The organism is Streptomyces sp. VRA16 Mangrove soil (assembly GCF_017377775.1).
Classification (GTDB): domain Bacteria; phylum Actinomycetota; class Actinomycetes; order Streptomycetales; family Streptomycetaceae; genus Streptomyces.
In genome coordinates, this window is sequence record NZ_JAFVLN010000003.1 from 170803 (window position 1) to 226776 (window position 55974).

Consider the following 55974-nt stretch of genomic DNA (forward strand, 5'->3'; position numbering starts at 1 on the left):
GGGACGTCACCGCCGTCGACGGACTCGACCTGACGATCCGTACCGGAGAGGTCTTCGGCCTGCTGGGGCCCAACGGGGCCGGCAAGTCCACGACCGTGGAGATCCTTCAGGGCAACCGGACCAGGGACGGCGGCGAGGTGACCGTCCTCGGCGCGGATCCGGCCGGCGCGGACCGCTTCTGGCGCTCCCGCGTCGGCATCGTCTGGCAGGACGAATCGGCGCCCGCGGAGTTGACCGTGCGCGAGACCGTACGGCACTTCGCGCACTACTACCCGGCGCCGCGCGACCCGGACCGGGTCATCGAACTGGTGGGCCTGGAGAAGAAGGCGGACGCCCGGATCAAGGCCCTGTCCGGCGGGCAGCGGCGCCGCCTGGACGTGGCGCTCGGCGTCATCGGCGACCCGGAGCTGCTGCTCCTGGACGAGCCGACCACCGGGTTCGACCCGGCGGCCCGGCGGCAGTTCTGGGAACTGATCCGGATGCTCGCCGCCGAGGGCACCACGATCCTGCTCACCACGCACTACCTGGAGGAGGCGGAGGCACTCGCGCAGCGGCTCGCCGTGATCGCGTCGGGCCGGGTCGTCGCGGAGGGCTCGCCCACGCAGCTGCGCGACAGCTACGGCACCCGGGCCACCGTCGAGTGGACCGAGGCCGACGGCACCCCGCGCAGCGAGCGCACCGACACCCCCACCCGCACGGTCGCCGAGCTGACGCCCCGCTTCGACGGCGAGATCCCCGGGCTGAGGATCAGCCGCCCGACGCTGGAGGACGTGTACCCCCGGCTCACCGGACAGGAGACCCTGCGATGACGACGACCCTCCTGAAGAGCGACGCACGGCAGGCCCGACGCCTGCCCGGAGCCTGGCAGTCGGGGCTGCGGCGCGGCGGCCTGGAGATCAAGCAGTTCTTCCGGCTGCGGGAACAGGTGGTCTTCACCTTCGCCTTCCCGGTGGTCTTCCTCTTCCTCTTCGCGTCGATCTTCAACGACGACGTGCAGGGGGCCGGCATCACCGCCTCACAGCTGTACGTCCCCGCGATGATGGCGGCGGGCATCATGTCGACCAGTTTCCAGTCGCTGGGCATCTCCATCGCCATCGAGCGCGACGAGAAGGTACTGCGCCGACTGCGCGGCACTCCGATGCCCCCGGCCTCGTACTTCCTGGGCAAGGTGTGGTTGGTCCTGGTCACGGGCGTGCTGGAGACGGCGGTCCTGCTGGCCGTCGGCAGCCTCTTCTACGACGTGCGCCTGCCGACGAGCCCGGCCAAGTGGCTCACGTTCGGCTGGCTCTTCCTGCTGGGCATCACGGCGTGCGCGCTGCTCGGCATCGCGATCAGTTCCGTACCGAAGTCCGGCAGGAGCGCGACCTCCGTGGTCGTGCTGCCGTTCCTGGTGCTCCAGTTCATCTCCGGGGTCTACATCGCGATCGACACCATCCCCGACTGGATGCTGAACATCGGGGCGATCTTCCCTCTGAAGTGGCTGTGCCAGGGTCTGCGCGGGGTGTTCCTGCCGGACTCGGCGCACGTCCTCGAACAGGCGGGCAGCTGGGAGTTCGGGAAAACGGCCCTGGTGCTGGGTGCCTGGTGCGTCGGAGGATTGGTGCTGTGCCTGCTGACATTCCGCTGGAAGAACCGACGCGACGGGTGAGCGCGCGGACCGACCCGCGCGGGGTGCACGTCTGGGACCGCACGTTCCGGCTCTGGGACACGTACTTCGCGATCGTGTGGCTGGCCACGCTGGTGTTCGTGCTCGGCACGGCACAACCGGCGTGGCCCGTCCGGCTGGCGGCCGCGGCGCTGCTCGTCCTGCTCGTGCCCCTGTACGTGTCCGTCGGGCGGCCCGTGCTGATGACGGAGGGCGTGGCCGAGCGGCGTGCGGTGACGTACATCGCGGCGGCCGTGGCGGTCTACATGGTGCCGGGCGTCCTGGTCGGCGAGACGCGGCTGATGGCCTTCGCGCTCGTCCCGCAGTGCTTCATCGCGCTGCGCTACCGCCGGGCGATGATCGCGGTCACCGTGATCAACATCGCGCCGGTGGTGGGCTGGGCGCTGCTGTGGGACATCAGCCGCCAGGACCTCTTCTTCAACTCGGTGTTCGCCGTGGTGACCCTCGTCTTCTCTGCGGCGTTCGGCGGCTGGACGATCCGGATCATGGACCAGAGCCAGGAACGGGCCGAGCTCATCGCGGAGTTGGACGCCAGCCGCGAGGAGGTCGCCCAGCTCTCCGCGGACCGCGGCGCCCTCGCCGAGCGGGAGCGGCTGTCCCGGGAGATCCACGACACGCTCGCGCAGGGCTTCACCAGCGTCCTGATGCTCATCCAGGCCGTCGACGCCGAACTCGACCACGACGTCCCGCGGGCCCGCCGCCATCTCGCCCTGATGGCCGACACGGCCCGCCAGAACCTCGCGGAGGCCCGTGCCCTGGTGGCGGGGGGCGCCCCCGCCGACCTGGACGGCGCGTCGCTGCCCGACGCCCTGCACCGGGTCGCGTCCCGGCACGGAGCGCTGGTGCGGGTGCTGGGCGAGGCGCGGCCGTTGGCACCCGGCCTGGAGGTGGTGGCGCTGCGCGGCTGCCAGGAGGCGCTGGCCAATGTGCACAAGCACGCGCCGCCCGACACCCCGATCCAGGTCGAACTCGCTTACGGGGAGGCCGACCTGACCCTCGTCGTACGCGACACCGGCCCCGGTTTCGATCCGGCCGAGGCCACCGACGGCTTCGGTCTGCGCGGGCTGCGGGCGCGCGCCGCCGAGGTCGGCGGCACCGCCACCGTCACCAGCGCGCCCGGCGCGGGCACCACCGTCACCGTCCGGCTCCCGGCCCCCGAGAGGACCCTCACGTGATCCGCATCCTGCTCGCCGACGACCATCCCGTCGTACGCGAGGGCCTGCGCGCCATGCTTGACGCCGAGGCGGACCTGGAAGTCGTCGCCGAGGCCGCGAACGGCCCGCAGGCCGAGGCGCTCGCCGCCGAACTCGCCCCGGACATCGTCCTGATGGACCTGCGGATGCCCGGCGGCGACGGGGTCGAGTCGATCGGGCGGATGGCAGCGGCCGGGCTGCCGTGCCGGACCATCGTCCTGACGACGTACGAGACGGACCGCGACATCCTGCGGGCCGTGGAGGCGGGCGCGGCCGGCTATCTGCTCAAGGACATGGCCCGCGCCGAACTCGCGGGCGCCGTGCGTGCCGCCGCGCGGGGCGAGACGGTGCTGGCCCCTTCGGTCGCCGCGCGCCTCGTGGACCAGCTCCGGACGAGCCCGGAGCGCCCGCGGCTCTCCGAGCGGGAGCGGGCGGTGCTGCGGCTCGTCGCCGACGGCTCCACGAACGCGGAGATAGGGCGGCGCCTGCACGTCGCCGAGTCCACGGTGAAGACGCATCTGCTGCGCGTGTTCGGGAAGCTGGGCGTGGACGACAGAACGGCGGCCGTCACCCGTGCGATGCGCTATGGGCTGCTGGAGTAGGTATCGCGTTCGACCGCGGGCCGGTGGGGGTCGGTCGCGCGGTTGCCCGCCCCCCTGAAGGCAGCGCACGCGGTGCGCATCTCCAGGGGCGCGGGGAACCGCGGGCGAAGCCGCACCGGCCCGCGGCCCCACAACGACCGCGTCAGGCCAGCTTGGCCCGGAGCACCTCGACGACCTGGTCCACCGCGACGGCGTCCTGCTCGCCGGACTCCATGTCCTTCAGCTGCACGACGCCCTCGGCGAGATCCCGCTCACCGGCGACGATCGTGAACCGCGCCCCGGACCGGTTCGCGTTCTTCATGGCGCCCTTGAGCCCCTTGCCGCCGAACGCGAAGTCCGCCGAGATCCCGGCCTTGCGCAACTCGGTGACCTTGGAGAACAGCACGCGCCGCGCCTCGTCGCCGAGCGGGACGGCGAACACGCTGGTCGTGGCCGGGAGCTCCAGCCGCACACCCTCGGCCTCCAGCGCGAGCACCGTGCGGTCGACGCCGAGCGCCCAGCCGACGGACGGCAGCGACGGGCCGCCGATCATCTCGGAGAGACCGTCGTAGCGACCGCCGCCGCCCACCGCGGACTGCGAACCCAGACCGTCGTGGACGAACTCGAAGGTCGTACGGGTGTAGTAGTCGAGCCCGCGGACCAGCTTCGCGTCGTCCTCGAAGGCGACGCCCTCGGCGAGCAGCAGCTCGCGCACCTGCTCGTGGTACGCCTTGCACGCGTCGCACAGGTAGTCGCGCAGCAGCGGCGCGTCGGTGAGCTGCTTCTGGACGTCGGGGCGCTTGTCGTCGAGGACCCGCAGCGGGTTGATCTCGGCGCGGCGCAGCGTTTCCTCGTCGAGGTCGAGGCCGCGCAGGAAGTCCTGGAGGGCGGCCCGGTAGACGGGACGGCACTCCTTGTCGCCCAGCGAGTTCAGCAGGATGCGGAAGTCGCGCAGGCCCAGGGAGCGGTACGCCTGGTCGGCGAGGACGATCAGCTCGGCGTCCAGGGCCGGGTCCTCGGCGCCGATCGCCTCGGCACCGACCTGCGAGAAGTGGCGGTAGCGGCCCTTCTGCGGGCGCTCGTAGCGGTAGTACGAGCCCGAGTACCAGAGCTTCACGGGCAGGTTGCCGGCCTTGTGGAGGTTGGCCTCCAGCGCGGCGCGCAGCACGGACGCGGTGCCCTCGGGACGCAGGGCGAGCTTGTCGCCGCCCTTGGTCTCGAAGGCGTACATCTCCTTGGTCACGATGTCGGTGGACTCGCCGACACCGCGCGCGAACAGCTCCACGTTCTCGAAGCCCGGCGTCTCGACGTAGCCGTAGCCGGAGTTGCGCAGCGGGGTGGAGATCGCCTCACGGACGGCCAGGTACGTGGCGGAGTCCGGCGGGAGCAGGTCGTAGGTGCCCTTGGGGGCCTGGAAGGTACTCACGGAAAGTCTTCGTCACATTCCTCGTCGGGGAGCCTCGGTCGAGGGTCCCTGGCCGGCGGCCACCTGCCGCAGATACGGGTTGGTGGCGCGCTCCTGGCCGATGGTCGTCTGGGGGCCGTGCCCGGAAAGGACCACGGTCGAGTCGTCGAGCGGCAGGCACACACGGCCCAGCGATTCGAGCATGTCGTCCATGGATCCACCGGGGAGATCGGTGCGTCCGATGGAGCCGGCGAAGAGCAGATCCCCGGAGAAGAAGACAGACGGGACGTCCGCGGTCTCCGGCATCTGGAAGGTCACCGACCCCTTGGTATGCCCGGGCGCGTGCGCGACGCCGAAGTCGAGTCCGGCGAGCGTCAGCCGCGCGCCGTCGGTGAGCGTCCGCACGTCGTCGGGCTCCCCCACGGTGATCTCGCCCATGAGCGGCATGCCGATGGCGCGGCCGATGCCCTTCTCCGGGTCGCTCATCATGTAGCGGTCCTCGGGGTGGATCCACGCCGGGACGTCGTGTGCCCCGCAGACCGGGACGACGGAGGCGACATGGTCGATGTGCCCGTGCGTGAGGACGACCGCGACCGGCTTGAGCCGGTGCTTCTTGAGCGCTTCCTCGACTCCCTCGGCGGCCTGGTGGCCCGGGTCGATGATCACGCACTCCTCACCCGCGGCGGGGGCAACCAGGTAACAGTTGGTGCCCCAGGCCCCGGCGGGGAACCCGGCAATCAGCACGATCGTCCTTCTTGTGTCGTCGGAGATGCCGTCGGAATGCGGCGATGCGGCAGATCAGAGCCTACCGGCGCTGCCGATTCCACAGCGAACCCATATACGGTACGGGGCACAATCAAGGGCCCCAGCCATGGCCATACACACGTACGAGGAGAAGACCCGGTGGTCAGCAAGGATCAGCGGCAGCGTCAGCTCGCCCGGGAGAAGTTCCTGCGCCAGCAGCAGCGGCGCGAGGCCGCACGACGCAAGGCGCGCACCCGCAACACCGTGATCGCCTCCGTGCTCGCGGTGGCCGTCCTGGGAACCGGTGGCGCGTACGCCGCCGGCGCCTTCAAGAGCGACGACAAGAAGGACCCGTCGGCGGGCTCCAGCGCGAGCCCGAGCCCGAGCGCCTCCTCCACGGAGAAGCCCGAGCCGAAGATGGCCGTCGACAAGAAGGCCACGTACACGATGACGATGAAGACGAATCAGGGCACCGTCGCGATCGCGATGGACGCGGCCAAGACGCCGCACACCGTCAACTCGTTCAAGTACCTGGCCGACAAGAAGTTCTTCGACGGCACGAAGTGCCACCGGCTCACCACCGGGGGCATCTACGTGCTCCAGTGCGGCGACCCGGAGGGCACCGGAGCGGGCGGCCCCGGCTACACGATCCCGGACGAGAATCTGAACGGGCTCGGCAAGGCCGGCAAGGACGGCTCGGTCACGTACCCGGCGGGCACGGTGGCGATGGCGAACACCGGGCAGCCGCACACGGGCGGCAGCCAGTTCTTCCTCGTCTACAAGGACAGCAAGCTGCCTCCGTCGTACACGCCGTTCGGCAAGATGGACGCGGCCGGGCTCAAGGCCGTCCAGGCCGTCGCCAAGAACGGAGTGGCCGCCGGCGGTCAGAGCGCGACCGATGGTGCACCGAAGAAGACCGTCAAGGTCCAGACCGTGACGGTGAAGAAGGACTGACCTGTCGGCCGCCGAATTTCGGTGGCGCTGGATGCGGACAGCATCCCCGCCGGTCGCCTATGTTGGCCGTGACGAAACTGTGGACGATGCCCGGGGGCCCACGAATCCCCCGCAGGCATCATGTGGAGGAGGCGCTGTGAGCAGCGACCCGTGGGGCCGCGTCGACGAGACGGGGACCGTGTACGTGCGTTCGGCCGACGGCACTGAGCGTGAGGTCGGTTCGTGGAAGGCCGGCTCTCCCGACGAGGCCCTGGCCTACTTCAAGCGCAAGTACGACGGTCTGGTCGTCGAGATCGGGCTCCTCGAGCGCCGGGTGCAGACAACCGATCTGTCGTCGAAGGACGCGATGACGGCGATCGAGCACTTGCGTGAGCAGGTCACGGACGCGCATGCGATCGGCGACCTGGACGCACTGGGCAAGCGGCTCGACAAGCTGGTGGAGAGCGTCGAGTCGCGGCGCGAGGAGCGCAAGGTCCAGAAGGCCAAGCAGTCCGACGAGGCGCGGCACTCCAAGGAGGCGCTGGTCGTCGAGGCGGAGGAGCTGGCGCAGTCCGAGCAGTGGCGGGCGGCCGGTGAGCGGCTGCGCGCCCTGGTGGACACCTGGAAGGGTCTGCCGCGGCTCGACCGCAAGTCGGACGACGAGCTGTGGCACCGCTTCTCGCACGCCCGCTCGGCGTTCTCCAAGCGCCGCAAGGCCCACTTCGCTTCGCTGGACGCGCAGCGCGAGGAGGCCCGCAAGGCGAAGGAGAAGCTGGTCGCCGAGGCCGAGGCGCTGTCGAACTCGCAGGACTGGGGCGCCACCGCGGCCCGGTATCGCGAGCTGATGACGGACTGGAAGGCGGCGGGCCGTGCCCAGCGCGAGCACGAGGACGACCTGTGGAACCGCTTCCGCGGCGCCCAGGACGTCTTCTTCGCGGCGCGCAGCTCGGTCTTCGCGGAGCGTGACGCGGAGCAGGGCGAGAACCTGAAGCTCAAGGAGGAGCTGGCCGCCGAGGCCGAGAAGCTGCTCCCGATCGAGGACCTGAAGGCGGCCCGTGCCGCGTTCCGCTCGATCAACGAGCGCTGGGAGGCCATCGGCCACGTGCCGCGCGACGCCCGTCCGAAGGTCGAGGGCCGGATGCACGCCGTCGAGCGCGCCATCCAGGAGTCCGAGGAGGCCGAGTGGCGTCGTACGAACCCGGAGGCGCGGGCGCGTGCCGCGGGTCTCACGGGTCAGCTGCAGGCCGCCGTGGACAAGCTCAAGGGCCAGATCGAGCAGGCCCGCGCGCAGGGCAACAACGCCAAGGCCGACAAGCTCCAGAAGGAGCTCGACGGCCGCCAGGCGCTGCTCGACTCGGCGCTGAAGGGCTTGGAGGAGTTCGGCGGCTGACGCTGCGCTGAGTGCCGGTACGTGAAGTGGCCCCGGGTTCCCAGAGGAACCCGGGGCCACTTCACGCCGCCTTGGGCGTGCGCCCGCCGCCGGCTTGGGCAATCTGCCGCCTGGGGCTTTCCCACCCCGGCCGCCTGCCGCCCCGCCTTGGGCAATCTGCCGCCAAGGGCGGCAGGGTGGGCAAGGCGGCGCCCCAGCGCCGGGCAGGCACTCCGACCGGCCTCCAGCTCGGCCCGGCCCCACCATCGCCGGGTGCAGCGCCGTCCCGGTTGGTCGCGCAGTTCCCCGCGCCCTTGACGAGGCCGGGCTCAGGGCCTCCGCGCCGATGTCACCCGGTACACGTCGTACACGCCCTCCACGCCCCGTACCGCCTTCAGGACGTGACCGAGATGCTTCGGGTCGCCCATCTCGAACGTGAAGCGCGACGTGGCCACCCGGTCCCGGGACGTCTGCACCGCCGCGGACAGGATGTTGACGTGCTGGTCCGACAGGACTCGCGTCACGTCCGACAGCAGCCGCGAGCGGTCCAGCGCCTCGACCTGGATCGCGACGAGGAAGACCGAGGACTGCGTCGGCGCCCACTCGACCTCGAGGATGCGCTCGGGCTCACGGGAGAGCGAGTCCACGTTCACGCAGTCGCTGCGGTGAACCGATACGCCGCTGCCCCGCGTGACGAAGCCGATGATCGGGTCACCGGGCACCGGCGTGCAGCAGCGCGCCAGCTTCACCCAGACGTCGTCGACGCCCTTGACCACGACACCCGGGTCCGCGTTCGAGCGGCGCTTGGAACGGCCGCGCGCGGGCGGCGCGCTCTCGGCGATGTCCTCGTTGGCGGCTTCTTCGCCACCGAGCGCCTGGACGAGCTTTTGCACCACCGACTGCGCCGCGACATGGCCCTCGCCGATCGCCGCGTACAGCGACGAGATGTCGGGGTAGCGCATCTCGTGCGCGAGCGTGACGAGTGAATCCCCCGTCAGAATCCGCTGGATCGGCAGGTTCTGCTTGCGCATGGCGCGCGCGATGGCGTCCTTGCCCTGCTCGATCGCCTCGTCGCGGCGCTCCTTGGAGAACCAGGCACGGATCTTGTTGCGCGCACGCGGTGACTTGACGAAGCCGAGCCAGTCGCGGGACGGGCCCGCGCCGGCCGCCTTGGAGGTGAAGACCTCCACCAAGTCGCCGTTGTCCAAGGTGGATTCGAGGGGCACGAGGCGTCCGTTGACGCGTGCTCCTATGGTCCGGTGGCCGACCTCCGTGTGGACCGCGTACGCGAAGTCCACCGGGGTGGCCCCGGCCGGCAGCGCTATGACGTCGCCCTTCGGCGTGAAGACGAACACCTCGTTGCGCGAGAGGTCGAAGCGCAGGGACTCCAGGAACTCGCCCGGGTCCTCCGTCTCCTTCTGCCAGTCGAGCAACTGGCGCAGCCACGCCATGTCGTTGAGGTGGTCGTCCTTGCCGCCGCCCTTGGGCGCGTCGGAGCGCACCTTGGAGGCGCCCGCGACGGCCTCCTGCTTGTACTTCCAGTGCGCGGCGATGCCGTACTCGGCACGGCGGTGCATGTCGAACGTACGGATCTGCAGCTCGACAGGCTTGCCGTTGGGGCCGATCACCGTCGTGTGCAGCGACTGGTACATGTTGAACTTGGGCATCGCGATGTAGTCCTTGAACCGGCCGGGGACCGGGTTCCATCGCGCGTGGACGGTGCCGAGGGCCGCGTAGCAGTCCCGGACGGTGTCCACCAGCACCCTGATGCCCACCAGGTCGTAGATCTCCGCGAAGTCACGGCCGCGGACGATCATCTTCTGGTAGACGCTGTAGTAGTGCTTCGGGCGGCCGGTGACGGTCGCCTTGATGCGGGCCGCGCGCAGATCGCTCTGCACCTCGTCGGTCACTATGGCCAGGTACTCGTCGCGCTTGGGCGCGCGCTCGGCCACGAGCCGCACGATCTCGTCGTACATCTTGGGGTAGAGGATCGCGAACGCGAGGTCCTCCAGCTCCCACTTGATGGTGTTCATGCCCAGGCGGTGGGCGAGCGGCGCGTAGATCTCCAGGGTCTCGCGCGCCTTCTTCTCCTGCTTCTCGCGCTTGAGGTACCGCATGGTGCGCATGTTGTGCAGGCGGTCGGCGAGCTTGATGACGAGGACGCGCGGGTCCTTCGCCATGGCGACGACCATCTTGCGCACGGTCTCGGCCTGCGCGGCCTCGCCGAACTTGACCTTGTCCAGCTTGGTCACGCCGTCGACGAGCAGCGCGACCTGGTCGCCGAAGTCACGGCGCAGGGTGTCCAGGCCGTACTCGGTGTCCTCGACGGTGTCGTGGAGCAGACCGGCCATCAAAGTGGCCGGATCCATGCCCAGCTCGGCGAGGATCGTGGTGACGGCGAGCGGGTGCGTGATGTACGGGTCGCCGCTCTTGCGCTTCTGGCCGCGGTGCCAGCGCTCGGCGACCTGGTAGGCGCGCTCGATCTGGCGCAGCGTGGACGTCTCGATCTTGGGGTCGTTGCTGCGCACTATCCGCAGCAGCGGCTCCAGGACCGGGTTGTACGGGTTCGAGCGCTGCACGCCGAGCCGGGCCAGGCGGGCACGGACGCGGTTGGAGGAGCCGGAGCGGGCGGCCGGCTGATGCGTGGCGGCCCGGGAGGGACTCGCGGGCGGTGGCGTGGGCCGGGCCGGCTCGGCGGCGGGCTTGGGGCGCGGCGACTCGGCCGCCTTGGTGCCGGGCGGCGGAGCGGGCTTCGCACCGTTCGCGGGCGTGCCGGAGGGAGCCGCGCCCGATGCTGCCTGGTGGTCGGTCGTGGCGGCGGTGAGTGGCTTGGCCTCGTCTGGCAACGGCGCTCCTCGTGCGCGACGGGTCCCCCGTTCAGGTCCCGGAGAGCCCATGGTATCGATCCGGCGCCCACCGAACGTATTCGGCCGGTGAGACAACCTTCAACTGAAGAAACAGCAGAGGCGGGCGCCGGATTCCTCCGGGCCCGCCTCCAAGGCTGTGAGCTGGGGTTTCAGACCACCAGCAGGGCGTCGAGGGGGGCGCCCTGCAGTGCGGGCTCCAGGCGCGCACGGCCGGGCAGGAAGCCGAGCTCCATCAGGACCGCGACGCCCGCGACCTCGGCGCCCGCACGGCGGATCAGGTGCAGGGCGGCCTCGGCGGTGCCGCCGGTGGCCAGCACGTCGTCGATGACCATGACGCGGTCGTCGCCGGACAGATCCTCGGCGTGCACCTCGATCTCGGCGGACCCGTACTCGAGGTCGTAGGACTGCGAGAGCGTCGCTCCGGGGAGCTTGCCCGCCTTGCGTACGGGGATGAAACCTAGGCCCGCGCGCACGGCGACCGGGGCGCCGAGGATGAAGCCGCGCGCCTCCAGGCCGACGACCTTGGTGGCGCCGTGGCGGACGCAGAGCTCGGCGAGTGCGTCGGTGAGGGCCGTGAAAGCCGGCGGGTCCGCGAGCAGCGGGGTGATGTCCTTGAAGAGGACGCCGGGCTCCGGGTAGTCCTGCACATCACGGATGCGGCTGAGGAGCAGCTCCTTGATGTCGGTCATTTCTGCACCTCAGCGAGTGTGTGAAGGGTTTTTCCCCGGCCGTTTCGGGCGGGTCCGCGCGATCGTCAACCCTAGCAGTCGCGTCGGTGCGCACACGACGAGGGCGCCGGGAGCGTCGCAGCTCCTGGCGCCCTCGCAGGTACGGACCGACGGGTCAGCGGCGCTTGCCCGAGGGGCGGCCGCGGCCGCGGTTGCGGGCCGGCTGGGTGCGCGGTCCCGCGCCCGCAGGGGTGGCGTCCTCGTGGTCGTCGTCCTGCGGGGCCTCCGCCTGCTGGCCGACGACCGCGGCGGCCGTCTCGGCCTTGGCCGCGGTGGCGGCGCGCTTGGCGAGAACCCGCTTCTTGAGCGCCTTCATCTTCGGCTCGCGCTCCTTGAGGTCGGCGACCAGCGGAGTGGCGATGAAGATCGACGAGTACGCACCGGCGGCGAGGCCGACGAAGAGCGACAGCGAGATGTCGTTCAGCATGCCGGCGCCGAGGAAGCCGCCGCCGATGAACAGCAGGCCCGCCACCGGCAGCAGCGCCACGACCGTGGTGTTGATCGAGCGGACCAGCGTGCCGTTGATCGAACGGTTGGCGATCTCGCTGTACGTCCAGCGGGTCTGCTTCTCGATGCCCTTCGTCTGTTCCTTGAGGGAGTCGAAGACGACGACGGTGTCGTAGAGCGAGTAACCGAGGATCGTGAGCAGACCGATCACCGTGCCCGGCGTGACCTCGAAGCCCACCAGGGCGTAGATCCCGACGGTGATGGTGATGTCGTGGATGAGCGCGACCAGGGCCGCGACCGCCATCCGCCACTCGAAGGCGATCGCCAGGTAGATCACGACGAGCACCATGAAGATCGCCAGACCCTGCCAGGCCTTGTTGGCGATGGTCTCACCCCAGCTGGGGCCCACCAGGTCGGCGTTGATGTCGTCGGCCTTGATGTCCATGTCCTTGGACAGTTCGGCCTTGATCTGGTCCGACTTGCCGGTGTCGATACCGGCGACCTGGATGCGCAGGCCGCCCGTGCCGAGCTCCTGCACGATCGCGTCGTGACCGGAGGCGTTCTCCGCGTACTTCTCCGCCTGGGCGGCGGAGACGGAGGTCTTGGGCGTCGTGAAGACGGCGCCGCCCTCGAACTCGATGCCCATGTTCAGGCCGCGCACCGCCAGACCCAGGATCGCCGTGATGGTGATCAGGATCGAGACGCCGTACCAGATCTTGCGCTTGCCGATGAAGTCGTAGCCGACCTCACCGCGGTAGAGCTTGGCGCCGAGAGTGCCGAGCTTCGACATCTCACGCCTCCTTCGGGTCGACAGGACGGGTGGCGCGGCGGGTGCGGCGCAGCGGGGGCTGGACGCCGAGTCGCTTGGGGTCGAGACCGGACCACTTGTGTCCGCCGGTGAAGAACTTCGTCCGGGCCAGGAGCGTCATCAGCGGCTTCGTGAAGAGGAAGACCACGACCACGTCGAGCAGGGTGGTCAGGCCGAGCGTGAACGCGAAGCCCTGGACCTTGCCGACGGTCACGATGTAGAGCACCGCGGCCGCGAGGAACGACACGAAGTCGGAGACCAGGATGGTGCGCCGGGCGCGCGGCCAGGCACGCTCCACGGCGGGCCGCACGGAGCGGCCTTCCCTGATCTCGTCCCGGATCCGTTCGAAGAACACGATGAACGAGTCCGCGGTGATACCGATGGCCACGATGGCGCCGCAGACGGCCGGCAGGTTCAGCGCGAAGCCGATGGCCGGGCCGAGCAGCGTCATGATCGTGTACGTCAGGATGCCGGACGTGATCAGCGAGGCGAGGGCGATGACCGACAGGCCCCGGTAGTAGACCACCAGGTAGATGACGACCAGGGCCAGGCCGATGGCGCCGGCGATCAGACCGGCGTGCAGCTGCTCACCACCGAGCGCCGCGGTCACCGAGGTGACGGACTGCTCGTGGAAGGTGAGCGGCAGGGCGCCGTAGGACAGCACGTTGGCCAGGTCCTGGGCGGACTCCTGGGTGAAGCTGCCGGAGATCTCGGCGGAGGCGCTCAGCGTCGAGCTGACGCTGGGGGCGGAGACCACGTCGCCGTCGAGCACGATGGCGAACTGGTTCATCGGCTGCTGCTGGTCCTTGAGCTTCGTCGTCGTCGCGGCGAACTTCTTCGAGCCGGAGCCCGTGAAGTCCATGTTGACGACCCACTGGCCGGACTGCTGGTTGATGACCGCCTGGGCCTTCTTGACGTCCTTGCCGTTCACCTCGGACGGGCCGAGGATGTACTTCACCCACGCGCCGGACGAGTCCGTGCCACAGGCGATGATCGTGTCAGTCGCCTTGGCGCCCTCGTTGATCTGCGTACGCGCCTTCTTGTCGGTGCAGTCGAGCGCGGTGAACTTCTTCTCGAGGGCGGTCGTCGCCGGGTCCGCCGAGGCGCTCGCCGACGGGGACGCCGAGCTGGACGCCTTGGCGTCGGCGCTGCTGCTCGCGCTCGCGGAGGAGCTGGGCGTGGCATCGGCCTTGAGGGCGTCGGTGACGGCGCGGCCCTGGGAGGTCGCGGACGCGGAGGCGGAGGCGGACGGGGTCGCGGAGGACGACGCCTTGTCCGTGGCCTTGTCGGTCGCCTTGCTGCTGGAGGAGGCGCTCGGCGACGGGCTGGCGGAGGAGTCCGCCGAGGGCGAGCCGGAGGCCAGCGTGAGGACGGGGCGGAAGTAGAGCTGCGCGGTCGTGCCGACCTGGTCGCGCGCCTGCTTCTCGTTCGTCCCCTTCGGGATGTTGACGATGATGTTGTTGTTGCCCTGCGTCTGGACCTCGGCCTCGGAGACACCCATGCCGTTGACACGGCGGTTGATGATGTCCGCCGCCGTGTCCATGTTGGTCTTGTTGATCGCGTTGGGCTTGCCCGGCTCGTTCTTGGCCTGCAGGGTGATGCTGGTGCCGCCCGCCAGGTCGATGCCCAGGCGCGGAGTGAACGTGCCGGAGAGGAACATCCCCCCGACGAGCGCGACCATGATGATCGCGATCAGGCTCAGGGCACGGCCCGGCTTGCTCTGGGCACCTGCCCCTCGGCTCTTTTTAGGTGTGGCCACCTTCTCGTACTCCCTCTCCATCCGCCCGGCATCGGGGATGCGTGCCTGGACGGCCATGAAATGGTCGAGAATCCTCGCGCGTCACGCACGAACCGGAACCGCGGGGACGCAAGCGGACGTCCCCCGGCCCAGGTCGTGACTACTTCGCGTCGGACTCGCCGTCGGTCTTCTTCACCTCGGCGTCGTCGGCCTTGGTGGCATCGTCGGTCTCGGCGGCCTCGTCGGCCTCGTCCTTCTTGCCGAGGTCGATGCGCGAGTCGTCGGCGGCGGTCTCGTCGGTCTCGGAGGGGCCGGTCAGAGACGACGCGTCGTCCGGCACGACGGCGCCGTCGGTCAGCTCGTCGTCGACCGCGTCGGGGCCGTGGACGATGCGGTTGTACTCGTCGTCGGAGAGCACGGCACCGATCGCGTTCTTCGCGAACATCAGGTGGACGCCGGGGCCGGCGTCGAGGAGGACCGTGTCCTCGTTGACCTCCTTGACCGTGGCGTACATGCCCCCGATCGTGCGGACGCCGGAACCGGGCTGCATCTCATTGCGCATGCTCGCGGCCTGCTGCTGCTTCTTCTTGGCAGACCGGGTCATCAGGAACATGGCCCCGATGAGCACGATGAACGGGAGGAGGGTCACGAGACTCACGGGTGGAAACTTCCTTCAGGCGACCGCGCCGGAGTGCGGCCTTGTCGGGGGTTGGGGGTCGGCCGTCGTCCTCAAACCTCAAGAACGACGTCGGCGGAGTCTAAGCGAGTCCGCCATCTGGGAACAACGCTCAGCATGGCACCGGGGTTCCAGCCGCCGCGAGTACCCGCGCCGTCACGCCCCGAAGAGGTCCTGTTGTCCCCTTGCGCCCGGCTTTCCCTGAGGCGCGGTGAGTCCGAGGTGGCTCCATGCGGCCGGGGTGGCGACCCTGCCGCGGGGCGTTCTGGCCAGGAGACCTTCGCGTACGAGGAAGGGCTCGGCCACCTCTTCCACGGTCTCACGCTCCTCCCCCACAGCGACAGCAAGTGTCGAAAGTCCCACAGGTCCGCCGCCGAACAGCTTGAGGAGCGCCTCCAGGACGGCGCGGTCGAGGCGGTCGAGGCCGCGGCCGTCCACCTCGTAGACCCCGAGGGCCGCCGCCGCGATGTCCCGGGTGATGTGGCCGTCGGCCTTGACCTGGGCGTAGTCGCGCACGCGGCGCAGCAAGCGGTTGGCGATGCGCGGGGTGCCGCGGGAGCGTCCGGCGATCTCGGCCGCGCCGGCCGGGTCGATCTCCACGTCGAGGAGTCCGGCGGAACGGTGGATGACCCGCTGGAGCTCGGTCGGCTCGTAGAACTCCATGTGCGCGGTGAAACCGAAGCGGTCGCGCAGCGGGGGCGGCAGCAGGCCCGCGCGCGTGGTGGCGCCGACCAGCGTGAACGGGGGCAGTTCGAGCGGGATGGCGGTGGCGCCGGGGCCCTTGCCGACGATGACGTCGACGCGGAAGTCCTCCATCGCCATGTAGAGCATCTCCTCGGCGGGCCGGGACATCCGGTGGATCTCGTCGAGGAAGAGGACCTCGCCCTCCTGGAGGGAGGAGAGGATCGCGGCCAGGTCACCGGCGTGCTGGATCGCGGGGCCGCTCGTGATGCGGATCGGGGCGCCCATCTCCGCGGCGATGATCATGGAGAGGGTGGTCTTGCCGAGGCCGGGGGCGCCGGAGAGCAGGACGTGGTCGGCGGTGGCGCCGCGCGCGCGGGCGGCGCGCAGCACCAGGTCGAGCTGCTCCCTGACCTTCTCCTGGCCGATGAATTCGCCCAGGTCCTTGGGGCGCAGGGCCGCCTCGACCGCCTGGTCCTCACCGTCGGCGGACGCTCCGACGAGCCGGTCCGCCGCCTGCGGGGTGGCCTCGTCGGTCGTCTCGTCCCAGTTCATGTGGTGTGCCTCGCGTTACGTGAGCCGAAGGGTCGGTGAGCAGGTGGGGTCCGCTAGCGGGTGCGGTTGAGGGTCTGCAGGGCCGCCTTGAGGAGCTGGCCGACCTGCGGGCTCTGCGTGGCCTCGGCCTGCGGGGTGACGGCGGCGACCGCCTCGTCCGCCTCGCGGGTCGCGTAGCCGAGGCCGATCAGCGCGGCGTGCAGCTGGTCGCGCCAGCCGCTGGTCACGGCCGTGCCGATGGCCGGGCCGCCGGTGCCGAGGGGCTCGCCGAGCCGGTCCTTGAGCTCCAGGAGGAGCTTCTGGGCGCCCTTCTTGCCGATGCCGGGGACGGCGGTGAGGGCCTTCTCGTCGCCGGTGGCGACCGCGCGGCGCAGCGCGTCGGGGCTGTGCACGGCGAGCATGGCCTGCGCGAGCCGCGGGCCGACGCCGCTGGCGGTCTGGAGCAGTTCGAAGGTCTGCTTCTCGTCGTCGTCGGCGAAGCCGTAGAGGGTCAGCGAGTCCTCACGGACGACGAGGGAGGTGGCGAGCTTGGTCTGCTGGCCGATGCGGAGGGTGGACAGCGTGTTCGGCGTGCACTGGAGGGCCATGCCGATGCCGCCGACCTCGACGACCGCGGCGTCGGGGGCGAGTGCGGCGACGGGGCCGCTGACGAAGGCGATCATGCGGTACGGCCTTTCAGTGCTTTGGATGCGTGCAGGGCAACTGCCTGCTGGAGTCTGTTCTGCGCGGGGGCGCGCCAGATGTGGCAGATGGCGAGGGCCAGGGCGTCGGCGGCGTCGGCGGGCTTGGGCGGCGCGTCGAGCCTGAGCAGCCGGGTCACCATGGCGCCCACCTGCGCCTTGTCGGCGCGGCCGCTGCCGGTGACGGCGGCCTTGACCTCGCTGGGGGTGTGCAGGGCGACGGGGATGCCGCGCCGGGACGCGCACAGCATGGCGACGGCACTGGCCTGGGCGGTGCCCATCACCGTACGGACGTTGTGCTGGCTGAACACCCGCTCCACGGCGAGGACTTCGGGGTCGTGCTCGTCGAGCCACTGCTCGATGCCCTGCTCGATGGCGACGAGGCGGTGGCCGAGCTCGGCGTCCGGAGGGGTCCGTACGACGCCGACGCCGCGCATGGTCAGCGGCCGCCCCGCGATCCCCTCGACCACGCCGACACCGCACCGGGTGAGCCCCGGGTCCACCCCGAGTACGCGCACGCCTGGCCCCCATCCCTCGATCGTCTGTTTGTGCAGGCTATCGGCTGGCACCGACAAAGCGGCGGGGCGACGGGGTGTGTCCCGTCGGCCCGCCGCTCACGGTGCTGGTCAGGCGGCACAGGCGCCCGAGGCGCCTCAGGCGTCGACCTTCTCCATGACCTCGTCGGAGACGTCGAAGTTCGCGAAGACGTTCTGCACGTCGTCGCTGTCCTCCAGCGCGTCGATCAGCTTGAAGATCTTGCGCGCGCCCTCTTCGTCGAGCTCGACCTGCATGGTCGGGACGAAGTTGGCGTCGGCCGAGTCGTAGTCGATGCCGGCGTCCACCAGGGCGGTGCGGACCGCGACGAGGTCGGTGGCCTCGGAGAGCACCTCGAAGGACTCGCCCAGGTCGTTGACCTCTTCGGCGCCCGCGTCGAGCACGGCGCCCAGGACGTCGTCCTCGCTCAGTTCACCCTTGGGGACGACCACGACGCCCTTGCGGTTGAACAGGTACGAGACGGAACCCGGGTCGGCCATGTTGCCGCCGTTGCGGGTCATGGCGACGCGCACGTCGGAGGCGGCACGGTTGCGGTTGTCGGTGAGGCACTCGATGAGCACCGCGACACCGTTCGGACCGTAGCCCTCGTACATGATCGTCTCGTAGTCGGCACCGCCGGCCTCAAGGCCGCCGCCGCGCTTGACCGCGGAGTCGATGTTCTTGTTCGGAACCGACTGCTTCTTCGCCTTCTGGATGGCGTCGTACAGCGTCGGGTTGCCCTCGATGTCCGTGCCGCCCATGCGCGCCGCGACTTCGATGTTCTTGATCAGCTTCGCGAAGAGCTTGCCGCGCTTGGCGTCGATCACGGCCTTCTTGTGCTTCGTCGTAGCCCATTTAGAGTGGCCGGACATCTGCCTGTCTCCTTCGCGTAACCAACCTCATGAAACGAACGCCAGCGATCCTACAAGGCTCGCGCCCCGTCCCTCTCACGCACCATGTCCACGAACAGGCCGTGAATGCGGTGATCACCGGTGAGCTCCGGGTGGAAGGACGTCGCCAGGGCGTTGCCCTGACGCACGGCGACGATGTGCCCGTCGTGCTCGGCGAGCACCTCCACGGCCGCGCCCACGGACTCGACCCAGGGGGCGCGGATGAAGACGCCCTCTACAGGATCGCCCTCGACGCCGCGTACGTCGACCGCCGCTTCGAAGGACTCGTTCTGCCGTCCGAAGGCGTTGCGGCGCACGATCATGTCGATGCCGCCGACCGTCTCCTGGCCCGAGCGCGGGTCGAGGATCTTGTCGGCGAGCATGATCAGGCCGGCGCAGGTGCCGTACACGGGCATGCCTTCGCGCACGCGCGCGCGGAGGGGCTCCATCACGCCGAAGAGGTGGGCCAGCTTCGAGATGGTCGTGGACTCGCCGCCGGGGATGACGAGGCCGTCGATCTCGGCGAGCTCCTCGGGGCGCCGCACCGGGCGGGCCACGGCGTCGGCCGCGGCCAGGGCGACGAGGTGTTCCCGTACGTCGCCCTGGAGCGCGAGCACTCCGACCACGGGGGTGGTCATCACCAGCCCCGGTTCGCGTAGCGCTCGGCCTCGGGGAGGGTGTCGCAGTTGATGCCGACCATGGCCTCGCCCAGGTTGCGGGAGGCGTCCGCGATGACCTTCGGGTCGTCGTAGAAGGTGGTGGCCTTGACGATGGCGGCGGCGCGCTTGGCCGGGTCGCCCGACTTGAAGATGCCCGAGCCGACGAAGACGCCCTCGGCGCCGAGCTGGCGCATCAGCGCGGCGTCGGCCGGGGTGGCGACGCCACCGGCGGAGAAGAGGACCACCGGCAGCTTGCCCAGCTCGGAGACCTCCTTGACCAGCTCGTACGGGGCGCGCAGCTCCTTGGCGGCGGCGTACAGCTCGTTGTTGTCAAAGCCGCGCAGCTTGGCGATCTCGTTCTTGATCTGGCGCAGGTGGCGGACGGCCTCGACGACGTTGCCGGTGCCGGCCTCGCCCTTGGAGCGGATCATGGCCGCGCCCTCGGCGATGCGGCGCAGGGCCTCGCCCAGGTTGGTGGCGCCACAGACGAAGGGGGTCGTGAAGGCGAACTTGTCGCTGTGGTTGACCTCGTCGGCCGGGGTGAGGACCTCGGACTCGTCGATGTAGTCGACGCCGAGGGACTGCAGGACCTGGGCCTCGACGAAGTGGCCGATGCGGGACTTGGCCATCACGGGGATGGAGACCGCGCCGATGATCTCCTCGATCATGTTCGGGTCGGACATCCGGGCCACGCCGCCGTCCTTGCGGATGTCGGCGGGCACCCTCTCCAGGGCCATGACGGCGACGGCGCCGGCGTCCTCGGCGATCTTCGCCTGCTCGGCGTTGACGACGTCCATGATCACGCCGCCCTTGAGCTGCTCGGCCATGCCGCGCTTGACGCGCGCGGTGCCGGTGGCGGGGGTCTCGTTGGACTGGGTGCTGGTGGACACGGGTGACCTCACTCGGTGAAGAAGGCTTCTTGCTGCACCGAGGAAACCCCCGTGGACCAGGCCACTACAAGGGCCAATGGGTAGGCGGTGGCTCCTTTTGCCTGGGATCGGCAGGCGGACGCCTCCGTGACCGACTCCCTACAGGGGCAGCAGATTGCCGGTCCAGCGCTGTTCGTCGTCCCCCGGAGGGGTCACGCGCAGGCCGAAGGCGTCCTCCAGGAACGTCAGAAAGGCGTGCGGCTCGCCGGGCTGCCCGGGGAGCAGCCCGAGCCGGGACATGGGCGCTGCGAACCGCTGTGGATCGCTGCCGGACAGGCCGCTTCCCCCGAGGTCGTGGAACCCGAGCACCGTGCTGCCGTCGACCGCGTGCTTCAGCCAGTTCACCGGCTTGTCGTTGTGGTGCAGGACGACGGCCTCGGTCCCCCGCGACACCTCGTGCAGCAGCCGGTCCTCCAGGCCGTGCGTGCCACCCTGCTCCCAGGCCCACGTCCAGTCGCCGTCGGTGCCGGTGATCACGACGGGCTCGACGTCGTCGAGGATCGTGTCGCCGTACTCGTCGTCGAGCTCCACGGGATCCCGCAGCGCCACGCTCTGCGGATCGGCGCCCATGCGGGCCAGGAGCTCCCGCGGTGCCAGCCCCTTGGCGAAGGTCAGCGTGTAGATCGGCAGGTCGCCCCGGAAGTACCCGAGGCCGCGCTCGTCGCGCGTCATGCGACGCGTTCCGCCAGCGCCACCGGCGGCTCGTCGTCCATCTCGAACGCCATCGGGAACGGCGCGTGTCCGGCGAGCCGGAACCAGCGGACCTTGCGGTGCCGGCGCAGGGCGCGGGCGGCGCGTACGGCGTCGTTGTGGAAGCGGCGGGCCATGGGGACCCGGCGCACGGCCTGGGCGAGCTCCTCCGCGGCTTCCTCGCCGCCGGGGGCCGCGCGGACCGCCTCGACCTGGTCGGGTTCGTTGAACACCGCCCTGAGCGCCTGGCTGAGCTCGCTCTCCGCGACCTCGCGCTGTTCCTCCTCCGCCTGGCGTGCCGCGTGCGCGGCCTCGTACAGGACGATCGAGGCGGCCGGGTCGAGCACGCCCGACGTGGCCAGCTCCTGGGCTACGGAGGCGCGGCGCAGGAGCTGGGCGTCGAGGGCCGCGCGCGCCGCGTCGATACGGGCGTGCAGGCGGTCGAGACGGCCCGCGGTCCAGCTCAGGTAGAGGCCGATCGCGAAGAGCGCGACGGCGATCCAGATCAGGGTGACGGTCACGGGCGGCAAGGCTACCTGTGGGCCGTCGCCGCCCCGGTCACGGACTCAGTCCTTGGCCAGACCGAACCGCGACCTCAGTCCCCCGGTCCGCTCGTCGGCCGCCACCGCGGCCGCGCCCTGGGTCACCGTCTCGTAGACCGACAGGATGTCCGCGCCGACGGTCGACCAGTCGAAGCGGCGTACGTGCTTGCTGCCGCGCTCGCGCAGTTCCTCGCGCCGGGCCGGGTCGCCCAGGAGCCCCAGCGCCGCCGTGGCCAGCGCGTCGGCGTCCTCGTTGGTGAAGAGCTCGCCGGCCGCGCCCTGGTCGAGGACCTGTGCGAAGGCGTCCAGGTCGGAGGCGAGCACCGGGGCGCCCGCCGACATGGCCTCGACGAGGATGATGCCGAAGGACTCGCCGCCGGTGTTCGGGGCGACGTACACGTCGACGCTGGCGAGGAAGCGGGCCTTGTCCTCGTCGCTGACCATGCCGAGGAACTCGACGCGCTCGCGCATGTCCTTCGGCAGCGACTCGACGGCCTCCTTCTCGTCGCCGCGGCCCGCGACGAGCAGCCGCGTCCGCGGGCGCTCGGCGAGGATCTTCGGCAGGGCCTTCATGAGGACGGGCAGGCCCTTGCGGGGCTCGTCGATGCGCCCGATGAAGCCGAGCGTCTCGCCCTGCCACTCGGGCTTCGGCTCGGCCCGCGCGAAGAAGTCGACGTCGACACCGTTGGGGATGACGACCGCGTCCCCGCCGAGGTGCTCGACCAGCGTGCGCCGGGCATACTCGCTCACCGCGATGCGTGCGCTGATCTTCTCCAGGGCGGGCTGGAGGATCGGGTACGCGGCGATCATCGCCCGCGAGCGCGGGTTCGACGTGTGGAAGGTCGCCACGATGGGTCCCTGCGCCGCCCAGCAGGCCAGCAGCCCGAGCGACGGTGACGCCGGCTCGTGGATGTGGATCACGTCGAAGGTGCCGTCGTGCAACCAGCGGCGTACGCGCGCGGCGCTCAGGAAGCCGAAGTTGAGGCGCGCGACCGAGCCGTTGTACGGAACGGGGACGGCGCGCCCCGCCGACACGACGTACGGCGGCAGCGGGGTCTCGTCGTCCGCCGGGGCGAGGACGGAGACCTCGTGCCCCAGGGCGATGAGGTGCTCCGCCAGGTCGCGGATGTGGAACTGGACGCCGCCCGGCACGTCCCAGGAGTACGGGCAGACGATTCCGATCCTCACGCCGGCCGCTCCTCGAAGGTGTCGAGGTCGGCGAGCCAAAGACGCTGCAGCATGTGCCAGTCCTCCGGATGGTCCGCGATCCCCGTGGCGAAGGCATCGGCCAGCGCCTGCGTCATCACAGACGTCTTTTCGGCACGCGTGCCTGTCTCGGGTACGTCGATGGGCGGGTGGACACGGCCGCGCATTATGGCCGAGTCGTCGTACCAGAGGGTGACCGGCAGCAGCAGGGCGCCCGTCTGCTGGGCGAGCATGGCAGGTCCCGCGGGCATCCGCGTCGTCTCGCCGAAGAACTTCACCTCGACGCCGGACGACGACAGATCGCGGTCGGCGACCAGGCAGACGAGGCCGCCCGCACGCAGCCGGCGCGCCAGGGTGCCGAAGGCGGCGCCGCCGGTGTGCGGCAGCACCTCCATGCCGAGGCCCTCCCGGTACGCGACGAAGCGGTCGTACAGGGTCTCCGGCTTGAGCCGTTCGGCGACCGTCGTGAACGGGGTCTCCAGCTTGGTGGTGACCCAGGCGCCCGCGAGGTCGTAGTTGCCCATGTGGGGCAGCGCGAGGATGACGCCCTTGTCGGAGGCCAGACCGTCGGTCAGGTGGTGGACGTCCTGGGGGGTGAAGCCGTTCCTGATGCGCTCCTTGCTCCACGCGGGGAGCCGGAAGGACTCCATCCAGTAGCGCAGGTACGAGCGCATGCCCGCCTTGGAGAGCTGGGCGAGCCGCTGCGAGGTCGCGTCCGGGACCACCCGGGCGAGGTTCGCCTCCAGGCGGAGCACTCCCTTGCCGCGCCTCTTCCAGACGGCGTCCGCGATGGTGCGGCCGAGGCGGTTCGCGACCGGTTCGGGCAGCTTCTTCACCCCGGCCCAGCCGAGGCCGTAGAGCCCGTCGGTGATCCGTTCCTGCAGGCCGCTCACGAGGCGGCCTCCTCCTGGGCCGCGGCGGCTTCGGCCTCGGCCTCGGCGGACTCGCGGCGCACGGTGACCACGCGCTGGATCAGCGTCACGAGGCTGCCGACGGCGACGATCCACAGGGCGACCGGCAGCAGGTACTGGATGCCGGGCACGCCGAACTTGTGCAGGCCCGCGAAGCCCGCGGCGACGAGCGTGATGACGAGGCGCTCGGCGCGCTCGACCAGCCCGTTCACCGCGACCGGCAGGCCGATCGATTCGCCACGGGCCTTCGTGTACGACACGACCTGGCCGCTGGCGAGGCAGAAGATCGACACCGCGCACAGGACGTTGTCGTCGCCGCTGCCCGCGTACCAGAGCGCCAGACCGCCGAAGATGGCGCTGTCGGCGACCCGGTCGAGCGTGGAGTCCAGGAACGCGCCCCAGCGGCTGGAGCGGCCGAGCTGGCGCGCCATATTGCCGTCCACGAGGTCCGAGAAGACGAACAGCGTGATGACGACCGTGCCCCAGAAGAACTCTCCGCGCGGGAAGAAGACCAGCGCTCCCGCCACGACTCCGGCGGTACCGAGGAGCGTGACCGTGTCGGGGCTGACCCCGCGACGGATGAGAAACGCGGCGAACGGTGTGAGGACACGCGTGAAGAATGCACGCGCGTACTTGTTCAGCATGGCCTTCCCGAGGGTCGGTGGGCCGCGCGGCCCCTCTGGCCACCGGCTGGCCCATCGTAGCCACGCGCGCACGGGATCGGCCGCCGGGCCACCACGCGCGCGTGCGATCGCGTACGACGTATGGACGCACAGTGACCGGAGTGGAAAGCTCGAAAGCACCGCGGGCGTCGCCGAAGCCGCCTCCCAACACGCGGGTTCGCGTGTCTGCCTGCCGTGATGTGCCGTGATTGCGGCGTCCCGACAAGGGCCACCTCACCGTGGAAGCGAACCGGGAGGCAAGGACACATGGGCGACAAGGCGAACGGACACCCCGGAGCCGCCGGCAGGGCAGCGACGGCCGACCATCCCGCGTCCGTACGGAATGTGGTGCTGGTCGGCCACAGCGGATCGGGCAAGACGACTCTGGTGGAGGCTCTCGCGCTGACCGCGGGGGCGGTGAACAGGGCGGGCCGGGTCGAGGACGGCACCTGCGTCTCCGACTACGACGAGATCGAGCACCGCCAGCAGCGCTCGGTCCAGCTCTCCCTCGTCCCGGTGGAGTGGGGCGGGTTCAAGATCAATCTGCTGGACACCCCCGGCTACGCGGACTTCGTCGGGGAGCTGAGGGCCGGTCTGCGCGCTGCGGACGCGGCCCTTTTCGTCGTCTCTGCGGCCGACGGGCCCGAGACGATGGCCGGGGCCACCCGGATGGTGTGGGACGAGTGCGCGGCGGTCGGCATGCCGCGGGCCATCGTGATCACGCACCTGGAGGCGGCGCGGGCCGACTTCGAGGAGATGACGCGCGTCTGCGCCCAGTACTTCGGCGGCGACGACCCCGACGCCGTGCTCCCCCTGTACCTGCCGCTGCACGGCACGAAGGCGGCGGACGGGCACGCGCCCGTGACAGGCCTGATCGGGCTGCTGTCGCAGCGGCTGTACGACTACGCGTCCGGCGAGCGCAAGGAGTCCGAGCCGGGCGCCGACCAGCTGCCGCTGATCGAGGAGGCCCGCAACCGGCTCATCGAGGGGATCATCGCGGAGAGCGAGGACGAGACCCTCATGGACCGCTATCTCGGCGGCGAGGACGTCGACGTCAAGACGCTCGTCGAGGATCTGGAACGGGCCGTGGCGCGCGGTGTCTTCCACCCCGTGCTCGCGGCGGCCCCGGCGGCGGACGGCGCGCGCCAGGGCATCGGCACGGTCGAGCTCCTGGAGCTGATCACGGGCGGTTTCCCGACGCCGGTGGAGCGCGCGGCGCCCTCGGTGACGACGCCCGGGGGGAAGGCGCGGGAGATCAGGTCCTGCGATCCGGACGGGCCGTTGGTGGCGGAGGTCGTGAAGACCGCGTCCGACCCGTATGTCGGCCGGGTGTCTCTCGTACGGGTCTTCTCCGGCACCCTGCGCCCCGACGAGACGGTGCACGTGTCCGGGCACGGGCTCGCCGACCGCGGGCACGAGGACCATGATGTGGACGAGCGGATCGGCGCGCTGTCGGCGCCCTTCGGCAAGCAGCAGCGGACCCTGACGCACTGCATCGCGGGCGACCTCGCGTGCGTGGCGAAGCTCAACCGGGCGGAGACCGGCGACACGCTCTCCGCGAAGGACGACCCGCTGCTGATGGCGCCGTGGACCATGCCGGACCCGCTGCTCCCGCTGGCGATCCAGGCGCACAGCAAGGCCGACGAGGACAAACTCTCCCAGGGGCTCGCGCGGCTGGTCGCGGAGGACCCGACGATGCGGCTGGAACAGAACCAGGACACCCACCAGGTGGTGCTGTGGTGTCTGGGCGAGGCGCACGCGGACGTCGCCCTGGAACGGCTGCGCAGCCGCTACGGCGTCCAGGTCGACGTCGTCGCGCACAAGGTCTCCCTGCGGGAGACGTTCGCGGGCAGGTCGGCGGGGCGCGGCCGCCATGTGAAGCAGTCCGGCGGGCACGGGCAGTACGCGATCTGCGAGATCGAGGTGGAGCCGCTGCCCGGCGGCTCGGGCATCGAGTTCGTGGACAAGGTCGTCGGCGGCGCGGTGCCGCGGCAGTTCATCCCGTCCGTGGAGAAGGGCGTAAGGGCCCAGGCCGGCCGGGGAGTTGCCGCCGGATACCCGCTGATCGACGTACGGGTGACGCTGCTCGACGGCAAGGCGCACTCGGTGGACTCGTCCGACGCGGCGTTCCAGACGGCGGGCGCGCTGGCGCTGCGCGAGGCGGCGTCGGACGCGCGCATCCATCTCCTGGAGCCGGTCGCCGAGATCCAGGTGCTGGTCGGCGACGACTACGTGGGCGCGGTGATGAGCGATCTGTCGGGGCGGCGCGGCCGCGTCGTCGGCACCGAACAGGCGCCGGGCGGCCGCACCCTCGTACGGGCCGAGGTGCCGGAGATCGAGATCGGCCGGTACGCGGTGGATCTGCGCTCCCTCTCGCACGGCACGGCACGATTCAGCCGCAGGTACGCCCGGCACGAGCCGATGCCCCCGCAGCTCAGCGAGAAGATCCGCGAACAGGCGCAGGACACCGCCTAGTTGGCCTGCCGACGGCCGTCACCACCACCGGCGTCCCGCTTGTGAGGACGGATGTCGGTGGTGGCCGTTACGCTGGACGACGATCAACATCAGCAGACAGATGAACTGATCAACAGGTGTGCGGGGCAGGGAAGTCGGGAAGAGCCGCAGCAGCGACGGCATGCGGCGATGGGGGCGGCAGTGGCGGACGACGCATTCGATTTCAGTCCGGGAGCACAGATCCCGCTGACGGGTTCGGCGGGTCAGACCGCGGCGACGTTCGCCATCGCGTCGGCGGCGTACCGTGACGACCCGGCCAAGAAGATCGAGGAAGCCAACAACGAGTGGCACAAGTCCGAGGTCAAGGACCCCAAGTGGGCGCTGCTGGCGCCCAATCTCGGTGAGGCGTTCTCGCAGGCCGTGCAGCACCGGATGCTGGACGGCGGCCGCAAGCCGCTCATCCAGTCCTTCGGGACCGAGCCGCAGGTCGTCGTGGAGCACTGCCTCGCGGCCTCCCGTATCCGCCGCCAGCGCGACGGCCTGCTGTCCGTCCTGACGCTGGTGTTCGGCGTGCTCTTCCTGCCGGGGCTTCTGCTGTGGGCAGCCGCCTTCGAGGTCCGCCGCAGGAACAACAACAGGGTGGCGACCGCGGAGCAGATCGCCAAGGAGGCGGTGGACAAGAACAAGTCCACCAAGGAGCAGAGCGAGGCGAAGAAGGCAGAGCGCGAGGCGCGCAGGACGGCGGCGCTGACCACGGCGGTCATCGCCATCGCCGCCGTCGTCATCGCCATCGTTCTGGTCAAGATGCCGCTCACCGGCGGCTGGGCCTGGTACCTGCGTCTGTCGTTCGTGGCTCCGGTCGTCGGCGGCATCTGGGCCCGGCAGATCTGTCTGCGCACCGCCGCCGACCTGCGGGACCGCTGGTCGGGGCTGCTGTCCGGCGGCGGGGTCGGCGCGAAGATCCCGGAGGCGGTGCCGGGCAGTCCCGGCGAGACGCAGGCGGAGCAACTGCGCCAGAATCTGGCCAAGTTGACCGCCGAGCAGCAGTCGAACGCGGTCTTCTACGCGGGCCCGAAGGGCATCCTCGGCATGGGGACGCGCTGGGGCAGCTGGCAGCTCGCGGAGGATCTGGTGCCGGTGGAGGAGGGCAAGGACATCCACCCGTTCCGCAGCTGGACCGTGATACGCGCGATCCAGGACCAGTTGCGGCTGCTGGAGCGCGGTCCGCTGCACACCGGCGGTTTCCCGAAGCCGTACGTGGACCACTGGATCGTCACGCCGATCGGGGAGAACGCGAAGGCGGTGGCGCGCCCCTCGGGCGAGGACGTCGACGCGTTCCGGGTCAAGCAGCACGAGATGGAGCGGATCTGCAACGAGCAGCAGTTCGGCGGCGGCGACCGGCACTACCTGGGCGTCCAGTTCACGCTCTGGGACGGCCAGTTGGTCATCACCATGCTGATCACGGTGACGGTGCTGCACGAGACGCTGCGCATCGAGGTGACGGGCCACGCGCTGGGCCCGGTCAACTCGCTGTTCACCTCCAAGCCGGAGCCGCGGACCAAGGACGTCGCCAAGCCCTTCACCCCCTGGGAGAGCACGAAGAAGAACCTCCCGCTGGTCGACGCGGACGAGGCGGTCCGGCTGGCGCTGCGGGCGCCGCTGACCATGTTCGCGAAGGGCCGCTCGTACCTGAACGCCAAGGGCGGCACGCTGGCGCTCCCCGAGCCGTTCGGCCTGCGTCACGCCTGGGCCGACCAGCCGTGGCGGCACCGCTTCATGGCGGACGACGCGCTGCGCACCGCGACCCCGGTGCTGCGGGTGGTCCACGCGGCGGCCCTCAAGGTCCTGGAGGATCACAACGTGAACACGGAGAAGTTCGGCACCCGCTCGGGCGTGCTCAGTGGACTGGTCCAGGACGCGTCGCCGAAGAAGGCGGACGTGTACGACGCGTAGCGGTTGCGGCGGTGCCGCGGTCCCGCTCGCTCCGGTACGCGAACCGGGGCAGGCAGTACTGCGTCACCGTGCCCACGGACACGGCGTAGAGCACCGTGCCGGCGCCCACTCCCCCGCCGAGCAGCCAGCCGGCGGCGAGCACCACGATCTCGATGCCGGTGCGGACGGTGCGCACCTTGCGGCCGGTCAGCGCGGTGAGGCCGGTCATGAGGCCGTCGCGCGGGCCCGGACCGCAGCGGGCGCCGACGTAGACGGCGATCGAGACGCCGTTGAGCAGGACGCCGGCCGCGAGGAACGCGACGCGCAGCGGCAGCGCCGGGTCGGAGGGCAGCAGCCAGAGGCCCAGGTCGGAGGACCAGCCCACGGTGAGGATGTTGGCGAAGGTGCCCAGGGTGGGCCGCTGGCGCAGCGGGATCCACAGCAGCAGCACGGCCACGCCGATCAGATTGGTGAGCGTGCCGAAGCTGAGCGCGAGGTGCCGGGCCAGCCCTTCGTTGAGGACGCTCCAGGGGGCCAGGCCCAGGCCCGCGCGGACCATCATCGCCATGCTGAAGCCGTAGAGGAACAGGCCGAGGACGAGTTGCGGCAGCCGCCGGCCCGGCCGTTCCCGCAGGGGTGTGTACGAGGTCGGGGGCATGGGGGCGGGTACGGGCACAGGGGGCGCAGGGGGCATCGAGACTCCGGAGGTACGGCGCGCCAGGGCGCCTTCAGAACCAATGCCACCACTCTGTAGATTGATTGGCTCGGAAAGCAGGGCCAATCACTGAGGAATGGTGTGGTTCACGTGGTGCATGCCGATGCCACCGCCGGCCGGCAGGACCGGACGCCCCGCACCGTCGGGGCCCGCAGCCTCGCCGCGATGCTGCCCGACCCGGCGCAGGCCAGACCCGCGTACCGTCATCTGGCGCACGCCATCGGGGAGTTGATCCTCGACGGGCGGCTCGCGCTGCACGTACGGCTGCCCGCCGAGCGGGAGCTGGCCACCGCGCTCGGCACCAGCAGGACCACGGTGACGGCCCTGTACGACCTGCTGCGGGAGAACGGGTACGCGCACAGCCGGCAGGGTTCGGGCACCTGGACGGCGCTGCCGCGGGGCCGGGCCGCCAAGGGCGTCAGCCGTCTGCTGCGCCCCGAGGACCCCGCGATCGACCTGGCCAGGGCCGCCGCCGCGCTGCCCGGCGAGATCCTCTCCGACACCCTCGCGGAGATCGCCCCGCAGGCGGCCGGGCACGCGGGCACCCTGGGCTACCACCCGTACGGGCTGCCGGAGTTGAGGGCGGCGCTCGCCGACCGGTTCACGGCGCGCGGCCTCGCCACCACGCCCGAGCAGATCCTGGTGACGTCGGGTGCCCAGCACGGCCTGTCGCTGGTGCTGTCCCTGCTGTCCCGGCCCGGCGACCGGGCCATGGCCGAGAACCCGTCGTATCCGAACGCGTTGGAGGCGCTGCGCCGCGCGGGGCTGCGCACGGTCTCGGTCCCCGTGCACGACGGGACCGGCTGGGACATCGAGATCGTCGAGTCGACGCTGCGCCGCTCGGTGCCCCGGCTCGCCTATCTGATCCCGGACTTCCACAACCCCACCGGCTGCGTGATGCCGCCCGACGACCGCTCCCGGGTGCTGCGCGCGGCGCACGGCTCCGGCACCTGGCTGATCGTCGACGAGACCCTCGCGGAGCTGGCGCTCGACGCGGCGGCCCCCGTGCCGTTCGCGGCGCACGGCACACCGGAGACGACGGCCGAGGTCGTCACGACCGGTTCGATGAGCAAGACGCACTGGGCGGGCCTGCGCATCGGCTGGCTGCGCGCCCCCGCCCGTCTGGTCACCGAGCTCGCGGCGCAGCGTGTGGCGACCGACATGGGCGGCTCCGTGGTGGACCAGCTTCTGGCTCTCTCGCTGCTGACCAGGGCCGACGATCTGCTGCCCGCCCATCTCGACCGGCTGCGCGCGGGCCGTGCCGCGCTCGCGGACGCGCTGCGGGTGCACGCCCCTCAGTGGTCGTGGCGCACCCCGCCCGGCGGTCTCTCGCTCTGGGTCGACCTGGGCGCTCCGGTCTCGTCCGCCCTCGCGGAGCGGGCGCTCGCGCACGGCGTACGGATCGAGGGTGGCGGTTACTTCGGCGCGGACCCGGGCCTGTTCGAGAACCGGCTCCGGATCCCGTTCACGTTGCCGCCGGACACGCTCACGGAGGCGGTACAACGACTGGCGACCGCCCAGGCGGACGCCTTGGCCCCGGCGCCCCCGTCACTGCGCTCCCACTGGATCGCCTGACAGCGGCCCGCCCCGCCGTCCTCGGCAATCTGCCGCCTGGGGCGGGCACCCCGGCGCCGGGCAGGCGCTCGGCCCCGGCCCCTGCACCACCGCAGGTCCTCAGGCCCCAGGCCACACCTTGGCAAGCGCGGTACGCGTATCGGCAAGCATCTGCGGCAGCACCTTGGTGTGCCCGACCACAGGCATGAAGTTCGTGTCCCCACCCCACCGCGGCACGATGTGCTGATGCAGATGGGCCGCGATCCCGGCACCCGCGACGGCGCCCTGGTTCATGCCGATGTTGAACCCGTGCGCCCCGGAGGCCGCCCGCAGCGCCGTCATGGCGTGCTTGGTGAAGACGGCCAGCTCGGCGGTCTCGGCGTCGTCGAGGTCGGTGTAGTCGGCGACATGCCGGTACGGCAGCACCATCATGTGCCCGCCGTTGTACGGGTACAGGTTGAGGATCGCGAAGACATGCTCGCCGCGCGCCACGATCAGCGCGTCCTCGTCCGACTTGCCGGGAGCGGCGCAGAAGGGACAGCCGTCGTCGGCCCCGGGGCCCGTCGGTTTGCCCTCGCCCTGGATGTAGGCGATGCGGTGCGGCGTCCACAGCCGCCCGAACCCGTCCGGTTCACCCACAGGACCGATCTGCTGCTCCGGCTGACTCGTCATGAAGTGCAGCATATGGCGTGACCTCGGCGCCGCGTGTCGGCGGGTGGGATACGGGGTGGCCCCGGGCGATGCTGTCCGGATGACCGACACCCCTCTCGCGCGCTGGGAACGGTACAACGGCCCGGCCCTGCTGACCGCTTCGGTGCTCTACCTCGTCTCGTACGCGACCCGTGTCCTGGGCCACGACCTGTCGGAGCCCGTCCGGACCCTGTGCCTCGTCACGACGCTCGCGGCCTGGGCGGTGTTCCTCGTGGACTACGCGGTGCGGTGGCGCCTGAGCGGACTGCGGCTGACCCGGTTCGTGCGCTCCCGCTGGCTGGACACCCTGGTCCTGCTGCTGCCGCTGCTGCGCCCGCTGCGCATCGTGCAGGCCTACGACTCGGTGCAGCGCCGCCGCAACGAGCCGCGCCTGTCGCTGTACGCGCGCGTGATGGCGTACGCGGGTCTGTCGGCGGCGCTGCTCGGTTTCGCGGGGTCGCTCGCGGTCTACCAGACCGAGCATGCCGCGCCGGGCGCCATGATCCGCACGTACGGGGACTCGGTGTGGTGGACGTGCACGACGCTGTCGACGACCGGGTACGGCGATCTGACGCCGGTGACCCCCCTCGGCCGGCTGGTCGCGGTCGGTCTGATGGCGTGCGGTCTCGCGCTGCTCGGCGCGGTCACCGGTTCGTTCTCGTCGTGGCTGATCCAGGTCTTCGCACGGGAGGGCGAGACGGCCGAGAGGCCCCCGGGGAAGTCTCCGGGGGCCTCTCGTGACAGCGGCTGAGGGTCAGACCTGCGCCCGCTCCTCGACGACCTTCACGATCTTCGCGATGGCCTCGTCGACCGGGATGCCGTTCTCCTGCGAGCCGTCGCGGTAGCGGAAGGACACCGAACCGGCGTTCATGTCCTCGTCGCCCGCGATGACCATGAAGGGCACCTTGGCCTTCTGCTGGTTGCGGATCTTCTTCTGCATGCGGTCCGAGGAGGCGTCGACCTCGACGCGCAGACCCTGGGCCCGGGCCTTCTCGGCGAACTGCTGCAGGTACTCCACGTGCCCGTCGCCGATCGGGATGCCGACGGCCTGGACCGGGGCCAGCCACGCCGGGAACGCACCCGCGTAGTGCTCCAGGAGCACGCCGAAGAACCGCTCGATGGAACCGAACAGCGCACGGTGCAGCATGACGGGCTGCTGACGCGAGCCGTCCGCCGCGGTGTACTCCAGGCCGAACCGCTTGGGCTGGTTGAAGTCCACCTGGAGGGTCGACATCTGCCAGGAGCGGCCGATGGCGTCCTTGACCTGCACCGAGATCTTCGGGCCGTAGTACGCGGCGCCGCCCGGGTCGGCGACCAGCGGCAGGCCCTGCTTCTCGGCCGCCTGGCGGAGCGCCTCGGTGGCCTCCTCCCAGTCCTCGTCCGTACCGATGAACTTGTCGGAGTCGTCGCGGGTCGACAGCTCCAGCTCGAACTCGGTCAGGCCGTAGTCGCGCAGCAGGTCCAGGACGAAGGTGAGGAGCTTGTCGAGCTCCTCCGCCATCTGCTCCTTGGTGCAGTAGATGTGCGAGTCGTCCTGGGTGAAGCCGCGCGAGCGGGTCAGGCCGTGCACGACGCCCGACTTCTCGTACCGGTACACGGTGCCGAACTCGAAGAGCCGCAGCGGGAGTTCACGGTAGGAACGGCCGCGCGACTTGAAGATCAGGTTGTGCATCGGGCAGTTCATCGCCTTGAGGCGGTAGTTCTGCTCGTCGAACTGGATGGGCGGGAACATGCCGTCCGCGTAGTGCGGCAGGTGCCCCGAGGTCTCGAAGAGGTGCTCCTTCGAGATGTGCGGGGTGTTCACGAACTCGTAGCCGGAGGCCTCGTGGCGGCGCCGCGAGTAGTCCTCCATGACCTTGCGGATCACGCCGCCCTTGGGGTGGAAGACCGCGAGACCCGGGCCGAGCTCCTCCGGGAAGGAGAACAGGTCCAGCTCCGCACCGAGCTTGCGGTGGTCGCGCTTCTCGGCCTCGGCGAGGAAGTCGAGGTAGCCCTTGAGCTCGTCCTTGGTCGGCCACGCGGTGCCGTAGATGCGCTGGAGCTGCGGGTTCTTCTCGCTGCCGCGCCAGTAGGCGGCGGCGGAGCGCATCAGCTTGAACGCGGGGATGACCCGGGTCGAGGGCAGGTGCGGACCCCGGCAGAGGTCCTTCCAGCACAGGTCGCCGGTCTTGGCGTCGAGGTTGTCGTAGATGGTCAGCTCGCCGCCGCCCACCTCGGCGTCTGCGCCGTCCGCGGCCTGGGCGGCATTGCCCTTGAGGCCGATGAGCTCCAGCTTGTAGGGCTCGTCGGCCAGCTCGACGCGCGCGTCCTCGTCGGTGGTGACCCGGCGCGAGAACTTCTGGCCCCGCTTCTGGATCTCCTGCATCTTCTTCTCGATGCGCTTGAGGTCCTCGGGGGTGAACGGCTCCTTGACGTCGAAGTCGTAGTAGAAGCCGTCCTTGATGGGCGGGCCGATGCCGAGCTTGGCCTCGGGGAACAGCTCCTGCACGGCCTGCGCCATGACGTGCGCGGTGGAGTGCCGCAGGATGTTGAGACCGTCCTCGGACGTGATCTCGACGGGCTCGACCTCCTCGCCGTCGGCGACGACGTACGCGAGGTCCTTCAGCTCACCGGCCACGCGGGCCGCGACAATACTGCGCTCACCGGCGAAGAGCTCGGCGGCCGTAGTGCCCGTAGTCACCACGCGTTCTTCCCGCTCGGAATCGCGTTGGATGATCACACGGACTTCTGACACCGGTCTCTCCTGCCTCAAAGGGAATGCCACGCCATTACCTGTGACGCGCGCAGTAGCGATCGTACCGAGTCGCCGGGTCCGCTCGCGAAACGGTTAACGGGCAGCGGCCCGCACCCCGGCCCAGCCCGCCCCGCATGGCCCCGACCCGCCCCTGGACCGGAACACTCTCCTCGCCGACCATCCCGACCGGCGCCGGCGCCATCGGCTCGGGCCCCGCCTCGCCGGTCTCACCGACGGCGCGTACTTCCGGGAGCCGGTTTTGGACTGCCGGACCGTACGTCCCGGCCCGGATCCGGACCGCGGCGTACAGGGTGTGGACGGGCGGGGTGCGCGGCCTCGGTGAGGAGGGGCCGGCGCGCCCGTGCGGCCCCGCCGAGGGCCCGTACGCGCAGGAGCCCCTCGCCACGCTCGTGCTCCGCATCCGCCGCGAGACGATCCACCACGGCGCGGGGTTCTCCCTGCTCAGGGACCTGTACGCGCATCAGCCCGGCTGGTCGTCGCCGGCGCAGGCCTCCTCGAAGAAGTCCAGGTTCTCCTGGAGGGACTTCATCAGCCGGTCCCGCTCGGCCTCCTCGACCTGGACGGGGACGACGCCGGTGGCGCCGGTCAGGCGCCGGAAGCCGCCACGGCTCTCCAGGCGGCCGTGCACCCGGATCGGCAGGCCGACCAGGTGGGCGTGGCCCGCGATCCGGTACGCCTCCTCGTCCAGCGTCATCCGCACCTGCGGGACGTCGGCGCCCGCGATCACGTGCAGCCGCACGGTGCCCTCGCCGCGCGGTCCGCTGCGGCCCAGACGGACGACGGTGCCGGTGACGCGGACGGAGACGGCGGGTTCGGCGTGCAGATAGCGGGTGCCCGCCTCGCGCAGCAGGTCGAGGTCGCCGGGCGAGAACTCGACCGGGTCGTCGCCGTCGGTGCACTCCTCGGGGACCCCGGCCGCGGGCGCCCAGGCGACGCCGATCCGGGCGCCCTCCGTGCCGCGCACCAGCGCGATCAGTGCCTCGGTCAGTTCATGACTGACGCCGGCCTCGACGGCGGCGTCGAAGGCGTCCATGCCGCCGGTGGCCCGCCGGTAGTCGATGGCCTCGCGCACCGCGTACAGCGCCTGGTGCAGCCGGACGGCGAGCGAGCGGCCCGCGTCGACCGGCACGAACGCGGTGAGGCGGCGGCCGCCGGGCGCGGGCTGCACCAGCACCTGCTCCAGGGCCGCGGCGGCAGGCCGCCGGTGCCGGGCGCCGTAGTACCCGGCGCGGCCGCGCGCGGCGAGGGCACCGGCCAGCAGCATCCGGCGGGCCGCGGACCGCAGTTGCTCCTCGACGACCCAGGCGGAGGCGCCGGCGGGCCCGGCCGGCCCATCGCGCCACCAGCGGATCTCGTCGCTCGGCACGGCGAGTGAGACGAGCACCTCGCGGGCGGCCTGGGTGCCGCTGCGCTCCAGCGCGACCAGAACCTCGCCGAGCAGTTCCTCACTGTCGGGGAAGGCGCGGCTCTCCGGTACGAGCAGGCTGGTGCGGGAGCCGGAACCGGGCAGGGTCCAGCGCGCGTACCGCCCGGCCGCGCCGCCGCGCCGCTCCCAGCCGTGCCGGTCGAGCAGGGCGCTGAGCACGGCCGGGTCGACCTGTCGCGGCTCGGGCCCGGTGAGCTCCACGGGGTGTGCGCGGGCCGCGCTGAACGGACGCACGGGATCACCGATCGGGCGGTGCTGCATCTCGAACTCCCTTCACTCCCCGCCGAGTTGGCATGATTCCTCGACGGTTCAGGGCCGCCCGCCGGTCCCGACGCGGGTCATGATCTCGCACAGCGCGCGGTCGTCGAAGATCCGCGAGGTCGGGATGCGGACGGTGGTCCTGCGCCGGCCGGTGACCGGATGTCCGGCGAGGTTGGTCCAGTAGCAGCAGTGCCGCAGGTCGAGCCGGTCGTGGCCGGCGCGCAGCCAGTCGTCCTGGGAGCGCGGCACGAGCATCACGACGAGGATCTTGTGCACCGAGACCGGGGTGCGGGCGAGCTTCTCCAGGTGCGGATTGTCGAGCGTGAAGGAGAAGAAGGGGCCCGGCGGGTTCGGCGCGACCTGGTACGTCGCCTTGAGCTGCACTTTGATGGTGACTTCGTCGTCGACCGTGTGCCCGGGGGCACTGTGACTGACGTGCCAGTCGATGCCGTTGTCCGGAAAGGGCTGCGAGAGCGAGCACCCGGCGGCCGCCGCCACGGCGTGCAGATAGCCCACCTGAAGGGTCTCCATGCAGGCGGTGGTGGCGAGTGTGCCGCGCGACGGTGCGAACCGCTCGGGCAGCAGCCCGCCCTGTTCGGGCTGCGCGAGCGCCATGGTCCAACTGGCCTTCCAGAAAGATGAATCCCCGCGGAGATCAAGAAATGACTCAAACCCGAGTCAATGGCACCCCGCTGAACTGCCATGACTCGTACCTGTGTTGTCACCGCTCGGCGTACGACGCAAACGGCCCGGGTATCACCGAAGCGGGCAGCGGGCAACACGTCGACGGGGACGTCATCTGCCGCGCGCGAACAAGGAGTTGATGGCACATGACGTGCTGGTACGAAGGCCCCCTCGCGGCCTTCGACACGGAGACCACGGGTGTGGACGTGGAGAGCGACCGGATCGTGTCGGCGGCGCTCGTGGTGCAGGACGCGGCAGGGTCGCGTCCGCGGGTGACGCGCTGGCTGGTCAACCCGGGTGTCTCGGTGCCGGCGGGCGCCACCGAGATCCACGGCCTGACCGACGAGCACCTGCAGCGCAACGGCCGCTGGCCGTCGCCGGTGATGGAGGAGATAGGCCGGGCGCTGGCCGAACAGGCGGCGGCCGGGCGCCCTTTGGTGGTGATGAACGCCCCCTTCGACCTGACCCTCCTGGACCGGGAACTGAAGCGCCACCGCGCCTCGTCCCTGGGCCGCTACCTGGAGAACCACTCGCTGTGCGTCCTGGACCCGCGGGTCCTCGACAAGCACCTGGACCGCTACCGCAAGGGCCGCCGCACGCTGACGGACCTGTGCGCGCACTACGAGGTCGAGCTCTCGGAGGCGCACGACGCCGCCGCCGACGCACAGGCCTCGCTCGACGTGGTGCGCGCCCTGGGCCGCCGCTTCGCGACCCGCCTGGAGCGCCTCTCCCCCGCCGAGCTGCACACCCTCCAGGCGGTCTGGCACGCGGCCCAGGCCCGCGGCCTGCAGGCCTGGTTCGCCCGCTCCGGCAACCCGGAATCGGTGGACCCGGCCTGGCCCCTGCGCCCGGAACTTCCGGCGGCGGCCTGATCGTTCCCCCGCGGGGAATCCCGAACGCGGAACCAGAACCGCGGCACATCCGTGCCGCCTCCCGTCCCTCCGTCCTGCGCGCGCCCAAACGAAAACCGGCCCGCCATGACTGGCGGGCCGGTTTCTCCGGGTGGGCGATACTGGGTTCGAACCAGTGACCTCTTCGGTGTGAACGAAGCGCTCTCCCACTGAGCTAATCGCCCGGGAACGGGTTGAACAATACAGGTCGCGGCGCCCTGTGTTCAAACCGGTTGCAGGCGGGCGGTCAGACCCCGGCGTCCGCCGCGCATCATCCACGCGTGGTTGACGCGGAAGACGGGCCGGCACGGGACGGCGAGGCGCCGCATCAGCGGCTTACGGACCTCGACCTGCTGCTCGTACACGGCGCGGGTGCCGCCGAAGGCGCGGGGCCGCAGCGTCCAGCGCGCCCACCCCTCCAGGTCCCCGGTCATCCCGATCTCCAGGACGCCCCCGGCCGGGTCGCGGCGTCGCTCGCGGGCCACGACCGTCAGCCGGTACGGCAGAAAGGACCGGAAGACGGCGACGCCGCTGGTGTCGTCCAGCGGCGTCACCGACCGCACCTGCGGCCACCACGCCGGGTACTCCTCGGCCTTCTCGAGGACCGCGTACACCTCGGCCGGCGGCGCGGGCAGCACCCACACGCTGCGGAAGCGGTAACGGTTCCAGTCCATGAGCCGAGTCTGCCCGGATCAGGGCATCTTGTCCCCGACGAGCGCCAGGTTCTCGATGGCCGCGAGGCCGTAGAGGGCGGTGTCGTTCGTGTAGACCCAGTTGGCCTCGGTGCCGGCGACCAGCGTCACCGGCCCGTCGACCTTCTCCGTCTTCCACGGCGAGGACTCGGTGTAGCCGTCGCTGCTGTAGAACTTCGTCCACGCCCGCTTGGCCAGCTTGGCGTCACCGGTGCGCACGGCCGCGTACGCGTCGAGGCGCGAGTGGCCCTGGAAGAGGAGCAGCGTGCCGAAGTTGGAGCCGTAACGGGCCGCCTGCTCCGCCTTGGTGGCGTTGAAGTAGCGGCAGTAGTCGTAGTACGCCTCCTCGAACTTCGGCATGTCGACGATGTCGATCAGCTCGGCGCACAGCTCGTTGAGACCGAAGACCGCCGACAGGTGCGAGACGCCGACGACCGGTTCGGTGGCGATGGCGAACTTGCCGGTGTCGAGGTCGTACAGGCCGCTGCCCTGCACGAAGCCGTTCGGCTGGGCCGCGATCGTCTCCATCGTCGACAGGACGCGGTCGCGCGCCTTCTCCCACTTGGAGCCGCGCCGCTCCCACTCGGTGAGCCACGCCGAGACGAGCCCGCTCCAGTCGGTGCCGAAGCCGATCGACAAGGCGTTGCGGTCGGGCACGTAGTCGGTGTCGGTGCGGACCTTGCGCAGCGGGTCGAGCACGAGGAACGTCTCGTCGGAGTCGACGTTGGCGTGCATGAGGTCGCCGACCCGCTCGTCACCGGTGAGGAAGTAGTAGTAGCGGCGGTACGTGGTGTTGGCGATGCGCTGCTGCTTCGCGGAGTCGGCGTAGTGCTGGACGCCGTGCCGGGTGCCGAGTCCGGCCCACTTGCCGAGGTGGTAGACGTCGACCTCGCCGGTGTGCCGGGTCATGGCCTCGGCGAACCGGAAGATGTCGGCGCGGCCCGAGCGCAGATAGGCCATCCACAGCCAGATGTCGGGCGACAGCTCGGAGTTGTCCCAGGCGTAGCCTCCGACGTCGTAACGCCACTGGTGGCGCACGGGGTCGTAGGAGTGCATGACGTCGCCGTAGTCCCAGAAGCCGTACCAGCGCCGCATCTCCACCTGGTCCTTGTAATAGGTGAAGAGGAAGTCGAGGTGGTCCTCGATCTTGGCCTTGGCGGGGGTGGAGCGGTCCGGCTCGGAGTACAGGCCGGGGCCGAAGACGCCGGCCTTGATGAGTTGCCTGGGCGGCGCGGCGAGCTGCGGGGCGATGCGCACGGCCTCGACCTGCTGGGCGAGCACCTCCGGCTTCGGCGTCGCGTCGTTCGCCCAGAACATCAGCTCGCTGGTGCGGGCGATGCCGTACGGGGTGCCGAACTCGGGCTCGTAGTCCTCGTACGTGATGTTGAGGCCCTCGAGCTGCTCCGCGAACGTGTCCTGGCCCATGCCGTCGTGGTAGAAGCGCAGGTCCATCGGCTGCGCCTGCGGCGACCACAGCCACAGCGTGACCTCGGCCTCGTCCTGGTGCGCGCCGCGGATGTCGAGCCCGGTGGGGTGCTTCTCCCAGAAGTCGCGCAGACCGAAGGAGAGTCCGCCGCTGGGACCGCCGAGGTAGCCGAAGCCGCTGGCCCGCTTGCCGCCGCCGGCCGCGATCCAGCCGTGCCCGGCCTTGGTGCGCTTGCGCAGCGTGAAGCCGTCGGCGGACAGCTGGGAGAGGGTGTAGTCGCCCCACTCGGGGATGTACTGGAGGCGGGTCGTGACGCGCTGGTCCCAGGTGGAGGGGTCGGCAAGCTTCTCGCCCGCGAACTGCGCCGCCTGCACGGACGCGCCCGGATCGCGGCGCAGTCCGGTGATGCCCTTGACGGCCTCCCGGATCATGCCGGTGTCCTCGCCGCCGATGCGGATGTGGCGGTCGTACGAGGCGTCGCGCATCGGGACGGTGAAGCGCACGCCGAGGCCGCGGATGAAGTCGCCGGACGCCTTGCCGGGCTCCTGCGTGCCGTCGTACGTGATGGTGTGGACCATGCGGAACGACTCGGCACCGGCGTAGAAGTAGAACCGGACGGAGAACGGGAGCCAGCTGCGGTTCCCCTTGCGGTGCTTGCCGTCGATCTTCACGACGGCACGGACCGGCCCGTCCTGCTCGACGGTGGTCTCCTCGATGACGGACTCGAACCGTTCCGTCTTGACGCTGCCCTGCTCGTCGTCCTCGATCTCGGCCTGCCGCAGCAGCACGAGCCGCCCGTCCTTGGCGATCTCGGTGGAGCCCCGGGTGACCGTCTTGACCAGGGACGATCCGCTCTTGCCGAGCTTGGTGACGACGACGCCGGTGTCGACGGTGACGACTCCGCCGCTCTCGTCGACGGTCACCTTCTTGTCGGGCGCGGCGGCCTGGCCGGCCTTCAGGGTGAGCTTGCCGTCACCGGCGCCGGGACCGACGGCGTGCGCGGTCCACTTCAGCGATCCGTCGGGCCACTGCGCCAGCGGCCAGGTCTGTACGGGGACCTGCTTGCCGTCCGCGTCCGTGAGCGCGAACTCCTGTCCCTTCTCGTACGCGCCCTTCGGCCACGGCACACCGACGGTGGAGCCGGGGGCGGCGCCGAGCCCGCCGTCCTCCAGCCAGCTCAGGGTGACCGGCGCGTCGTCGGCCGTGTCGGCGGCCGACGCGGCCTGCGCCGATCCGCTGCCCAGCGCCCAGCTGAACTGTGCGGCGGCACCGGCCACCGCGGCGGCCTTGAGGAGGGATCTGCGGGGGAACCCCGGAGACACAGGGGACATCGTTGTTCCTTTCCGTGCATGCCAAACGTGCCGTACGAGAAGGGCGTTGAGAGGGAATGGGTCCGTGGCGGGCCGGGACCTCAGCGGGTCCCGGCGCGCTCCTCCACGGCGATCGCCGCCGCGGCGAGGATGCCGAGGACGGGGACGGCGAGGGGGGTGATGAAGCCGGCGCACAGGACGGTGAGCGCGATCCCGCAGACGAGCAGCAGGGAACCGCCCGGGCCGCGCAGGGTGCGTCGCGCCGCGGCGCCGAGCAGCGGGCGCCAGGCCGCTCCCGGCTCCCACACGGCGGCGGCCCGCAGAACGGTGACGGCGGCCGCGAGCAGGGCGAACAGGCCCACGGCTGCGGCGAACCGGCCGCCCGGCAGCCCGGCGCGGGCGACCCGCAGGTCGACCCAGACGGCGGCCCAGGCGGCGATGCCCGCGAGGCCGACGAGCCAGCCGCGGCGCGCCGCGGACCGAAGGTCGGCGACGAACTCCCGCCATCCGCCGACCTGTTGCTCCAGGTGTCGGCGCAGGTGCCGGGCCCCGGCCGCGAAGGCGGCCGGAGCGGTGACGACGGGCACCGAGGCGAGGGCGATCCAGACGCCGGTGAGCAGGCACTCGGCGAAGACGCCGAACCCGATCCGGCGGCGCGACTCGGTCACGGGAGCGGCGCCCCTCACTTGAGCCCCGATGTCGCCATGCCGTCGATGAGATACCGCTGGAAGGCGGCGAAGAACGCGATGACGGGGATCAGCGCGACCAGTGACATGGCCACCTGGCCGCCGTAGTTGGAGATGCCCTCCTGGTCGCGGAACATCATCAGGCCGAGCGAAACGGTGTACTTGTCGGGGCTGTTGAGGTAGATCAGCGGCCCCATGAAGTCGTTCCAGGCGTTGATGAAGGTGAAGATGGCGCTGGTGATGAGCGCGGGCCGGGTCAGCGGCAGCACGATCGACCAGTAGGTGCGCAGGTGCCCGCAGCCGTCGAGCTTGGCGGCCTCGTCGAGTTCCTTGGGCAGTCCGCGCATGAACTGCACCATCAGGAAGACGAAGAAGGCCTCCGTGGCGAGGAACTTGCCGGCGACCAGCGGCACCATCGTGTCGATGAGTTCGAGTTTGCGGAACATCACGTACTGCGGGATGAGCAGCACGTGATACGGCAGCAGCAGCGTGCCGATCATCAGCGTGAACAGCAGGTTCCGTCCGGCGAACCGGATCTTGGCGAAGGCGTACGCGGTCAGCGAGCTGGACAGCACGACGCCGGCCACGGCGAGGCCCGCGTACGTCAGCGAGTTCAGGAAGAAGCTGCTGATGCTGATGCCGGAGATGCCGTCGGCGAGCCCCGAGAAGTTGGACAGGATCGGCTTGCCCGGGAACAGGTCGAGGCTGCCGATGATCTCCTTGCCCGGCTTGAACGAGGCGCCGAGCACCCAGAACACCGGGTACAGGACCACCGCGAGCACGAGCAGCGCGCCCACGTGCCAGACGATCGACCCGGTACGCCGCCGGTCACCGGCGGTGCGGACAGCAGGGCTGGTGACACTGGTCACTTGGCGGCCTCCGTGTTGGCCTCGTAATACACCCACTTCTTCTGCGACCAGAACAGGACCGCCGTGACCAGTGCGACCGCGATCACCAGCGTCCAGGCCATCGCGGAGGCGAAGCCCATCTGGGCCTCCTTGAAGCCCTTTTGGTACAGGTAACAGGTGTAGACGAGGGTGGCGTCGGCGGGACCGCAGCTCGTGTTCGACACGACATAGGCGGACCCGAACACCTGGAACGCGTGGATGGACTCCAGCAGGACGTTGAAGAACAGCACCGGGGAGATCATCGGCAGGGTGATGTTCCAGAACCTGCGCAGCGGCCCGGCGCCGTCCATCGCCGCTGCTTCGTACAGTTCCTGCGGCACCTGTTTGAGGCCGGCCAGGAAGATGACCATCGGCGCCCCGAACTGCCAGACGCTCAGGGCGACCAGAGCGTAGATGACGTAGTCCGGGTTGCCGATCCAGCCGCCGATGTCGAGCCCGAAGATCTTCTGCGTCCGGTCGACGACGGCGTCGTCGGAGAACAACGCCCGCCAGACGAATCCGACGGAGACGCTCGCCCCGATGAGCGAGGGCATGTAGAAGGCGGCCCGGTACAGGCCCTGTCCACGCCGCTTCTGCGCGAGCAGCATCGCCACACCGAGTGCGAGCAGCAGTTTCAGCGGCGTGGCCACGACGACGTACTTGAGCGTGACCTGCACCGACTTCTGCCAGCGCGGGTCCTGGAACATCGTCGTGAAGTTGTCCAGGCCGACCCACTTGGGCGGCGTGAACAGGTTGTAGCTGGTGAACGCGTAGTACAGCGAGGCGATCATCGGCCCCGCGGTGAGCAGCACGAACCCCGCGATCCACGGCGACATGAAGAGATAGCCGGCGAGGTTCTCGCGGCGCCGCCCGCGCCGGCCGGCGACAGCGGCGGAGGTCCGCTTCTGCGCCGGCACCGCGGGCGATTCCTTGACGAGCGTCATGACCGAATGTCCCCTCAGGCCGCGAAGGCGGCCTTGGCCTCGCTGAACAACTGCTTGGCCGCGGCGGCGGGCTTGCTCTTGCCCTGCGCGACCTCTCCACCGATCCGCAGGAACGCCGCCTCGATGACGTCGGCGCCGGACGGATGCGGAGTGATCTTCCCGAGCACTCCGGCCTTGGAGACCTCGTCCTCGTACGCCGCGATCGCCTTGTTCTGCGCGTCGGCGGGCTTGAACGCGTCGTACTGCTCCTGGGTCGCGAGAATGCCGCGGTCGTAACCCATGATCTTGCCGACCTCGGGGTCGTGGACCATGAAGTCGATGAACTGGGCCGCTTCCTTCGGGTGCTTGGTCCCGGAGAAGGCGCTGAGCATCAGCGAGCCGAGGTACTGGCCGGTCTGCTTGCCGTCCGTCGTGGGAATGGGCGCGATGCCGTAGTCGGATTCGCCCTCTCCCTCATAACGGATGGAGAAGTTGTCCCAGGTGAATTCCGAAGCGGCGAGCCCCGCGGACAGACCGGACTTGGGCTGCACCTGCTCGATCTTCCTGGGGTCGGCCACGAGGCCGGACTTGACCCGCTTGTAGTAGTCGGTCCACCACTGCGTCAGGTCGTCCTCGGTGAAGCCGAGAGCGCTGTCGGTGTAGAACGCCTTGCCGTTCTGCCGCAGGTAGAGGTCGTAGAGGTACATGATGCCGCCGTAGCCGGTGTCGCCGGCGATCTTCAGCTTGTCCTGGACCGTCTGCAGCGCGGTGAAGTACTCGTCCCAGGTCCAGCCGAACTTCGCCTCGACGCCCGCCTTCTTGAAGGCCTTGAGGTCGATCACGAGCGACATGGTGTTGGCACCGACGGGAATTCCGAGCTGCTTTCCGTCCACCTGACCTGCCGTCAGAACTCCGTTGCGGAAGTTCTTGAGGCTCAAATTCCCGGCGTCCGACTGCGACTTGAGATCCATCAGCACGCCACGCTTGTCGTACTTGCGCAGGAAGGCGACCGCATCCTGGAAGACGTCCGGCGGATTTCCGCCGGAGGCCTGCGTCTGGAACTTCTCCCAGAAGGACGCGTAATCGGTGAATTCCGCCTTGATCTTGATCTTCGGGTACTTCTTCTCGAAGAGCTTGATCGTCTTCTTGATGGCGACAGCCCGCGGCTCGCCGCCCCACCACGCGTACCGGAGGGTGACGGGGCCACCGTCACCCGACCCGCCGTCGTTGCCACCACACCCGGCCGCCGTCAGTCCGAGTGCCGCGACCGACGCCCCCGTGACCTTCAGCAGGCCACGCCGGTCAAGATCCCTGTTGCTAGGCACAGTTCGCCCCTCCACCTGCGCATTGAATCGTTTTAGGAAAGCGCTTGCCGGGCAAAGGTAGAGACGGGGCGGGAGGACGTCAACGGTTCGGACAAAGATTTGGATCGAAGCGCTTCGAACACGCAGGTCGGAGCAGGGGTGCAGGGCGGTCTGAACCGTTACACAGGAGGCGCCGCACAGGAGCTGCGGGGCCGGGACCCTGACACACGTACACCGAGGGCCCCGGAGACTCGACGTCTCCGGGGCCCTCGGTTCCGGGTGGGCGATACTGGGTTCGAACCAGTGACCTCTTCGGTGTGAACGAAGCGCTCTCCCACTGAGCTAATCGCCCGGCGCAGGAAGAACATTACCCCATGTCAGGGGGTGCCTGAGACCATCCCGCGCCGCAGGTGATCACCGTGCCGTCACTGCTTGATGTTCCACGGCATCTCGAAGCCGAACTTCCACACGTAGATACCCACGAGCACCGCGACGATCACCAGGCCGACCGTCGTCAGGATGATGTTCCGCCGCCGCACCCTCGGATCGAGCGCCTTCTGCGTGGCCTCGGTGACCTTGCGCTTCGTCCACCGCAGCACCAGCTGCGCCCAGACGAACTCGGTCGCCCAGATCGCCATGCCACCGAAGATCACCAGCCATCCGGGACCCGGCAGCGGCAGCATGATGATGCCCGCGACGACGACCGCGAGGCCCACCACGAAGACGCCGACCTGCCAGCTCAGATGGAGCGCCCTGCGCGCCTGGATGAACTCCGGGGCCCGTGAGCCCAGCGGCTTCGCCTCGGACTCGGACCCGGTGTCGTCGGTGTCGGCGGCCGTCCCGGCCGCCTCGTCACTCCCCGTATTCATACAGCCAAACCTACCGGAACCAATCCCGTCACTGGAATGGCCGTTCCCCTACAAGAAAGACTCGGCCGTACGAGCTACCTAAAGACGTCCAAAACACTCAGAGGGGTTTACAACGGCACCGTAGGTGGCATGTCGATTTCGCCGACGTGCGAATCCCCGAGCGCACACTGAGCGAAAGGCCCTGGCGCTTATGAACACCACGGTCAGCTGCGAGCTGCACCTGCGCCTCGTTGTGTCGAGCGAGTCCTCACTGCCTGTTCCCGCAGGACTGCGGTATGACACGGCCGATCCGTATGCCGTGCACGCCACCTTCCACACCGGAGCCGAAGAGACGGTCGAGTGGGTGTTTGCCCGCGACCTCCTCGCCGAAGGCCTTCACCGGCCGACCGGCACCGGAGACGTCCGAGTCTGGCCGTCCCGCAGCCATGGTCAGGGCGTCGTCTGCATCGCCCTGAGTTCCCCGGAGGGAGAAGCTCTGCTCGAGGCCCCGGCACGGGCCCTCGAGTCGTTCCTGAAGCGGACGGACGCCGCCGTGCCACCCGGCACGGAACACCGTCACTTCGACCTCGATCAGGAGCTCTCGCACATCCTCGCGGAGAGCTAGCCGCGCGAGGACGCCCGCGCCGGTTCCCAGCCGGTGTCAGGCAGCGCGAGAGCGCCCCGTGCCGTCCACTCGGGGAGACGGCACGGGTCTGAGCACCTTCACCACAGCAGGACAGCACGACAACCGCATACGGCAGACATCCGGCGCCGTCGCCGTGGGACCTTCCACGGCGACGGCGTCGGCCTGCTCCCCGGGCCCCACGGACAGGGACAGGCGCTAGGCTCGGCCAGCATCGGCGGGCGCAGGCCCGACCCCCCAGGCCAGGGAGCGAATCGTGCTGATCACCCACGACACCCGGTGCGCGCTCGACACCGTGGTGGATCTGGTGAACACCGCACCGGACGACGCCGCCGGCACGGCGGACAGGCTCACGGATCTGCCGGCCCTCGAAGATTTCGTACGAAAGCACGAGATCAGCGATGTGGGCGTGCTCGCGGAGCGTGAGCTCGCCGCGGTGCGTGCGGTGCGTGACCGGTTCGGCGAGGTGTTCGCGGCACCCGACCCCCGCGCCGCCGCGGAGTTGATCAACGAACTGATCGCCGCCGCGGGCACCACCCCGCGCCTGACGGACCACGACGGCTACGACTGGCACGTGCACTACTTCGCGCCCGGCGCCTCGGTCGAGGACCACCTGGCGGCCGACTGCGGGATGGCCCTTGCGTTCTTCGTGGTCGCCGGGGAACAGGAGCGGTTGCGGCGCTGTGACGCGCCGGACTGCCGGCACGCGTTCGTGGATCTGTCCCGCAACCGCTCGCGCCGCTACTGCGACAGCCGCACGTGCGGGAACCGGCTGCACGTGGCCGCGTACCGGGCGCGCCGCAAGGAGGCCGCGGGCTGAGCCCGCGCACGGTGGCGTTCACAGCAGCAGGAGGTCGTGCAGGGCGGCCATCATGAGCAGAAAGCCGATCACCGCCAGGAAGATCATCAGCGGTGGCTGGGAGAGCGCGAAGAGGCAGCCGCGCTCGGCGTCGGGGTTCGGGGTCACGGGAGCGGGCACCGGGGGCGCCTCGTTCGTCTCTGCGTTCAGCTGTTCGTCCAGCTGCGGTGTGTCCAGCATCTCGCGGTGATGATGGCGCAGGCGATCGGCGCCAGGTGGTCAACACGCGCGTCCCGGGCGGCAGTTCGCCGGATTACGTGACCCCGGGCACGGTCATCTGTACGCATCGACGGGGCATGTCGTACGTACGTCCGCACGGGCGCGGGCCGTCCGCGCCCGGCGTGCACCCACTCGAACTGCCCTGCCGTGGACGCACGTTGGCCACCAGCGCGCGCGGAGCGCGAGCGGGTGGTCTCCAACCCCCTTCTGCGGGGCGCCGTTTGACGAGCGCCGTCAGATCCCGTGCTTCTTCAGGATCGCCTCGATGTCGCTGAAGTCGTCCCCCGCGCCCGCCTTCGGCCCGGGCTGGGCGACGGGGGCGCTGCGCGGGCTCCGGGCGAGCGAGGGGGCGGACGCGGCCGGCGCCACGGCCTCGCGCCGCGCGGCGGCCTTGGCGGCCTTGCGCTCCTTGCGGGTGCCGCCGCCGCGGCGCTCGACGGCGCGGGTGCCCATGAACATCAGCCAGGCCGCGCCGAGCACGCCGAAGCCGGCCCACGCGGTCGGGCTGAACGCGGTGTCCACGGCCCACTCGACCGCGCCGGTCATCACCAGGCCCAGCGGGACGAGGGAGTAGGCGGCCAGCCGGGCGGCCGCGAGGAACCGCTTGCGGTACGCGGTGACCGCGGCGATGCCCAGGCCCGCCACGGACGCGGCGGAACAGACGGTCTCGGCAATCATCCGGTCCTCCTGGACTGGGGCGTATCGGTCGGCATCGGGGCGGTTCGCCCCTTCCATCGTGCACCGCCGAAGGGGCCCGCGGCCACGGCCGGGACGGACCTCAGGGAGATCTCCGGGTCCCTCTCCTCCACAGGTCCTGGTTGGGCCGCCGCGAGCGGGCCTGGGAGACTGGCCCCATGAACGCCCCGAACCCGGCCCCGGTCCTCGATGTCTGGTGCGAGCTGCAGTGTCCCGACTGCCGCACGGCCCTCGACGACATCCGCGCGCTGCGCGAGCGCTACGGCGACCGCCTCGAGATCCGCCTGCGGCACTTCCCGCTCGACAAGCACAAGCACTCCTTCGCCGGCGCCCAGGCCGCCGAGGAGGCGTTCGCGCAGGGCAAGGGCTGGGAGTACGTGGCGGCGGTGCTCGCCGACGTCGAGCGGTTCGACGCGGCGGGCGAGCCGGTCCTCGTCGAGGTGGCGGGCCGGATCGGCCTGGACGCCGAGGAGTTCGACACCGCCCTCGTCGACGGCCGGCACATCCTGATCGTCGACGCCGACCAGGCCGAGGGCAAGGTGATCGGCGTCAAGGGCACTCCGACGTACGAGATCGGGGGCGAGCTCCTGGACGGCAGCAAGGACCAGAGCGGGCTGCGCGCACGGATCGAGGAAATCGCCGACCGGCTGCTCGCCGGCCAAGCGGGTCACGCGAAGTAGAGCTGCGTTCCCGCGTCGTTCGGTGCGTGCGATCACCGTGCCGTACGAAGGTCCTGCCGGCCGAGCGACTCGGGACTTGGGCGGGTGCGGCGAGCGTGCGTGCCGGGCGGCGCGGCGATGTGCCGCCACCTCCCCCGACCCGCTCGGCTACAGCAGTGGCTTGTAGAGGTGGTACTGGACCGGCTCGTAGCCGAGCGACTCGTACAGGCGCCGCGCCGGGGTGTTGTCCGCGAAGACGTTGAGGCCGATCCGGGTGGCGCCCGCGGCGAGCGCGTCCGCCTCGGCGTGCAGCATCAGGGAGCGGCCGTGGCCGTGCCCCCGGTGATCGGCCGCCACCTCGACGTCGAAGACGAAGGCGCCGTCGGGGCGCTGGGCCAGCCAGAGCGTTCCGACGCTCTCCCCCTCGTGCTCCAGGACGCTGATCAGGACGTCCGGGGTTCCGACGCCCTCGGGCAGCAGGGCCGCGTGGTCGCGCTCGGACTTCTCGTGGGCCTCCCGCTCCGTCGTGCCCCGCTCGACGAGGGTGCGCTCGTAGCTCGCCTTCTCGCGGGCCAGCCACGGCCCGTACTCGGCCTCCGTCATGCGCCGTCCGACGCTGCCGGGCGGCAGGACGGGCGGCCGCTGCGGCAGCGCCTTGGCCATGTTCCGGTTGCGCTCCACGTATCCGAGCGCGCCGGCGAGCCGCAGCAGCTCCACCTGGTGCGCGGGGACCGACGCCTCGACGCGGCGGCAGTTCCAGCTGCGGGCCACTTCCTCCGCGGCGAGCGCGGCGACCGTGCCGCGGCCTCGCCCCCGGTCCCGCTCGTCGATGCGCAGATCGCGTATCTGGGCGACGGACGGGCCGAACGCGGGGTGCGTGGCGAGGTGGAGCGTGCCGACGGGGCGGCTGTTCACGCACACCGCGTAGTGGCGTGAACGGGTGCCGTCGGCACTGCGCTGGAGCGGCTCGGTCGGCCGCAGGGTGGTGGTCATCACCGGTGTTGTACCCGCCCCCACGGCTTTGGCGACAGCGGAATCACCGGTGCCGGCTCACGGGTCCAGGTCGTCCGCGGCCCGCTCGTCCCACACCTTCATCGCCTGGGCGGTGACCGGCCCCGGGGCGTCCGTGAGGCCGCGGTCGTCGACCCGGTGCACGGCCTGGACGTCGCGCAGCGTCGAGGTCAGGAACACCTCGTCGGCCTCGGCGAGCACCGACAGCGGCAGGTCGGTCTCCTGGGCGCCGGTCCACTCGACGGCGAGGGCGCGCGTGATGCCGGCCAGACAGCCCGAGGCGACCGGCGGGGTGTGGATCTCTCCGTCGAGCACGACGAAGACATTGGAGCCCGTGCCCTCGCACAGCCGCCCCACGGTGTTCGCGAACAGGGCCTCGGACGCGCCGTGTTCGCGGGCACGGGCGAGGGCTACGACGTTCTCCGCGTACGAGGTGGTCTTCAGGCCCGCGAGAGCACCCCGCTCGTTGCGGGTCCACGGGACGGTGATCACCGCGGTGGTGTCGGGGCGGCGCTGGACCTCGCCGAGCGCCACGACGAGCGTCGTGCCCGCCTCGCCGCGGTCCGAGCCGAGCGGCGAGAGGCCGCCGGTGTAGGTGATGCGGAGCCGGCCGAGCGCCATCGGGTTGGCCTCGACGACCGCGGCGCAGGCGCGGCGCACCTCGTCGAGGTCCGGCTCGGGCAGGCCGAGGCCCTGCGCGGAGCGGGTGAGGCGGTCGAGGTGGCGGCTGAGCGCGAACGGCTTGCCGTCGACCGTCTTCACCGTCTCGAAGATGCCGTCGCCCACGGTCAGCCCGTGGTCGAAGACGGAGACGCGCGCGGTCTCGGTGTCGTGCAGCCCGCCGTCGAGCCAGATCTTCAACTTCGGTCCCTCCAACTTGCGTGGACTAGGGCGTGTTTCGAAAGTCCCGCCTGCCCCGCGACGCCTGGCACGCACGCTCGCGGCGTTGCCGAAACGCCCGAATAGCTCCGCTATTAGGACGCTCCGGCGCCTTGCGATCGCACGCACCAGACGCCGCGGGGCCCGCCCTTCGGGCGGACGACGGGACTTTCGAAACACGCCCTAGACGTCCCCGTGGGTTCCCGACGCTACCGCGAGCAGTCGCGCCGCCTTCAGTTCGGTCTCCCGCCACTCCCCCTCGGGGTCGGAGCCCCAGGTGATCCCGGCCCCGGTGCCGAAGCGCAGCACGCCGGCGGCGCGGTCGATCCAGAAGGTACGGATGCCGACGGCCAGCTCCCCCGTGCCCCGGTCCGCGTCGACCCAGCCGACGCCGCCGCAGTAAGGGCCGCGCGGTGCCGTCTCCAGTTCGTCGATGATCCGCAGTGCGCTGGACTTGGGGGCGCCGGTCACGGAGCCGGGCGGGAACGCGGCGTCGAGCAGCTCGGGCCAGCCGGCGCCCGCTCGCAGTTCGCCGCGCACGGTGGAGACGAGGTGGACGAGGCCCGGGTGCTTCTCGACCGCGCACAGATCGGGCACGGTCACCGTCCCCGTCGCGCAGGCGATGCCGAGGTCGTTGCGGACCAGGTCCACGATCATCACGTTCTCGGCGTAGTCCTTCTCCAGGAGGTCGGCCTCGGTGCGGCCGGTGCCCTTGATGGGTCCTGACTCCACGACCCGCCCGTCGCGGCGCAGGAACAGCTCGGGCGAGGCCGTCGCGATCTCCACTCCGTGGCCGGGGAGCCTGATGGTGCCCCCATAAGGAGCGGGGTTCCCGCGCGCGAGGAGAGCGGTGAGGGCGTCGACGTCGGCGTCCGCGGGCACCGGCGCGGACAGCACGCGGCAGAGGTTGGCCTGGTAGACCTCGCCGGTCGCGATGTACGCGCGTATCCGGCGCACGCCTTCCGTGTACGCGGCGTGGTCGAGCGAGGACACCCAGTCCGCCGCGGCGGGCCCCTGCCAGGCGCCGGGGCGCGGCGCGGGCACCGGTTCCTCGCGGACGTTCCCGAAGCGGGCGCACACCAGACGCCCCTCGAAGTCCGCGCTGACCGCCCAGAAGCCGCTGGAGTCCAGGGCGGCGGGGTCATCGGTGACGTCCTGGAGATCGGTCGCGACGATCTCGCCGAAGCGGGCGAGCGGGGGCGGGGAGGAGGAGTCGTGCACGGTTTCGAGTCTATGGCCGGTGACGACGCGGTGACCTGGGGTGGAGGTGCGGTGGTCGCTCCGGTGGTCACGCCGGGGATCGCACCGCAGCACGCTGCGCAAACGCGTTTTGGACCTCCCCCGGGAATCCGCTAGAGTTCAACACGTCGCCGGGACGCGGAAGCGGGCCGGAAAGACACGCGAACGTAGCTCAGTTGGTAGAGCGCAACCTTGCCAAGGTTGAGGTCGCCGGTTCGAACCCGGTCGTTCGCTCGGATGTGGGGGATCTTCCCGAACCCCTACGCTCCTTGGTGGAGTGGCCGAGAGGCGAGGCAACGGCCTGCAAAGCCGTCTACACGGGTTCAAATCCCGTCTCCACCTCCAAGCGCGATTAGCTCAGCGGGAGAGCGCTTCCCTGACACGGAAGAGGTCACTGGTTCAATCCCAGTATCGCGCACTGGATCTTCGGACTCCGGTCCGTTCCTGATCCGTCCCGCGCGATTAGCTCAGCGGGAGAGCGCTTCCCTGACACGGAAGAGGTCACTGGTTCAATCCCAGTATCGCGCACTGGCTTCCAGCCCACCCGGACGATTAGCTCAGCGGGAGAGCGCTTCCCTGACACGGAAGAGGTCACTGGTTCAATCCCAGTATCGTCCACAGGTCCGCAAGGACCCCCGCGCGATTAGCTCAGCGGGAGAGCGCTTCCCTGACACGGAAGAGGTCACTGGTTCAATCCCAGTATCGCGCACCAGCCATCAGGCCCCCGGTCCTCGGACCGGGGGCCTGATGTCGTTCGTGCCGCTCAGGAGGAGAAGAGCATCCGGCCGAAGCTCTTGTGGTGGTGGCTGTGGTGCCCACCGTGGTGGCCGCCGTGGTGCGGCGCGCCCCACGCCGGGGCGGGGGCGGCCGGGTAGGCCTGTGGAGCGGGCGGGGCCGGCGGGACCTGCTGCTGCCACTGGGACTCCAGGCGGGTCAGCGACTCCAGCTCGCCGTAGTCCAGGAATATCCCGCGGCAACCGCTGCACTGCTCGATCTGGACGCCATTGCGGTTGTAGGTGTGCATCGGTGCATGGCACTTGGGACACTGCATGGTCGGCTCAACTCCTCGCCGGTCGGTGCTGCTTCGCCGGAACACTTCCCGGCTTCCGTCCCCCGCACCCTACTTGGCCGGATCGGACCCCAACTGCGGCGGTACGGATGCCATTCGGGCACAGGCGTCGACGACCGCCTCCTCCACCTCGTCCAGTTCCCGTCCGGCGGTGACGGCCTTCGCCACGGCGAGCGCGGCCGTCTGGGCGGTGAGGGCGCGGGCCGGGACGTCCAGGGCGGGCCAGGGGTCGTCCAGGCCCAGTTCCTTCGCGCCGCCTGTGCGTTGGTAGGCGCCGAGGAATCGGGTCCACTCCTCCGCGGGCAGCAGACCGCAGGCGAACCAGGCGGCAGGGCGGGCCAAGTCCCAGGCGGGGTCGCCGAGTCCGAGGTCGTCGACGTCGATGAGGAGCCAGGTCGAGGAGTCGGCGGGGTGGCGGACCAGCTGGCCGAGGTGGAGGTCGCCGTGGGTCAGGGCGCGGGCGTGGTCGTACGGGGCTTCCGCGCGGGCCCACGGGGGCAGCGTGCGCCAGGCGGCGAGGACGGGCTCCACGGCGGGGTGACCGGGCGCCTCGGCTCTCAGGCGGTCCAGTGCGCGGGCCGCCTTCCGCGGGCCTCTCATGGCCGGCAGGGCGGGCGGCAGCCGGTGCGCGGGGGTGGTGTGCAGTCGTGCCAGGAGGGCGCCCGCGGCCTCCCACGGCGCGTGTTCGGGGTGCTCGGGGTCGACGGGGGTGCCGTACGGCCAGAACGTGACCAGGCGGCCCTGCAGCGGCGAGACCTCGGGCCGCAGCGGCGCCAGGAGTACGCCCTTGAGGGCGGGGTGCGCGGCCACGGCGAGGCGGAGTCCGAGGGCGGCCGGGTCGGTGCCGGGGGCGTGCGCCTTCGCGACCGTGTCGCCGTGCCGGACGACGGCGCCGTCGGGGCGGTCGGCGAGCGTGGCCGCGCCGCAGACGCACGGTATGCCGGTGGGGTGGGCAGCCGTCCGGGCCCTGGCGCGCAGCTCCGGCAGGATGGGCGAGGCCGACGAGATGCTGTTCACGGGATCCCCCGGGTGTGGTGCGTGGTCGCGCCGAGCCTACGGCTCCTGCCCGCCGCCGGATACCGGCTGTACCGCTCCGTCCCACCGGGGCACCGGCCGGAAGGCGGTCCCGGGGGGACCTGGCCCGGAAAGCAATACTGCGCGCAGCTCCCCAGCTGCGCGCAGTATTTGTGCCGTCCGCCGCACCCCCGTCCCCACGGGGTTTCATGGCCGGATGTCCCCGCCCGGACCGCTCTTCCGGGCCTGGAGGCGCCGCTCAGCGCCCCAGCATCACGCCCACGGACGACGCCTGTGTGACCATCGCGTCCCAGCCGCCGAAGACGACGACGAGCAGGGCCGCGAGAGGGAGAACCATGGCCGTGGCCACCAGGGGGTGGCGGCGGCCGGTCGCAGGCGGGTACGGCCTGCGGATCCGTGTGCGGAGCAGTGTGGTCCGCGATGCCGTGTCCGCCATGGTCCTCTCCCGGTCGAAATCTGTGGATCACTTCATGGATCTTCGGTTGTGGCAGCGGCGGGCACCTGACCTCGGGGGACGAGTGCTGTACCCGCCGCTTGACCTCAAATCTATGGGCGCCGACCGTCCGGGGCGTCATGCCCTCGTACCGATTGCCGGGCCTCCCGGAGGATGAGCGCTCCCGTCTCATCTACTCCCCTGGGTGGAGACGGAAGCCGGAAGACCTACTCGGTCTCGGGGTCTTCCCCGAGGGGACGTCCGGTACGGGCCTCCTTCTCCCCCGTCTCCTCCCGCGGCACCGGCTGCTCGACCAGAGCCAGGACGCGGGTCGCCATGAAGCGCGCGGTGCGCACCACGGAACCGGAGCGGGTGACTTCGCTCACTTCCACGACTCCCCTGCGCACCGCGGTCTCCACTCTGCGACCTGCGCGGCTGGCCACCACCTCGTACGTACGTGTCGTGTCCCCGGCATCCACGACTATCTCGACACGATCACCCTTCATGGGCCCAATCCCCCTTCTGCGACGGGTGGTTGGGAGTCCGGGCAGCCTCAAGCCGCCCTGTTCCCGCGCTCCCTGACCACCTTTCAAGTGTCCCACCGGGCACTGACAATCGAATCTGCCGCGAGGGCGCGGCCTCTGCGCGCAGTCGGCCGCGGAAACGTAAGCTGTGGCTCGTCAGACGGACCGGTCAGCAGCGGGGATGAAGATGGCGATGATGCGCCTGAGGCGCGAGGACCCGCGCGTCGTCGGCTCGTTCAGGCTGCACAGACGGCTCGGGGCCGGCGGCATGGGTGTCGTCTATCTGGGTTCCGACCGGCGGGGGCAGCGGGTCGCGCTCAAGGTGATCAGGCCGGATCTGGCGGAGGATCAGGAGTTCAGGTCGCGGTTCGCGCGCGAGGTGTCCGCCGCCCGGCGGATCCGCGGCGGCTGCACCGCGCGCCTGGTCGCCGCCGATCTGGAGGCCGAGCGGCCGTGGTTCGCGACGCAGTACGTGCCCGGGCCCTCGCTGCACGACAAGGTCGCCGAGGAAGGGCCGTTGTCCGCGGCCGATGTCGCGGCCGTGGGTGCCGCGCTGTCGGAGGGGCTCGTCGCCGTGCACGAGGCGGGCGTGGTCCACCGGGATCTCAAGCCGTCCAACATCCTGCTGTCCCCGAAGGGGCCGCGGATCATCGACTTCGGCATCGCGTGGGCGACCGGGGCCTCGACGCTGACGCACGTGGGCACCGCCGTGGGCTCCCCCGGCTTCCTCGCGCCCGAGCAGGTGCGCGGCGCCGCCGTCACGCCCGCCACCGACGTCTTCGCCCTCGGGGCCACGCTCGCGTACTCCGCCATGGGTGACTCGCCCTTCGGGCACGGCAGTTCCGAGGTGATGCTCTACCGCGTCGTGCACGAGGAGGCGCAGCTGCACGGGGTGCCGGACGCCCTCGCGCCGTTGCTGCGCGCGTGCCTCGCCAAGGACCCGGAGGAGCGGCCGAGCACCCTGCAACTGTCGCTGCGGCTCAAGGAGATCGCGGCCCGCGAGGCGCAGGGTCTGGGCGAGGCGCGACCGCCGGCGCCGCGGGTCGCCGAGCAGGACCGGCCGACGGGGCGGCTCGCCGACACCTACGAGCAGCACGAGCGGCACGAGCGGCAGCGCACCCAGCGGCGTACGCAGCCGGGGACACCGGCGCCGCGGCCCAGCAACGGCAGGTCGGGC

The 55974-nt window shown here is 70.7% G+C and carries 54 protein-coding genes and 8 tRNA genes (2 of these 62 cut by a window edge); 21 read left to right on the forward strand and 41 right to left on the reverse strand.

Features of this window, described 5'->3' with window-relative positions; genetic code table 11:
• The 4 genes in view from J3486_RS10135 to J3486_RS10150 are tightly spaced (each overlapping or abutting the next) and all read left to right on the forward strand, a layout consistent with a single transcriptional unit that may run on beyond the window.
• On the forward strand, positions 1-809 hold the 3' portion of the coding sequence (locus J3486_RS10135; RefSeq protein ID WP_207819873.1) for an ABC transporter ATP-binding protein. It extends 58 nt beyond the left edge of the window; the window shows 809 of its 867 coding nt (coding positions 59-867); the start codon falls outside the window, past its left edge; its stop codon occupies positions 807-809.
• Entirely contained in the window at positions 806-1648 is an 843-nt protein-coding gene (locus J3486_RS10140; RefSeq protein ID WP_207819874.1) for an ABC transporter permease, read from the forward strand. Before J3486_RS10135 ends, J3486_RS10140 begins: the two co-directional genes overlap by 4 nt.
• A complete protein-coding gene (locus J3486_RS10145) occupies positions 1645-2841 on the forward strand; it encodes a sensor histidine kinase (protein ID WP_307804762.1) in 1197 nt (398 codons plus the stop codon). The genes J3486_RS10140 and J3486_RS10145 overlap by 4 nt, the downstream gene beginning before the upstream one ends.
• On the forward strand, positions 2838-3461 hold the full coding sequence (locus J3486_RS10150; protein ID WP_207819876.1) for a response regulator transcription factor: 624 nt from the start codon (positions 2838-2840) through the stop codon (positions 3459-3461). Before J3486_RS10145 ends, J3486_RS10150 begins: the two co-directional genes overlap by 4 nt.
• A 142-nt stretch (positions 3462-3603) precedes the next feature.
• Here J3486_RS10150 and hisS read toward each other — a convergent pair whose 3' ends face one another.
• Both hisS and J3486_RS10160 read right to left on the reverse strand, forming a co-directional pair.
• The gene (gene hisS / locus J3486_RS10155) at positions 3604-4866 is read right to left on the reverse strand and encodes a histidine--tRNA ligase (RefSeq protein WP_207819877.1); all 1263 of its coding nucleotides are present in this window, start codon (positions 4864-4866) and stop codon (positions 3604-3606) included.
• A gap of 12 nt (positions 4867-4878) precedes the next feature.
• Complete coding sequence (locus J3486_RS10160) at positions 4879-5589, reverse strand: MBL fold metallo-hydrolase (RefSeq protein ID WP_207819878.1); 711 nt, start codon at positions 5587-5589, stop codon at positions 4879-4881.
• 159 nt (positions 5590-5748) lie between these two features.
• Here J3486_RS10160 and J3486_RS10165 point away from each other — a divergent pair, with 159 nt between their 5' ends.
• A complete protein-coding gene (locus J3486_RS10165; protein ID WP_207819879.1) occupies positions 5749-6543 on the forward strand; it encodes a peptidylprolyl isomerase in 795 nt (264 codons plus the stop codon).
• 136 nt (positions 6544-6679) lie between these two features.
• Positions 6680-7912: a DUF349 domain-containing protein gene (locus J3486_RS10170; RefSeq protein ID WP_207819880.1), complete on the forward strand. Its 1233-nt coding sequence runs from the start codon at positions 6680-6682 to the stop codon at positions 7910-7912.
• Positions 7913-8220: 308 nt separating this feature from the next.
• On the opposite strand, the gene J3486_RS10175 is transcribed toward J3486_RS10170, so the two are convergent.
• The 16 genes from J3486_RS10175 to pgsA form a co-directional block, all read right to left on the reverse strand.
• Positions 8221-10737, reverse strand: a complete 2517-nt coding sequence (locus tag J3486_RS10175; protein ID WP_207819881.1) for a bifunctional (p)ppGpp synthetase/guanosine-3',5'-bis(diphosphate) 3'-pyrophosphohydrolase — start codon at positions 10735-10737, stop codon at positions 8221-8223.
• Positions 10738-10907: 170 nt separating this feature from the next.
• Complete coding sequence (locus J3486_RS10180) at positions 10908-11447, reverse strand: adenine phosphoribosyltransferase (protein WP_207819882.1); 540 nt, start codon at positions 11445-11447, stop codon at positions 10908-10910.
• Positions 11448-11601: 154 nt separating this feature from the next.
• Positions 11602-12723, reverse strand: coding sequence for a protein translocase subunit SecF (gene secF / locus J3486_RS10185; RefSeq protein WP_207819883.1), 1122 nt, complete (start codon positions 12721-12723; stop codon positions 11602-11604).
• 1 nt (position 12724) lies between these two features.
• On the reverse strand, positions 12725-14500 hold the full coding sequence (gene secD / locus J3486_RS10190) for a protein translocase subunit SecD (RefSeq protein WP_207820271.1): 1776 nt from the start codon (positions 14498-14500) through the stop codon (positions 12725-12727).
• 139 nt (positions 14501-14639) lie between these two features.
• A complete protein-coding gene (gene yajC / locus J3486_RS10195; protein WP_207819884.1) occupies positions 14640-15137 on the reverse strand; it encodes a preprotein translocase subunit YajC in 498 nt (165 codons plus the stop codon).
• A gap of 174 nt (positions 15138-15311) precedes the next feature.
• Complete coding sequence (gene ruvB, locus J3486_RS10200) at positions 15312-16391, reverse strand: Holliday junction branch migration DNA helicase RuvB (protein ID WP_207819885.1); 1080 nt, start codon at positions 16389-16391, stop codon at positions 15312-15314.
• A gap of 53 nt (positions 16392-16444) precedes the next feature.
• Entirely contained in the window at positions 16445-17053 is a 609-nt protein-coding gene (gene ruvA / locus J3486_RS10205) for a Holliday junction branch migration protein RuvA (protein WP_207819886.1), read from the reverse strand.
• A complete protein-coding gene (gene ruvC / locus J3486_RS10210) occupies positions 17050-17589 on the reverse strand; it encodes a crossover junction endodeoxyribonuclease RuvC (RefSeq protein WP_207819887.1) in 540 nt (179 codons plus the stop codon). The genes ruvA and ruvC overlap by 4 nt, the downstream gene beginning before the upstream one ends.
• A gap of 135 nt (positions 17590-17724) precedes the next feature.
• Positions 17725-18477 (reverse strand): YebC/PmpR family DNA-binding transcriptional regulator, encoded by a 753-nt coding sequence (locus tag J3486_RS10215; RefSeq protein WP_207819888.1) that lies wholly within the window; start codon positions 18475-18477, stop codon positions 17725-17727.
• 50 nt (positions 18478-18527) lie between these two features.
• The gene (gene pdxT, locus J3486_RS10220; RefSeq protein ID WP_207819889.1) at positions 18528-19133 is read right to left on the reverse strand and encodes a pyridoxal 5'-phosphate synthase glutaminase subunit PdxT; all 606 of its coding nucleotides are present in this window, start codon (positions 19131-19133) and stop codon (positions 18528-18530) included.
• Positions 19133-20044 (reverse strand): pyridoxal 5'-phosphate synthase lyase subunit PdxS, encoded by a 912-nt coding sequence (gene pdxS / locus J3486_RS10225; RefSeq protein ID WP_374194712.1) that lies wholly within the window; start codon positions 20042-20044, stop codon positions 19133-19135. Before pdxS ends, pdxT begins: the two co-directional genes overlap by 1 nt.
• A gap of 138 nt (positions 20045-20182) precedes the next feature.
• A complete protein-coding gene (locus J3486_RS10230; RefSeq protein ID WP_229377815.1) occupies positions 20183-20755 on the reverse strand; it encodes a DUF6461 domain-containing protein in 573 nt (190 codons plus the stop codon).
• The gene (locus J3486_RS10235; RefSeq protein WP_207819891.1) at positions 20752-21294 is read right to left on the reverse strand and encodes a hypothetical protein; all 543 of its coding nucleotides are present in this window, start codon (positions 21292-21294) and stop codon (positions 20752-20754) included. The genes J3486_RS10230 and J3486_RS10235 overlap by 4 nt, the downstream gene beginning before the upstream one ends.
• Positions 21295-21339: 45 nt before the next feature.
• Entirely contained in the window at positions 21340-22503 is a 1164-nt protein-coding gene (locus J3486_RS10240; protein ID WP_207819892.1) for a glycosyltransferase family 4 protein, read from the reverse strand.
• Positions 22500-23414, reverse strand: coding sequence for a phosphatidylinositol mannoside acyltransferase (locus J3486_RS10245; protein ID WP_207819893.1), 915 nt, complete (start codon positions 23412-23414; stop codon positions 22500-22502). The genes J3486_RS10240 and J3486_RS10245 overlap by 4 nt, the downstream gene beginning before the upstream one ends.
• Positions 23411-24076: a phosphatidylinositol phosphate synthase gene (pgsA, locus tag J3486_RS10250; protein ID WP_207819894.1), complete on the reverse strand. Its 666-nt coding sequence runs from the start codon at positions 24074-24076 to the stop codon at positions 23411-23413. The genes J3486_RS10245 and pgsA overlap by 4 nt, the downstream gene beginning before the upstream one ends.
• 285 nt (positions 24077-24361) lie before the next feature.
• Between pgsA and J3486_RS10255 the strand changes: the two genes are divergently transcribed.
• Both J3486_RS10255 and J3486_RS10260 read left to right on the forward strand, forming a co-directional pair.
• Positions 24362-26569: an elongation factor G-like protein EF-G2 gene (locus J3486_RS10255; protein WP_207819895.1), complete on the forward strand. Its 2208-nt coding sequence runs from the start codon at positions 24362-24364 to the stop codon at positions 26567-26569.
• A 168-nt stretch (positions 26570-26737) separates the two neighbouring features.
• Entirely contained in the window at positions 26738-28501 is a 1764-nt protein-coding gene (locus J3486_RS10260; RefSeq protein ID WP_207819896.1) for a hypothetical protein, read from the forward strand.
• Here J3486_RS10260 and J3486_RS10265 read toward each other — a convergent pair.
• The gene (locus tag J3486_RS10265) at positions 28446-29138 is read right to left on the reverse strand and encodes a YitT family protein (protein WP_207819897.1); all 693 of its coding nucleotides are present in this window, start codon (positions 29136-29138) and stop codon (positions 28446-28448) included. The two genes, J3486_RS10260 and J3486_RS10265, sit on opposite strands and share 56 nt — an antisense overlap.
• A gap of 147 nt (positions 29139-29285) precedes the next feature.
• Here J3486_RS10265 and J3486_RS10270 point away from each other — a divergent pair, with 147 nt between their 5' ends.
• Entirely contained in the window at positions 29286-30770 is a 1485-nt protein-coding gene (locus tag J3486_RS10270) for a PLP-dependent aminotransferase family protein (protein ID WP_307804763.1), read from the forward strand.
• 99 nt (positions 30771-30869) lie between these two features.
• Here the strand turns inward: J3486_RS10270 and J3486_RS10275 are convergent, their stop codons facing one another.
• The gene (locus J3486_RS10275) at positions 30870-31433 is read right to left on the reverse strand and encodes an HIT domain-containing protein (protein WP_207819898.1); all 564 of its coding nucleotides are present in this window, start codon (positions 31431-31433) and stop codon (positions 30870-30872) included.
• 67 nt (positions 31434-31500) lie between these two features.
• Between J3486_RS10275 and J3486_RS10280 the strand changes: the two genes are divergently transcribed.
• The gene (locus J3486_RS10280) at positions 31501-32190 is read left to right on the forward strand and encodes a potassium channel family protein (RefSeq protein WP_207819899.1); all 690 of its coding nucleotides are present in this window, start codon (positions 31501-31503) and stop codon (positions 32188-32190) included.
• Positions 32191-32193: 3 nt separating this feature from the next.
• Here J3486_RS10280 and thrS read toward each other — a convergent pair whose 3' ends face one another.
• The 3 genes from thrS to J3486_RS10295 all read right to left on the reverse strand — a co-directional run bounded on the left by thrS (position 32194) and on the right by J3486_RS10295 (position 36496).
• The gene (gene thrS, locus J3486_RS10285) at positions 32194-34173 is read right to left on the reverse strand and encodes a threonine--tRNA ligase (RefSeq protein WP_207819900.1); all 1980 of its coding nucleotides are present in this window, start codon (positions 34171-34173) and stop codon (positions 32194-32196) included.
• A 481-nt stretch (positions 34174-34654) separates the two neighbouring features.
• Positions 34655-35881, reverse strand: a complete 1227-nt coding sequence (locus J3486_RS10290; RefSeq protein ID WP_207819901.1) for a hypothetical protein — start codon at positions 35879-35881, stop codon at positions 34655-34657.
• 48 nt (positions 35882-35929) lie between these two features.
• Entirely contained in the window at positions 35930-36496 is a 567-nt protein-coding gene (locus J3486_RS10295; protein ID WP_207819902.1) for a DUF4365 domain-containing protein, read from the reverse strand.
• 215 nt (positions 36497-36711) lie between these two features.
• Between J3486_RS10295 and J3486_RS10300 the strand changes: the two genes are divergently transcribed.
• Positions 36712-37437 carry a 3'-5' exonuclease gene (locus tag J3486_RS10300; RefSeq protein WP_207819903.1) on the forward strand — a complete coding sequence of 242 codons (726 nt, stop codon included), beginning with the start codon at positions 36712-36714 and terminating at the stop codon, positions 37435-37437.
• Between the two features lie 131 nt (positions 37438-37568).
• On the opposite strand, the gene J3486_RS10305 is transcribed toward J3486_RS10300, so the two are convergent.
• From J3486_RS10305 to J3486_RS10345, 9 genes are all read right to left on the reverse strand, one after another.
• Positions 37569-37640: transfer RNA gene (locus tag J3486_RS10305), tRNA-Val, on the reverse strand.
• Between the two features lie 39 nt (positions 37641-37679).
• Entirely contained in the window at positions 37680-38129 is a 450-nt protein-coding gene (locus J3486_RS10310) for an SRPBCC family protein (RefSeq protein ID WP_207819904.1), read from the reverse strand.
• Between the two features lie 18 nt (positions 38130-38147).
• Positions 38148-40904 carry a Tat pathway signal sequence domain protein gene (locus tag J3486_RS10315; protein ID WP_207819905.1) on the reverse strand — a complete coding sequence of 919 codons (2757 nt, stop codon included), beginning with the start codon at positions 40902-40904 and terminating at the stop codon, positions 38148-38150.
• Positions 40905-40984: 80 nt separating this feature from the next.
• Positions 40985-41551: a hypothetical protein gene (locus tag J3486_RS10320; protein WP_307804764.1), complete on the reverse strand. Its 567-nt coding sequence runs from the start codon at positions 41549-41551 to the stop codon at positions 40985-40987.
• 14 nt (positions 41552-41565) lie between these two features.
• Positions 41566-42438 (reverse strand): carbohydrate ABC transporter permease, encoded by an 873-nt coding sequence (locus J3486_RS10325; RefSeq protein ID WP_207819907.1) that lies wholly within the window; start codon positions 42436-42438, stop codon positions 41566-41568.
• Positions 42435-43400, reverse strand: coding sequence for a carbohydrate ABC transporter permease (locus J3486_RS10330; RefSeq protein WP_207819908.1), 966 nt, complete (start codon positions 43398-43400; stop codon positions 42435-42437). The genes J3486_RS10325 and J3486_RS10330 overlap by 4 nt, the downstream gene beginning before the upstream one ends.
• Before the next feature lie 14 nt (positions 43401-43414).
• Positions 43415-44704 carry an ABC transporter substrate-binding protein gene (locus J3486_RS10335; protein ID WP_207819909.1) on the reverse strand — a complete coding sequence of 430 codons (1290 nt, stop codon included), beginning with the start codon at positions 44702-44704 and terminating at the stop codon, positions 43415-43417.
• Positions 44705-44963: 259 nt separating this feature from the next.
• Positions 44964-45035, reverse strand: a tRNA-Val gene (locus J3486_RS10340).
• A gap of 73 nt (positions 45036-45108) precedes the next feature.
• Complete coding sequence (locus J3486_RS10345) at positions 45109-45552, reverse strand: TIGR02611 family protein (protein WP_207819910.1); 444 nt, start codon at positions 45550-45552, stop codon at positions 45109-45111.
• A gap of 190 nt (positions 45553-45742) precedes the next feature.
• Here J3486_RS10345 and J3486_RS10350 point away from each other — a divergent pair, with 190 nt between their 5' ends.
• Together J3486_RS10350 and J3486_RS10355 are read left to right on the forward strand one after the other, a co-directional pair.
• The gene (locus J3486_RS10350; protein ID WP_004002642.1) at positions 45743-46156 is read left to right on the forward strand and encodes an SsgA family sporulation/cell division regulator; all 414 of its coding nucleotides are present in this window, start codon (positions 45743-45745) and stop codon (positions 46154-46156) included.
• 274 nt (positions 46157-46430) lie between these two features.
• Positions 46431-46994 carry a CGNR zinc finger domain-containing protein gene (locus J3486_RS10355; protein ID WP_207819911.1) on the forward strand — a complete coding sequence of 188 codons (564 nt, stop codon included), beginning with the start codon at positions 46431-46433 and terminating at the stop codon, positions 46992-46994.
• A gap of 18 nt (positions 46995-47012) precedes the next feature.
• Here the strand turns inward: J3486_RS10355 and J3486_RS10360 are convergent, their stop codons facing one another.
• Both J3486_RS10360 and J3486_RS10365 read right to left on the reverse strand, forming a co-directional pair.
• A complete protein-coding gene (locus J3486_RS10360; protein WP_207819912.1) occupies positions 47013-47213 on the reverse strand; it encodes a hypothetical protein in 201 nt (66 codons plus the stop codon).
• Between the two features lie 273 nt (positions 47214-47486).
• On the reverse strand, positions 47487-47930 hold the full coding sequence (locus J3486_RS10365) for a hypothetical protein (RefSeq protein ID WP_207819913.1): 444 nt from the start codon (positions 47928-47930) through the stop codon (positions 47487-47489).
• Positions 47931-48106: 176 nt separating this feature from the next.
• Here J3486_RS10365 and J3486_RS10370 point away from each other — a divergent pair, with 176 nt between their 5' ends.
• Positions 48107-48628 (forward strand): DsbA family protein, encoded by a 522-nt coding sequence (locus tag J3486_RS10370; protein WP_207819914.1) that lies wholly within the window; start codon positions 48107-48109, stop codon positions 48626-48628.
• A 147-nt stretch (positions 48629-48775) separates the two neighbouring features.
• Here the strand turns inward: J3486_RS10370 and J3486_RS10375 are convergent, their stop codons facing one another.
• From J3486_RS10375 to J3486_RS10385, 3 genes are all read right to left on the reverse strand, one after another.
• Positions 48776-49600 (reverse strand): GNAT family N-acetyltransferase, encoded by an 825-nt coding sequence (locus J3486_RS10375; protein WP_207819915.1) that lies wholly within the window; start codon positions 49598-49600, stop codon positions 48776-48778.
• Between the two features lie 57 nt (positions 49601-49657).
• Positions 49658-50479, reverse strand: a complete 822-nt coding sequence (locus tag J3486_RS10380) for an aminotransferase class IV (RefSeq protein ID WP_207819916.1) — start codon at positions 50477-50479, stop codon at positions 49658-49660.
• A 201-nt stretch (positions 50480-50680) separates the two neighbouring features.
• Entirely contained in the window at positions 50681-51718 is a 1038-nt protein-coding gene (locus J3486_RS10385) for a chorismate-binding protein (RefSeq protein ID WP_207819917.1), read from the reverse strand.
• Between the two features lie 179 nt (positions 51719-51897).
• Here J3486_RS10385 and J3486_RS10390 point away from each other — a divergent pair.
• The 6 genes from J3486_RS10390 (at position 51898) to J3486_RS10415 (ending at position 52448) form a co-directional block, all read left to right on the forward strand.
• Positions 51898-51970: transfer RNA gene (locus J3486_RS10390), tRNA-Gly, on the forward strand.
• Between the two features lie 37 nt (positions 51971-52007).
• Positions 52008-52081: transfer RNA gene (locus tag J3486_RS10395), tRNA-Cys, on the forward strand.
• A gap of 1 nt (position 52082) precedes the next feature.
• Positions 52083-52154 (forward strand) — tRNA-Val (locus J3486_RS10400).
• A 38-nt stretch (positions 52155-52192) separates the two neighbouring features.
• Positions 52193-52264 (forward strand) — tRNA-Val (locus J3486_RS10405).
• 18 nt (positions 52265-52282) lie between these two features.
• Positions 52283-52354, forward strand: a tRNA-Val gene (locus J3486_RS10410).
• A 19-nt stretch (positions 52355-52373) separates the two neighbouring features.
• Positions 52374-52448, forward strand: a tRNA-Val gene (locus J3486_RS10415).
• A 51-nt stretch (positions 52449-52499) separates the two neighbouring features.
• On the opposite strand, the gene J3486_RS10420 is transcribed toward J3486_RS10415, so the two are convergent.
• The 4 genes from J3486_RS10420 to J3486_RS10435 all read right to left on the reverse strand — a co-directional run bounded on the left by J3486_RS10420 (position 52500) and on the right by J3486_RS10435 (position 54779).
• Entirely contained in the window at positions 52500-52787 is a 288-nt protein-coding gene (locus J3486_RS10420; RefSeq protein ID WP_207819918.1) for a zf-TFIIB domain-containing protein, read from the reverse strand.
• Positions 52788-52856: 69 nt separating this feature from the next.
• Positions 52857-53822, reverse strand: coding sequence for a phosphotransferase family protein (locus J3486_RS10425; protein WP_374194713.1), 966 nt, complete (start codon positions 53820-53822; stop codon positions 52857-52859).
• Positions 53823-54078: 256 nt separating this feature from the next.
• The gene (locus J3486_RS10430; RefSeq protein ID WP_207819919.1) at positions 54079-54276 is read right to left on the reverse strand and encodes a hypothetical protein; all 198 of its coding nucleotides are present in this window, start codon (positions 54274-54276) and stop codon (positions 54079-54081) included.
• A 224-nt stretch (positions 54277-54500) separates the two neighbouring features.
• Positions 54501-54779, reverse strand: coding sequence for a hypothetical protein (locus tag J3486_RS10435; RefSeq protein ID WP_207819920.1), 279 nt, complete (start codon positions 54777-54779; stop codon positions 54501-54503).
• Between the two features lie 199 nt (positions 54780-54978).
• Here J3486_RS10435 and J3486_RS10440 point away from each other — a divergent pair, with 199 nt between their 5' ends.
• Positions 54979-55974, forward strand: partial view of a serine/threonine-protein kinase gene (locus J3486_RS10440; protein ID WP_207819921.1) — the 5' portion only. It continues 291 nt past the right edge of the window; 996 of the gene's 1287 nt are visible here — the first part of the coding sequence; the start codon lies at positions 54979-54981; the stop codon falls past the right edge of the window.

Excerpts from the sequence above, each read along its gene's own strand:
- J3486_RS10140 (WP_207819874.1), top strand. The coding sequence starts at position 806 with ATGACGACGACCCTCCTGAAGAGCGACGCACGGCAGGCCCGACGCCTG.
- J3486_RS10180 (WP_207819882.1), bottom strand. The coding sequence starts at position 11,447 with ATGACCGACATCAAGGAGCTGCTCCTCAGCCGCATCCGTGATGTGCAG.
- secF (WP_207819883.1), bottom strand. The coding sequence starts at position 12,723 with ATGTCGAAGCTCGGCACTCTCGGCGCCAAGCTCTACCGCGGTGAGGTC.
- ruvB (WP_207819885.1), bottom strand. The coding sequence starts at position 16,391 with ATGAACTGGGACGAGACGACCGACGAGGCCACCCCGCAGGCGGCGGAC.
- ruvA (WP_207819886.1), bottom strand. The coding sequence starts at position 17,053 with ATGATCGCCTTCGTCAGCGGCCCCGTCGCCGCACTCGCCCCCGACGCC.
- J3486_RS10215 (WP_207819888.1), bottom strand. The coding sequence starts at position 18,477 with ATGTCCGGCCACTCTAAATGGGCTACGACGAAGCACAAGAAGGCCGTG.
- pdxT (WP_207819889.1), bottom strand. The coding sequence starts at position 19,133 with ATGACCACCCCCGTGGTCGGAGTGCTCGCGCTCCAGGGCGACGTACGG.
- J3486_RS10230 (WP_229377815.1), bottom strand. The coding sequence starts at position 20,755 with ATGACGCGCGACGAGCGCGGCCTCGGGTACTTCCGGGGCGACCTGCCG.
- pgsA (WP_207819894.1), bottom strand. The coding sequence starts at position 24,076 with ATGCTGAACAAGTACGCGCGTGCATTCTTCACGCGTGTCCTCACACCG.
- J3486_RS10255 (WP_207819895.1), top strand. The coding sequence starts at position 24,362 with ATGGGCGACAAGGCGAACGGACACCCCGGAGCCGCCGGCAGGGCAGCG.
- J3486_RS10260 (WP_207819896.1), top strand. The coding sequence starts at position 26,738 with ATGGGGGCGGCAGTGGCGGACGACGCATTCGATTTCAGTCCGGGAGCA.
- J3486_RS10265 (WP_207819897.1), bottom strand. The coding sequence starts at position 29,138 with ATGCCCCCGACCTCGTACACACCCCTGCGGGAACGGCCGGGCCGGCGG.
- J3486_RS10275 (WP_207819898.1), bottom strand. The coding sequence starts at position 31,433 with ATGCTGCACTTCATGACGAGTCAGCCGGAGCAGCAGATCGGTCCTGTG.
- J3486_RS10280 (WP_207819899.1), top strand. The coding sequence starts at position 31,501 with ATGACCGACACCCCTCTCGCGCGCTGGGAACGGTACAACGGCCCGGCC.
- J3486_RS10290 (WP_207819901.1), bottom strand. The coding sequence starts at position 35,881 with ATGCAGCACCGCCCGATCGGTGATCCCGTGCGTCCGTTCAGCGCGGCC.
- J3486_RS10295 (WP_207819902.1), bottom strand. The coding sequence starts at position 36,496 with ATGGCGCTCGCGCAGCCCGAACAGGGCGGGCTGCTGCCCGAGCGGTTC.
- J3486_RS10300 (WP_207819903.1), top strand. The coding sequence starts at position 36,712 with ATGACGTGCTGGTACGAAGGCCCCCTCGCGGCCTTCGACACGGAGACC.
- J3486_RS10310 (WP_207819904.1), bottom strand. The coding sequence starts at position 38,129 with ATGGACTGGAACCGTTACCGCTTCCGCAGCGTGTGGGTGCTGCCCGCG.
- J3486_RS10315 (WP_207819905.1), bottom strand. The coding sequence starts at position 40,904 with ATGTCCCCTGTGTCTCCGGGGTTCCCCCGCAGATCCCTCCTCAAGGCC.
- J3486_RS10330 (WP_207819908.1), bottom strand. The coding sequence starts at position 43,400 with ATGACGCTCGTCAAGGAATCGCCCGCGGTGCCGGCGCAGAAGCGGACC.
- J3486_RS10345 (WP_207819910.1), bottom strand. The coding sequence starts at position 45,552 with ATGAATACGGGGAGTGACGAGGCGGCCGGGACGGCCGCCGACACCGAC.
- J3486_RS10350 (WP_004002642.1), top strand. The coding sequence starts at position 45,743 with ATGAACACCACGGTCAGCTGCGAGCTGCACCTGCGCCTCGTTGTGTCG.
- J3486_RS10360 (WP_207819912.1), bottom strand. The coding sequence starts at position 47,213 with ATGCTGGACACACCGCAGCTGGACGAACAGCTGAACGCAGAGACGAAC.
- J3486_RS10365 (WP_207819913.1), bottom strand. The coding sequence starts at position 47,930 with ATGATTGCCGAGACCGTCTGTTCCGCCGCGTCCGTGGCGGGCCTGGGC.
- J3486_RS10370 (WP_207819914.1), top strand. The coding sequence starts at position 48,107 with ATGAACGCCCCGAACCCGGCCCCGGTCCTCGATGTCTGGTGCGAGCTG.
- J3486_RS10375 (WP_207819915.1), bottom strand. The coding sequence starts at position 49,600 with ATGACCACCACCCTGCGGCCGACCGAGCCGCTCCAGCGCAGTGCCGAC.
- J3486_RS10420 (WP_207819918.1), bottom strand. The coding sequence starts at position 52,787 with ATGCAGTGTCCCAAGTGCCATGCACCGATGCACACCTACAACCGCAAT.
- J3486_RS10430 (WP_207819919.1), bottom strand. The coding sequence starts at position 54,276 with ATGGCGGACACGGCATCGCGGACCACACTGCTCCGCACACGGATCCGC.
- J3486_RS10435 (WP_207819920.1), bottom strand. The coding sequence starts at position 54,779 with ATGAAGGGTGATCGTGTCGAGATAGTCGTGGATGCCGGGGACACGACA.